The 56135-nt window shown below is 70.1% G+C and carries 57 protein-coding genes and 1 tRNA gene (2 of these 58 only partly in view); 43 read left to right on the top strand and 15 right to left on the bottom strand.

What is annotated here, in order from left to right; translation table 11 throughout:
- From ACFY1U_RS44750 to ACFY1U_RS44730, 5 genes are all read left to right on the top strand, one after another.
- Positions 1 to 355: the 3' portion of a sigma-70 family RNA polymerase sigma factor gene (locus ACFY1U_RS44750; RefSeq protein WP_010039908.1), read on the top strand. It extends 167 nt beyond the left edge of the window; 355 of the gene's 522 nt are visible here — the last part of the coding sequence; the start codon falls outside the window, past its left edge; the stop codon is at positions 353 to 355.
- Complete coding sequence (locus tag ACFY1U_RS44745) at positions 355 to 1176, top strand: anti-sigma factor family protein (RefSeq protein WP_390699829.1); 822 nt, start codon at positions 355 to 357, stop codon at positions 1174 to 1176. Before ACFY1U_RS44750 ends, ACFY1U_RS44745 begins: the two co-directional genes overlap by 1 nt.
- Before the next feature lie 92 nt (positions 1177 to 1268).
- The gene (locus ACFY1U_RS44740; protein ID WP_390699828.1) at positions 1269 to 3677 is read left to right on the top strand and encodes a HelD family protein; all 2409 of its coding nucleotides are present in this window, start codon (positions 1269 to 1271) and stop codon (positions 3675 to 3677) included.
- Between the two features lie 324 nt (positions 3678 to 4001).
- The gene (locus tag ACFY1U_RS44735; protein WP_099929218.1) at positions 4002 to 5414 is read left to right on the top strand and encodes an NAD-dependent malic enzyme; all 1413 of its coding nucleotides are present in this window, start codon (positions 4002 to 4004) and stop codon (positions 5412 to 5414) included.
- Positions 5415 to 5758: 344 nt separating this feature from the next.
- The gene (locus ACFY1U_RS44730; protein WP_007382399.1) at positions 5759 to 6040 is read left to right on the top strand and encodes an HU family DNA-binding protein; all 282 of its coding nucleotides are present in this window, start codon (positions 5759 to 5761) and stop codon (positions 6038 to 6040) included.
- A gap of 168 nt (positions 6041 to 6208) precedes the next feature.
- Here the strand turns inward: ACFY1U_RS44730 and murA are convergent, their stop codons facing one another.
- Entirely contained in the window at positions 6209 to 7549 is a 1341-nt protein-coding gene (gene murA / locus ACFY1U_RS44725; RefSeq protein ID WP_099929217.1) for a UDP-N-acetylglucosamine 1-carboxyvinyltransferase, read from the bottom strand.
- Positions 7550 to 7801: 252 nt separating this feature from the next.
- On the opposite strand from murA, the gene ACFY1U_RS44720 reads away from it, so the two are divergent.
- The 8 genes from ACFY1U_RS44720 to ACFY1U_RS44685 all read left to right on the top strand — a co-directional run bounded on the left by ACFY1U_RS44720 (position 7802) and on the right by ACFY1U_RS44685 (position 17664).
- Positions 7802 to 8374 (top strand): YqgE/AlgH family protein, encoded by a 573-nt coding sequence (locus tag ACFY1U_RS44720; protein WP_266955832.1) that lies wholly within the window; start codon positions 7802 to 7804, stop codon positions 8372 to 8374.
- A 30-nt stretch (positions 8375 to 8404) separates the two neighbouring features.
- A complete protein-coding gene (locus ACFY1U_RS44715; protein WP_078912757.1) occupies positions 8405 to 8686 on the top strand; it encodes a DUF3039 domain-containing protein in 282 nt (93 codons plus the stop codon).
- A 141-nt stretch (positions 8687 to 8827) separates the two neighbouring features.
- Positions 8828 to 10477: a beta-N-acetylhexosaminidase gene (locus tag ACFY1U_RS44710; protein WP_390699827.1), complete on the top strand. Its 1650-nt coding sequence runs from the start codon at positions 8828 to 8830 to the stop codon at positions 10475 to 10477.
- Positions 10478 to 10722: 245 nt separating this feature from the next.
- On the top strand, positions 10723 to 11616 hold the full coding sequence (locus ACFY1U_RS44705) for a xanthine dehydrogenase family protein subunit M (RefSeq protein ID WP_030943523.1): 894 nt from the start codon (positions 10723 to 10725) through the stop codon (positions 11614 to 11616).
- Positions 11613 to 13397 carry a 2Fe-2S iron-sulfur cluster-binding protein gene (locus tag ACFY1U_RS44700; protein WP_390699826.1) on the top strand — a complete coding sequence of 595 codons (1785 nt, stop codon included), beginning with the start codon at positions 11613 to 11615 and terminating at the stop codon, positions 13395 to 13397. The genes ACFY1U_RS44705 and ACFY1U_RS44700 overlap by 4 nt, the downstream gene beginning before the upstream one ends.
- Complete coding sequence (locus tag ACFY1U_RS44695; RefSeq protein WP_390699825.1) at positions 13394 to 15703, top strand: xanthine dehydrogenase family protein molybdopterin-binding subunit; 2310 nt, start codon at positions 13394 to 13396, stop codon at positions 15701 to 15703. The genes ACFY1U_RS44700 and ACFY1U_RS44695 overlap by 4 nt, the downstream gene beginning before the upstream one ends.
- A gap of 25 nt (positions 15704 to 15728) precedes the next feature.
- Complete coding sequence (locus ACFY1U_RS44690; RefSeq protein ID WP_390699824.1) at positions 15729 to 16256, top strand: AAA family ATPase; 528 nt, start codon at positions 15729 to 15731, stop codon at positions 16254 to 16256.
- A 172-nt stretch (positions 16257 to 16428) separates the two neighbouring features.
- The gene (locus tag ACFY1U_RS44685) at positions 16429 to 17664 is read left to right on the top strand and encodes an SUKH-4 family immunity protein (protein WP_390699823.1); all 1236 of its coding nucleotides are present in this window, start codon (positions 16429 to 16431) and stop codon (positions 17662 to 17664) included.
- Between the two features lie 577 nt (positions 17665 to 18241).
- Here the strand turns inward: ACFY1U_RS44685 and ACFY1U_RS44680 are convergent.
- The gene (locus ACFY1U_RS44680) at positions 18242 to 19657 is read right to left on the bottom strand and encodes a HEPN domain-containing protein (protein ID WP_390699822.1); all 1416 of its coding nucleotides are present in this window, start codon (positions 19655 to 19657) and stop codon (positions 18242 to 18244) included.
- Positions 19658 to 20679: 1022 nt separating this feature from the next.
- On the opposite strand from ACFY1U_RS44680, the gene ACFY1U_RS44675 reads away from it, so the two are divergent.
- Together ACFY1U_RS44675 and ACFY1U_RS44670 are read left to right on the top strand one after the other, a co-directional pair.
- Positions 20680 to 21141 carry a GntR family transcriptional regulator gene (locus tag ACFY1U_RS44675; RefSeq protein ID WP_390699821.1) on the top strand — a complete coding sequence of 154 codons (462 nt, stop codon included), beginning with the start codon at positions 20680 to 20682 and terminating at the stop codon, positions 21139 to 21141.
- A 1-nt stretch (position 21142) separates the two neighbouring features.
- Positions 21143 to 21709 (top strand): HD domain-containing protein, encoded by a 567-nt coding sequence (locus tag ACFY1U_RS44670; RefSeq protein ID WP_390699820.1) that lies wholly within the window; start codon positions 21143 to 21145, stop codon positions 21707 to 21709.
- On the opposite strand, the gene ACFY1U_RS44665 is transcribed toward ACFY1U_RS44670, so the two are convergent.
- Positions 21697 to 22170 carry an NUDIX domain-containing protein gene (locus ACFY1U_RS44665; protein WP_390699819.1) on the bottom strand — a complete coding sequence of 158 codons (474 nt, stop codon included), beginning with the start codon at positions 22168 to 22170 and terminating at the stop codon, positions 21697 to 21699. The two genes, ACFY1U_RS44670 and ACFY1U_RS44665, sit on opposite strands and share 13 nt — an antisense overlap.
- A gap of 2 nt (positions 22171 to 22172) precedes the next feature.
- Positions 22173 to 22889 (bottom strand): XRE family transcriptional regulator, encoded by a 717-nt coding sequence (locus tag ACFY1U_RS44660; RefSeq protein ID WP_390699818.1) that lies wholly within the window; start codon positions 22887 to 22889, stop codon positions 22173 to 22175.
- A 608-nt stretch (positions 22890 to 23497) separates the two neighbouring features.
- Between ACFY1U_RS44660 and ACFY1U_RS44655 the strand changes: the two genes are divergently transcribed.
- The 13 genes from ACFY1U_RS44655 to ACFY1U_RS44595 all read left to right on the top strand — a co-directional run bounded on the left by ACFY1U_RS44655 (position 23498) and on the right by ACFY1U_RS44595 (position 34031).
- Complete coding sequence (locus tag ACFY1U_RS44655) at positions 23498 to 23788, top strand: hypothetical protein (RefSeq protein WP_390699894.1); 291 nt, start codon at positions 23498 to 23500, stop codon at positions 23786 to 23788.
- Entirely contained in the window at positions 23785 to 24900 is a 1116-nt protein-coding gene (locus ACFY1U_RS44650) for a conjugal transfer protein (RefSeq protein WP_390699817.1), read from the top strand. The genes ACFY1U_RS44655 and ACFY1U_RS44650 overlap by 4 nt, the downstream gene beginning before the upstream one ends.
- Positions 24900 to 25283: an RRQRL motif-containing zinc-binding protein gene (locus ACFY1U_RS44645; protein WP_390699816.1), complete on the top strand. Its 384-nt coding sequence runs from the start codon at positions 24900 to 24902 to the stop codon at positions 25281 to 25283. The genes ACFY1U_RS44650 and ACFY1U_RS44645 overlap by 1 nt, the downstream gene beginning before the upstream one ends.
- A gap of 84 nt (positions 25284 to 25367) precedes the next feature.
- Positions 25368 to 27596, top strand: coding sequence for a cell division protein FtsK (locus tag ACFY1U_RS44640; RefSeq protein ID WP_390699815.1), 2229 nt, complete (start codon positions 25368 to 25370; stop codon positions 27594 to 27596).
- 142 nt (positions 27597 to 27738) lie between these two features.
- On the top strand, positions 27739 to 27990 hold the full coding sequence (locus tag ACFY1U_RS44635; protein ID WP_390699814.1) for a hypothetical protein: 252 nt from the start codon (positions 27739 to 27741) through the stop codon (positions 27988 to 27990).
- 17 nt (positions 27991 to 28007) lie between these two features.
- Positions 28008 to 28202, top strand: a complete 195-nt coding sequence (locus ACFY1U_RS44630) for a hypothetical protein (RefSeq protein ID WP_390699813.1) — start codon at positions 28008 to 28010, stop codon at positions 28200 to 28202.
- Between the two features lie 15 nt (positions 28203 to 28217).
- Positions 28218 to 28685 (top strand): hypothetical protein, encoded by a 468-nt coding sequence (locus ACFY1U_RS44625; protein WP_390699812.1) that lies wholly within the window; start codon positions 28218 to 28220, stop codon positions 28683 to 28685.
- A gap of 19 nt (positions 28686 to 28704) precedes the next feature.
- Positions 28705 to 29214 (top strand): hypothetical protein, encoded by a 510-nt coding sequence (locus tag ACFY1U_RS44620; protein ID WP_390699893.1) that lies wholly within the window; start codon positions 28705 to 28707, stop codon positions 29212 to 29214.
- 89 nt (positions 29215 to 29303) lie between these two features.
- Positions 29304 to 30221 carry a DNA primase gene (locus ACFY1U_RS44615; protein ID WP_390699811.1) on the top strand — a complete coding sequence of 306 codons (918 nt, stop codon included), beginning with the start codon at positions 29304 to 29306 and terminating at the stop codon, positions 30219 to 30221.
- A gap of 20 nt (positions 30222 to 30241) precedes the next feature.
- Positions 30242 to 30541 (top strand): hypothetical protein, encoded by a 300-nt coding sequence (locus ACFY1U_RS44610; protein WP_390699810.1) that lies wholly within the window; start codon positions 30242 to 30244, stop codon positions 30539 to 30541.
- On the top strand, positions 30538 to 32100 hold the full coding sequence (locus ACFY1U_RS44605; RefSeq protein ID WP_390699809.1) for a YfjI family protein: 1563 nt from the start codon (positions 30538 to 30540) through the stop codon (positions 32098 to 32100). Before ACFY1U_RS44610 ends, ACFY1U_RS44605 begins: the two co-directional genes overlap by 4 nt.
- A 338-nt stretch (positions 32101 to 32438) precedes the next feature.
- A complete protein-coding gene (locus ACFY1U_RS44600) occupies positions 32439 to 32666 on the top strand; it encodes a helix-turn-helix domain-containing protein (protein WP_390699808.1) in 228 nt (75 codons plus the stop codon).
- 81 nt (positions 32667 to 32747) lie between these two features.
- Positions 32748 to 34031 carry a tyrosine-type recombinase/integrase gene (locus tag ACFY1U_RS44595; protein ID WP_390699807.1) on the top strand — a complete coding sequence of 428 codons (1284 nt, stop codon included), beginning with the start codon at positions 32748 to 32750 and terminating at the stop codon, positions 34029 to 34031.
- An 82-nt stretch (positions 34032 to 34113) separates the two neighbouring features.
- On the opposite strand, the gene ACFY1U_RS44590 is transcribed toward ACFY1U_RS44595, so the two are convergent.
- A tRNA-Cys gene (locus ACFY1U_RS44590) sits at positions 34114 to 34185 on the bottom strand.
- A gap of 212 nt (positions 34186 to 34397) precedes the next feature.
- On the opposite strand from ACFY1U_RS44590, the gene ACFY1U_RS44585 reads away from it, so the two are divergent.
- The 5 genes from ACFY1U_RS44585 to dapE all read left to right on the top strand — a co-directional run bounded on the left by ACFY1U_RS44585 (position 34398) and on the right by dapE (position 39069).
- Entirely contained in the window at positions 34398 to 34595 is a 198-nt protein-coding gene (locus tag ACFY1U_RS44585; RefSeq protein WP_013003224.1) for an Arc family DNA-binding protein, read from the top strand.
- The gene (locus ACFY1U_RS44580; RefSeq protein WP_390699806.1) at positions 34596 to 34982 is read left to right on the top strand and encodes a type II toxin-antitoxin system death-on-curing family toxin; all 387 of its coding nucleotides are present in this window, start codon (positions 34596 to 34598) and stop codon (positions 34980 to 34982) included.
- Positions 34983 to 35100: 118 nt separating this feature from the next.
- Complete coding sequence (locus ACFY1U_RS44575) at positions 35101 to 36903, top strand: DEAD/DEAH box helicase (RefSeq protein WP_390699805.1); 1803 nt, start codon at positions 35101 to 35103, stop codon at positions 36901 to 36903.
- 299 nt (positions 36904 to 37202) lie between these two features.
- Positions 37203 to 37844, top strand: coding sequence for an IclR family transcriptional regulator (locus ACFY1U_RS44570; protein WP_390699804.1), 642 nt, complete (start codon positions 37203 to 37205; stop codon positions 37842 to 37844).
- Positions 37845 to 37968: 124 nt separating this feature from the next.
- Positions 37969 to 39069: a succinyl-diaminopimelate desuccinylase gene (gene dapE / locus ACFY1U_RS44565; protein WP_390699803.1), complete on the top strand. Its 1101-nt coding sequence runs from the start codon at positions 37969 to 37971 to the stop codon at positions 39067 to 39069.
- Here the strand turns inward: dapE and ACFY1U_RS44560 are convergent.
- A complete protein-coding gene (locus ACFY1U_RS44560) occupies positions 39041 to 40591 on the bottom strand; it encodes a PucR family transcriptional regulator (protein ID WP_390699802.1) in 1551 nt (516 codons plus the stop codon). The two genes, dapE and ACFY1U_RS44560, sit on opposite strands and share 29 nt — an antisense overlap.
- A gap of 124 nt (positions 40592 to 40715) precedes the next feature.
- Between ACFY1U_RS44560 and ACFY1U_RS44555 the strand changes: the two genes are divergently transcribed.
- From ACFY1U_RS44555 to ACFY1U_RS44545, 3 genes are read left to right on the top strand one after another with little or no spacing between them, the layout of a single operon-like run.
- Positions 40716 to 41486, top strand: coding sequence for a chorismate synthase (locus ACFY1U_RS44555; RefSeq protein WP_390699801.1), 771 nt, complete (start codon positions 40716 to 40718; stop codon positions 41484 to 41486).
- The gene (gene menC / locus ACFY1U_RS44550) at positions 41483 to 42613 is read left to right on the top strand and encodes an o-succinylbenzoate synthase (protein ID WP_390699800.1); all 1131 of its coding nucleotides are present in this window, start codon (positions 41483 to 41485) and stop codon (positions 42611 to 42613) included. The genes ACFY1U_RS44555 and menC overlap by 4 nt, the downstream gene beginning before the upstream one ends.
- 21 nt (positions 42614 to 42634) lie before the next feature.
- Entirely contained in the window at positions 42635 to 43426 is a 792-nt protein-coding gene (locus ACFY1U_RS44545; protein WP_390699799.1) for a S16 family serine protease, read from the top strand.
- A 1-nt stretch (position 43427) separates the two neighbouring features.
- Here ACFY1U_RS44545 and ACFY1U_RS44540 read toward each other — a convergent pair whose 3' ends face one another.
- The 7 genes from ACFY1U_RS44540 to ACFY1U_RS44510 all read right to left on the bottom strand — a co-directional run bounded on the left by ACFY1U_RS44540 (position 43428) and on the right by ACFY1U_RS44510 (position 48331).
- Complete coding sequence (locus tag ACFY1U_RS44540; protein ID WP_390699798.1) at positions 43428 to 43865, bottom strand: type II toxin-antitoxin system VapC family toxin; 438 nt, start codon at positions 43863 to 43865, stop codon at positions 43428 to 43430.
- Positions 43862 to 44101 (bottom strand): DUF2191 domain-containing protein, encoded by a 240-nt coding sequence (locus tag ACFY1U_RS44535; RefSeq protein WP_365835157.1) that lies wholly within the window; start codon positions 44099 to 44101, stop codon positions 43862 to 43864. Before ACFY1U_RS44535 ends, ACFY1U_RS44540 begins: the two co-directional genes overlap by 4 nt.
- Before the next feature lie 65 nt (positions 44102 to 44166).
- Positions 44167 to 45129, bottom strand: coding sequence for a glycine betaine ABC transporter substrate-binding protein (locus tag ACFY1U_RS44530; protein ID WP_390699797.1), 963 nt, complete (start codon positions 45127 to 45129; stop codon positions 44167 to 44169).
- A complete protein-coding gene (locus ACFY1U_RS44525; RefSeq protein ID WP_390699796.1) occupies positions 45126 to 45956 on the bottom strand; it encodes an ABC transporter permease in 831 nt (276 codons plus the stop codon). The genes ACFY1U_RS44530 and ACFY1U_RS44525 overlap by 4 nt, the downstream gene beginning before the upstream one ends.
- The gene (locus tag ACFY1U_RS44520) at positions 45953 to 47188 is read right to left on the bottom strand and encodes a betaine/proline/choline family ABC transporter ATP-binding protein (protein ID WP_390699795.1); all 1236 of its coding nucleotides are present in this window, start codon (positions 47186 to 47188) and stop codon (positions 45953 to 45955) included. The genes ACFY1U_RS44525 and ACFY1U_RS44520 overlap by 4 nt, the downstream gene beginning before the upstream one ends.
- Entirely contained in the window at positions 47181 to 47828 is a 648-nt protein-coding gene (locus tag ACFY1U_RS44515) for an ABC transporter permease (RefSeq protein ID WP_390699794.1), read from the bottom strand. Before ACFY1U_RS44515 ends, ACFY1U_RS44520 begins: the two co-directional genes overlap by 8 nt.
- Before the next feature lie 23 nt (positions 47829 to 47851).
- On the bottom strand, positions 47852 to 48331 hold the full coding sequence (locus ACFY1U_RS44510) for an Lrp/AsnC family transcriptional regulator (RefSeq protein WP_390699793.1): 480 nt from the start codon (positions 48329 to 48331) through the stop codon (positions 47852 to 47854).
- A 128-nt stretch (positions 48332 to 48459) separates the two neighbouring features.
- Between ACFY1U_RS44510 and hppD the strand changes: the two genes are divergently transcribed.
- Genes hppD through nthA form a run of 4 tightly spaced genes read left to right on the top strand, consistent with a single transcriptional unit; the run spans position 48460 to position 50776 of the window.
- Positions 48460 to 49605 carry a 4-hydroxyphenylpyruvate dioxygenase gene (gene hppD / locus ACFY1U_RS44505; RefSeq protein ID WP_390699792.1) on the top strand — a complete coding sequence of 382 codons (1146 nt, stop codon included), beginning with the start codon at positions 48460 to 48462 and terminating at the stop codon, positions 49603 to 49605.
- 13 nt (positions 49606 to 49618) lie between these two features.
- Complete coding sequence (locus tag ACFY1U_RS44500; protein WP_390699791.1) at positions 49619 to 49909, top strand: hypothetical protein; 291 nt, start codon at positions 49619 to 49621, stop codon at positions 49907 to 49909.
- Complete coding sequence (locus tag ACFY1U_RS44495; RefSeq protein WP_390699790.1) at positions 49902 to 50198, top strand: SH3-like domain-containing protein; 297 nt, start codon at positions 49902 to 49904, stop codon at positions 50196 to 50198. Before ACFY1U_RS44500 ends, ACFY1U_RS44495 begins: the two co-directional genes overlap by 8 nt.
- Positions 50195 to 50776, top strand: coding sequence for a nitrile hydratase subunit alpha (gene nthA, locus ACFY1U_RS44490; protein ID WP_390699789.1), 582 nt, complete (start codon positions 50195 to 50197; stop codon positions 50774 to 50776). Before ACFY1U_RS44495 ends, nthA begins: the two co-directional genes overlap by 4 nt.
- A gap of 144 nt (positions 50777 to 50920) precedes the next feature.
- Here the strand turns inward: nthA and ACFY1U_RS44485 are convergent, their stop codons facing one another.
- Positions 50921 to 52354 carry a tetratricopeptide repeat protein gene (locus ACFY1U_RS44485; protein ID WP_390699788.1) on the bottom strand — a complete coding sequence of 478 codons (1434 nt, stop codon included), beginning with the start codon at positions 52352 to 52354 and terminating at the stop codon, positions 50921 to 50923.
- 101 nt (positions 52355 to 52455) lie between these two features.
- Between ACFY1U_RS44485 and ACFY1U_RS44480 the strand changes: the two genes are divergently transcribed.
- Positions 52456 to 53871: an FAD-binding oxidoreductase gene (locus ACFY1U_RS44480; protein ID WP_390699787.1), complete on the top strand. Its 1416-nt coding sequence runs from the start codon at positions 52456 to 52458 to the stop codon at positions 53869 to 53871.
- A 25-nt stretch (positions 53872 to 53896) separates the two neighbouring features.
- On the opposite strand, the gene ACFY1U_RS44475 is transcribed toward ACFY1U_RS44480, so the two are convergent.
- Positions 53897 to 54310: an SsgA family sporulation/cell division regulator gene (locus ACFY1U_RS44475; RefSeq protein ID WP_390699786.1), complete on the bottom strand. Its 414-nt coding sequence runs from the start codon at positions 54308 to 54310 to the stop codon at positions 53897 to 53899.
- Between the two features lie 242 nt (positions 54311 to 54552).
- Between ACFY1U_RS44475 and ACFY1U_RS44470 the strand changes: the two genes are divergently transcribed.
- Entirely contained in the window at positions 54553 to 56001 is a 1449-nt protein-coding gene (locus ACFY1U_RS44470) for an RDD family protein (protein ID WP_390699785.1), read from the top strand.
- An 89-nt stretch (positions 56002 to 56090) separates the two neighbouring features.
- Positions 56091 to 56135 carry the start of an RDD family protein gene (locus tag ACFY1U_RS44465; RefSeq protein ID WP_390699784.1) on the top strand. 585 nt of this gene lie beyond the right edge of the window, so only the first 45 of its 630 coding nucleotides appear in the window; the start codon lies at positions 56091 to 56093; the stop codon falls past the right edge of the window.

The following is a 56135-nucleotide window of genomic DNA, read 5'->3' as shown; positions in this document are numbered from 1 at the left end:
CAATCGGGCGACCGGATCTGTACGCCCCTGGCTGGTGACGGTCGCGCGCCGCATCGTCATCGACGGCCACCGCAGCCGGCAGGCCCGGCCGCAGGAGGTCGATCCGTCGCCGCTGGAGGTCATCCCCGCGGAGGACGAGATCGACAAGGCGCTGTGGTTGATGACGCTGTCGGACGCGCTGGACGACCTGACCCCGGCTCACCGGGAGGTGCTCGTCGAGACGTATTTCAAGGGGCGTACCGTCAACGAGGCCGCAGAGACGCTGGGCATTCCCAGCGGCACGGTGCGGTCCCGGGTGTTCTATGCCCTGCGGTCGATGAAGCTCGCACTGGAGGAGCGGGGGGTGACGGCGTGATGAGTGTTTACGGGGGAAACCAGGGATTCGGTACAGGTGGTTCGGGTATGTCTGGCTCCATGATGGGATCTCCGGGCCCGAGCGAACACGAGACGGTCGGCGCCTACGCTCTCGGCATCCTCGACGACGCCGAGGCAACCGCTTTCGAGGTGCACCTCGCGAGCTGCGAGTGGTGCGCCCAGCAGCTCGACGAGCTGGCCGGGATGGAACCGATGCTCGCCGCCCTCGCGGATCTGCCGGGGACCGGTTCGCCCGCGATCGGGGAGTCCCTGTCCGCCAGGCCCAGCCCGCGGCTCGCGGAGAAGCTGGTCGACGAGGTCGCCGAACGCCGGGCACAGAAGCGCCGCAAGGGCTTCTACCTGGTGGCGGCCGCGGCCGCGCTGATCATCGGCGGCCCGCTGGGTGTCATGGCCGCGGGCGGCGGCGGTGACTCGGGTACGACCGCCACACCGCTGGCGGCCGGAGCCAAGGCCGCCTTCGGCACCATCTCCGACAAGGTCTCGGCCACGGACGCGTCCACCAAGGTCAAGGCGACCGTGGCGATGGAGCAGAAGGACTGGGGCACCTGGGGTGTCGTCGAGCTCAGCAACGTCAAGGGCCCGCTGAAGTGCTCGCTCATCGCCGTGGGCAAGAACGGCGAGCGCGAGACCATGTCCTCCTGGTCGGTCCCCAAGTGGGGCTACGGCATCCCGGACGGCAAGACACCGGAGGCGAAGCAACCGCTCTACGCCCAGGGCGGCGCGGCCCTCAAGCCCAATGAGATCGACCACTTCGAGGTCATGACCTTCCAGGGCAAGAAGCTCGTCCAGGTCGACGCGTAGGTCTCGTGGAGATCGACGCGTAGCTTACGTAGCTTTGCCGGGTCCCCTTCGCGTACGGTTGACGGCTGCCATGCACGTCAGAAGGGGGCCCGGTGGCCGCTCAGGCTCAACAGGAAACCGCCGTCGGCTCGGATCACGACTCAGTACGCGACCGAGAGATCAGCGTCGAACAGGAACACCTCGACCGGGTGTACCGGCGTCTCGAGGAGAAGATCCACGAGGCCGAGTTCCTGATGAACGACGCGGCCAAGCGCGGTCAGGTCGGCACGCCCGGCGCCCTCGCCGAGCGCGACGCGCAGGTCTTCCGGGCGGGAATCCATCTCAACCGGCTCAACAACGAGTTCGAGGACTTCCTCTTCGGGCGCATCGACCTGCTGCTCGGCAAGGACGGCAAGAAGGGGCCCGACGGCGCCTACACCGCCGTGGAGCCTGCCGAGGGTGCCGTGCGGGACGACGACACCGCCGATATCGCCGAGACCCTGCACATCGGGCGGATCGGTGTCCTGGACTCCGAGTACGCGCCGCTCGTCATCGACTGGCGGGCGCCCGCCGCGGCGCCCTTCTACCGCTCCACCCCGGTCGACCCCGGCCGGGTGGTGCGCCGCCGTGTCATCCGCTCCAAGGGCCGCAAGGTGCTGGGCGTCGAGGACGACCTGATGCGCCCCGAGCTCAAGGCCTTCCTCGACGGCAACGAGCTGCCCGTCATCGGTGACGGCGCCCTGATGGCCGCCCTCGGCCAGGCCCGCAGCCACACCATGCGGGACATCGTCGCCTCCATCCAGGCCGAACAGGACCTGGTCATCCGCGCGCCCGCCGCCTCGGTGACGTATGTCGAGGGCGGGCCGGGCACCGGAAAGACGGCCGTGGCACTCCACCGTGCCGCCTACCTCCTCTACCAGGACCGCCGCCGGTACGCGGGCGGCATCCTGATCGTCTCCCCGACCCCCCTGCTCGTCGCCTACACCGAGGGTGTCCTGCCCTCCCTCGGCGAGGAGGGCCAGGTCGCCATCCGCGCGATCGGCTCACTCGTCGACGGTGCGGAGGCCACGCTCTACGACTCCCCGTCCACGGCCCGCGCCAAGGGCTCGTACCGCATGCTCAAGGTCCTGCGGAAGGCCGCGCGCGGAGCACTGGAACTGGGGCCGACCGCCGACTCCGGACGCGCCGACTCCCGGCGCGCCGCCCCCGGACGTGCCGCCCCCGGTCAGCTCGCCTTCGGCGAGGACGACACGGACGGGTCCGGCGCCCCCGCCGGCCCGCCCACCCGTCTGCGGGTCGTCGCCTTCGGCCGCCGTCTCGAGCTGGAGGCCGCCGAGCTGAGCCGTATCCGCCAGGCCGTGCTCGGCGGCACCGCGCCCGTGAACCTGCTGCGGCCCCGCGCCCGCAAACTGCTCCTGGACGCCCTGTGGGCGCAGTCGGGCGCGGCGGGCCGGCACACCGACCCGGAGCTGGCCGCCGAACTGCGGTCCTCCTTCGACGAGGACGTGTCGAGCGAGGACGCCTTCCTCGCCTTCCTGGACGCCTGGTGGCCCGAGCTCACGCCCAGGGCGGTCCTCGCCGCCATGGCCGACGAGCGGCGCCTGGGCCGCTGGGCCCGCCGGATCCTCAACCCGGGCGAGGTCCGCAGGGTCGCCCGCTCACTGCGCCGCGACGGCCACTCCGTGCACGACATCGCCATGCTCGACGAGCTCCAGTCGATCCTCGGCACCCCGGCCCGCCCCAGGAAGAAGCGCGAACTGGACCCGCTCGACCAGCTCACCGGCCTCGAGGAGCTGATGCCGGTGCGCGAGGAGTCGCAGCGTGAGCGCGCAGAGCGGCTCGCCCAGGAGCGCACCGAGTACGCCCACGTCATCGTCGACGAGGCCCAGGACCTCACCCCGATGCAGTGGCGCATGGTCGGCCGCCGCGGCCGGCACGCCACCTGGACGGTCGTCGGCGACCCGGCCCAGTCCTCCTGGTCCGACGTCGACGAGGCGGCCGAGGCGAGGGACGAGGCCCTCGGCACCCGCCCCCGCCGCCGCTTCGAGCTCACCGTGAACTACCGCAACCCGGCCGAGATCGCCGAGCTGGCCTCCAAGGTGCTGGCCCTCGCCATGCCGGGCGCCAAGTCCCCGTCAGCCGTACGGTCCACCGGCGTCGAGCCTCGGTTCGCGGTCGTACGGGACTCCCTCGCGCAGTCCGTCCGGGAGGAGGCAGCCCGTCTCCTCGACCGTGTCGACGGCACGGTCGGCGTCGTCGTCGCCATGCAGCGGCGGGAGGAGGCCGTCCGCTGGCTCGCCGGGCTCGGCGACCGGGTGGTGGCCCTCGGCAGCCTGGAGGCGAAGGGCCTGGAGTACGACGCGACGGTCGTCGTCTCGCCCGCGGAGATCGCCGACGAGTCCCCGGCCGGCCTGCGGGTCCTGTACGTCGCCCTCACCCGCGCGACCCAGCAGCTGACCATCGTCTCGACCGACCGCGACGCCCCGGACGCGAACGCCGTCCCCGACCTGCTGCGGGACTAGCACGTGCTCCATGAAAGTTAAGAACCGGATGAACTCTCGGCACGGGAATGGCCTTACGGGATCTGTTTGTTAGCCTGGGTGTGGCACCGGCCCGATCCAAGCCCCCGGGCCCAACCTTCGTCGCTACGAGCGACCACTTGCCGCGAGGCGAGCATGGCGGGTCGGTGCCACTGACCATCGAGAGGCCCGCGTCACCATGTGACGCGGGCCTCTTTTGCTGTGAACAAAACGATCGCAATACGGAGCGGCTAACGCCTACTCGGCAGTAGGTGCGACCATCGGACGGCATACCCAGCGTCACGGTGAAAGCAGAGGAAGTCGGCCATGGCAACGGCGCCCAGCGTCTCCTACTCCATTACGGTCCGGTTGGAGGTGCCCGCGAGCGGAACCGCGGTCTCCCAGATCACCACGGCCGTAGAGTCCCACGGGGGCTCGGTGACCGGCCTCGACGTGACCGCCTCCGGCCACGAGAAACTCCGCATCGACGTCACCATCGCGGCGAGCTCCACGGCCCACGCCGACGAGATCGTCACGCAGCTGCGCGGCATCGAGGGCGTCACCCTGGGCAAGGTCTCCGACCGTACGTTCCTGATGCACCTCGGCGGCAAGATCGAGATGGCGTCGAAGCACCCCATCCGCAACCGTGACGACCTCTCCATGATCTACACCCCGGGTGTGGCCCGCGTCTGCATGGCGATCGCCGAGAACCCCGAGGACGCCCGCCGCCTCACCATCAAGCGCAATTCCGTTGCGGTCGTGACGGACGGCTCGGCCGTGCTGGGCCTCGGCAACATCGGCCCGAAGGCCGCCCTCCCGGTCATGGAGGGCAAGGCGGCCCTCTTCAAGCGGTTCGCCGGCATCGACGCCTGGCCGCTGTGCCTCGACACCCAGGACACCGACGCGATCGTCGAGATCGTGAAGGCCATCGCCCCCGGGTTCGCGGGCATCAACCTCGAGGACATCTCCGCGCCCCGCTGCTTCGAGATCGAGGCGCGGCTGCGCGAGGCCCTCGACATCCCGGTCTTCCACGACGACCAGCACGGCACCGCGATCGTCGTCCTCGCCGCCCTGACGAACGCCCTTCGCGTCACCGGCAAGGCAATTGAGAACATCCGGGTCGTCATGTCCGGCGCCGGCGCGGCCGGTACGGCCATCCTCAAGCTGCTGCTCGCCGCGGGCGTCAAGAACGCCGTGGTCGCCGACATCCACGGCGTCGTGCACACCGGCCGCGAGGACCTGCGGGAGGCCGCGGCCGACTCGCCGCTGCGCTGGATCGCCGACAACACCAACCCCGAGGGCCTGACCGGCACCCTCAAGGAGGCCGTGCGCGGCGCCGACGTCTTCATCGGCGTCTCCGCCCCGAACGTCCTCGACGGCGACGACGTGGCCGCCATGGCCGACGGGGCGATCGTGTTCGCGCTCGCGAACCCCGACCCCGAGGTCGACCCGGCAATCGCCCGTCAGACGGCGGCCGTTGTGGCCACCGGCCGCTCCGACTTCCCGAACCAGATCAACAACGTGCTGGTCTTCCCGGGCGTCTTCCGCGGTCTGCTGGACGCCCAGTCCCGCACGGTCAACACCGAGATGATGCTGGCCGCCGCAACCGCTCTCGCGGACGTGGTGACCGAGGACGAGCTGAACCCGAACTACATCATCCCGAGCGTCTTCAACGACAAGGTCGCGGGCGCGGTGGCCGGTGCGGTGCGGGAAGCGGCGAAGGCCGCGGCAGCGTCGTAAGGGCTTGCAAGGCCTTTTCCCGGGGCTGTGAGGATCGCCACGGCAAGGCCTTGCACCGGCGCGTCGTGGAACCTGACCCTCCTGGTCGCCGTTTATCGTGTCGGCCAGGCTCAGGCCCTCTTTTCGTGTGACTCCCAAGGGTGTTCTCACGACTCCTGCGGGTGCCGGATTGGCTTTCGCGCCGCAGGTAGGGGCAGGATGCGTCCCTGGGCGCGAGGGGTCTGACCACGGACCCGGGCCCGGGGCCTCTCCGAGGACCCTGGCAGCATCGGCTTCACCGTGCCCGATATGCGGCTCCGCCGCGTGGCACGCCTCAACGGCAAGAAGAACACGGGAGTAACAACATGAACCGCAGTGAGCTGGTGGCCGCGCTGGCCGACCGCGCCGAGGTGACCCGCAAGGACGCCGACGCCGTGCTGGCCGCGTTCGCCGAGACCGTCGGCGAGATCGTCGCCAAGGGCGACGAGAAGGTCACCATCCCCGGCTTCCTGACCTTCGAGCGCACCCACCGTGCCGCTCGCACCGCGCGCAACCCGCAGACCGGCGACCCGATCCAGATCCCGGCCGGCTACAGCGTCAAGGTCTCCGCGGGCTCCAAGCTCAAGGAAGCCGCGAAGGGCAAGTAAGCGCTCCGCTTCGAGCGCCGGGTAACTGCAGGCCGTCTCTCGGCTGACGGGACCGCCGTGGCTGGTCGCGCAGTTCCCCGCGCCCCTTTGGGGGCGCTCACCAAAACGCCGATGGGGCGGTCACCCGGACTCGGGTGACCGCCCCATCAGCGTTCGTACGGCTGCCGCTTACCCGAGCGCCTTGCCCGGCAGTTCCACCTTCGCGCCGAGCTCCACGAGCTTCTCCATGAAGTTCTCGTAGCCACGGTTGATGAGGTCGATGCCGTGGACGCGGGACGTCCCCTGGGCCGCCAGTGCGGCGATGAGGTACGAGAAGCCACCGCGGAGGTCGGGGATGACCAGGTCGGCGCCCTGGAGTTTCGTCGGGCCCGAGACCACGGCCGAGTGCAGGAAGTTGCGCTGGCCGAAGCGGCAGTCGGAGCCGCCCAGGCACTCGCGGTACAGCTGGATGTGCGCGCCCATCTGGTTCAGGGCGGACGTGAAGCCGAGGCGGGACTCGTAGACCGTCTCGTGGATGATGGACAGGCCCGTCGCCTGCGTCAGCGCGACCACCAGGGGCTGCTGCCAGTCCGTCTGGAAGCCCGGGTGCACGTCCGTTTCGAGCGCGATGGACTTCAACTGGCCGCCGGGGTGCCAGAAACGGATGCCCTCGTCGTCGATCTCGAAGGCACCGCCCACCTTCCGGTAGGTGTTCAGGAACGTCATCATCGACCGCTGCTGGGCGCCGCGGACGTAGATGTTGCCCTCGGTGGCCAGCGCCGCGGACGCCCAGGAGGCGGCCTCCAGGCGGTCCGGGAGCGCGCGGTGGTTGTAGCCGCCGAGCCGGTCCACACCGGTGATGCGGATGGTGCGGTCGGTGTCCATCGCGATGATGGCGCCCATCTTCTGCAGGACGCAGATCAGGTCCTCGATCTCCGGCTCCACGGCCGCGTTCGAGAGCTCCGTGACGCCCTCCGCGAGGACGGCCGTCAGGAGTACCTGCTCGGTCGCGCCCACCGACGGGTACGGCAGCCGGATCTTCGTGCCGCGCAGCCGCTGCGGCGCCTCCAGGTACTGTCCGTCCGCCCGCTTCTCGATGCGCGCGCCGAACTGCCGCAGCACCTCGAAGTGGAAGTCGATCGGCCGGCCGCCGATGTCGCAGCCGCCGAGACCCGGGATGAACGCGTGCCCGAGGCGGTGCAGCAGCGGACCGCAGAACAGGATCGGGATACGGCTGGAACCCGCGTGCGCGTCGATGTCCGCGACGTTCGCACTTTCCACGTGGGACGGGTCCATCACCAGCTCGCCCGGCTCCTCACCCGGACGGACCGTCACGCCGTGCAGCTGCAGCAGTCCGCGTACGACACGAACGTCCCGGATGTCCGGAACGTTGCGCAGTCGACTCGGTTCACTGCCCAGCAGGGCGGCGACCATTGCCTTCGGTACGAGGTTCTTCGCACCGCGGACACGGATCTCGCCCTCCAGCGGGGTTCCGCCGTGGACAAGCAGGACATCGTCGTTGACGGTCATGTATCTCGCGTTCCGATGAGTGGGGCAGGGGCCAGAAGGGAAAGGGTAATCGCCGCCCACCCCCCTTCTGTAAGCCCAGGGACGGCCCAGCTACGTCATAGCTGTGTCACAACACGAACCGTTCCCTGGTGGGCACATGGGGTCACCGGCCCTTCCGTGCGCCCGGGGTGCTTCATTCCTCCCTGAGCTGCATTCACCCGGTAACCGCCATTGCCTCCCCACGCGGAGGCAAGATGCGGGATCATGTCTGCCATGACCGAGGTGTCCTCGCTCACAGGGCGGTTGCTCGTGGCAACGCCCGCCCTGGCGGACCCGAACTTCGACCGTGCGGTGGTGCTCCTTCTCGACCACGACGAGGAGGGCTCCCTCGGTGTCGTCCTCAACCGGCCCACCCCGGTGGACGTCGGCGACATCCTGGAGGGCTGGGCGGATCTCGCGGGTGAACCCGGCGTCGTCTTCCAGGGCGGCCCGGTGTCCCTCGACTCGGCCCTGGGGGTCGCCGTCATCCCGGGCGGCGCGACCGTCGACGGGGCGCCGCTGGGCTGGCGCAGAGTGCACGGCGCGATCGGTCTGGTCGACCTGGAGGCACCGCCCGAGCTGCTCGCCTCGGCCCTCGGCTCCCTGCGGATCTTCGCCGGATACGCCGGCTGGGGCCCCGGCCAGCTGGAGGACGAGCTGGTCGAGGGCGCCTGGTACGTCGTGGAGTCCGAGCCCGGCGACGTCTCCTCGCCGTCCCCGGAGAGACTCTGGCGCGAGGTGCTGCGCCGCCAGCGCAACGAGCTGGCGATGGTGGCCACGTATCCGGACGACCCGTCGCTCAACTGATCCGTGTGACCTTCAGTACCCTTGGCACTTATGAGCACTCTTGAGCCCGAGCGCGGGACTGGTACGGGGACCCTCGTAGAGCCGACGCCACAGGTGTCCCACGGCGACGGCGACCACGAGCGCTTCGCCCACTACGTCCAGAAGGACAAGATCATGGCGAGCGCCCTCGACGGGACCCCCGTCGTGGCGCTGTGCGGCAAGGTGTGGGTGCCCGGCCGCGACCCGAAGAAGTACCCCGTGTGTCCCATGTGCAAGGAGATCTACGAGTCCATGGGCGCCGGCGGCGACAAGGGCAAGGACGGCGACAAGTAGTCCTGCCTGCGGCCCGAGGCACATGATCCCGCCTCCGGCTCGAGCTCGGCGAGGCCCCGGGGCGCGTTTCGGCGCGTCTTAGGGGCCTTGGTTCATGTGCATGAGGCCCCGGCCGGCCGGCCGCTTCCCGCAAGGACCGACGTGACTTCACAGACGGAACTGATTCCCGTGCCCCGCAGCGTCGTCACCGGTGCCGGCGAGGTGCGGCTGACGGCCGGTTCCCGGCTCTGCGCCGGTACGGCGACGGAGGGCGTCGGCCGCTGGCTGCGCACCGTCCTCTGGCAGTCCACCGGGCTGCCCCTGCCGGAGGGGCGGGAACTCGACGACGCACACGGCGACGGCATCGCGCTCCGGCTCGACCCGGGGCTCGCCCCCGAGGAGTACCGCCTCGTCAGCGACCGGAACGGCGTCCTCATCGAGGGCGGCGGCCCGGCCGGTGTCTTCTGGGGCGCCCAGACGCTGCGGCAGCTCCTCGGCCCCGACGCCCACCGCAGGGCCCCGCTCGACCGCGACCGCACGTGGGCCGTGCCGCACCTCACGATCGAGGACTCCCCGCGCTTTGGCTGGCGCGGCCTCATGCTCGACGTCGCCCGGCACTTCATGCCCAAGGAAGGCGTCCTGCGCCACCTCGACCTGATGGCCGCGCACAAACTCAACGTCTTCCACTTCCACTTGACGGACGACCAGGGCTGGCGCGTCGAGATCCAGAGGTACCCCCGGCTGACCGAGGTCGGCTCCTGGCGGGCGCGCACGAAATTCGGCCACCGGGCCTCACCGCTGTGGGAGGAGAAGCCGCACGGTGGCTTCTACACCCAGGACGACATCCGCGAGATCGTCGCCTACGCCGCCGAGCGGCATATCACCGTCGTCCCCGAAATCGACGTACCCGGCCACTCGCAGGCCGCCATCGCCGCGTACCCGGAACTCGGCAACACCGACGTCATCACCGCATCCTTCAAGGGGGACACCGCCCTCTCCGTCTGGGACAACTGGGGGATCTCCGCCAACGTACTCGCCCCCACTGACAACACCCTGCGTTTCTACGAGGGGGTGTTCGAGGAACTGCTCGGCCTGTTCCCGTCGGAGTTCATCCATGTCGGCGGTGACGAATGCCTCAAGGACCAGTGGCGGCAGTCGCCGGCCGCGCAGGCCCGCATCAAGGAACTCGGGCTCGCGGACGAGGACGAGCTGCAGGCGTGGTTCATCGGCCACTTCGACACGTGGCTGACCGCGCGCGGGCGCAGGCTCATCGGCTGGGACGAGATCCTGGAGGGCGGGCTCGCGCAGGGCGCGGCCGTGTCCTCGTGGCGCGGGTACGAGGGCGGGGTCGCCGCGGCCCGGGCCGGTCACGACGTGGTCATGTGCCCCGAGCAGTACGTGTACTTGGACCACCGCCAGGCGGCGGGCGAGGACGAGCCGGTGCCGATCGGCTACGTGCGCACCCTGGAGGACGTCTACCGGTTCGAGCCCGTTCCACCGGAGTTGACATCCGACCAGGCGGACCATGTGCTCGGCACGCAGGCCAACGTGTGGACCGAGGTGATGGAGGACCCCGCACGGGTGGACTACCAGACGTACCCGAGGCTCTCGGCCTTCTCGGAGGTGGCCTGGAGTGCGCTCCCCGCCCCGGCGGAACGGGACTTCGCCGACTTCGAGCGGCGGATGGCTGTCCATTACCGGCGACTTGACGCCCTGGGAGTGGGCTACCGGCCGCCCACCGGGCCACTGCCGTGGCAGAAACGTCCCGGCGTGCTCGGGCGGCCGCTGGACGGGGCGCCCCCGAACAGGTAAGTGAGCTCCCGAACAGGTAAGGCAAAAACGTCGTAAGCATCACCGAAGAGTGGCAATTCGTGCTCACCGGTGATGCCATGCGAAAACGGACCATCTCCCTGGTGAAGTGGGCGAATGCCTCCTAGCGGACCCCCGTCTTCGGGGCTTGCGAAGATGTGCCAGAGTTGCCACGTCCGCCCTGTCAGCACGTACCGTACGGCAGCACAGGTGGGACCAGGTGGGGCAGCGGGAAGGGGCAGCCGGTTTTGACCACGCACGCACCGCAGGCGGCGCAGGCCGTCACGCTGCCCACGACGCTGGACGAGGCCGTGGCGGCGCTCACCGCCGTGCCCGCCGCCGTCCCGGTGGCCGGCGGCACCGACCTCATGGCAGCCGTCAACTCCGGGCAGCTCAGGCCCGCCGCACTCGTCGGTCTCGGCAGGATCAGCGAGATCCGCGGCTGGCAGTACCAGGACGGACACGCTCTGCTCGGCGCCGGGCTCACGCACGCGCGCATGGGGCGCCCGGACTTCGCGGCCCTGATCCCGGCGCTCGCCGCCGCCGCGCGCGCCGCGGGCCCGCCGCAGATCCGCAACGCGGGCACCCTGGGCGGCAACATCGCCTCGGCGTCCCCCACCGGGGACGCGCTGCCGGTGCTGGCCGCCCTGGAGGCGACACTGATCATCGCGGGCCCGGGCGGAGCCCGCCGGGAGATCCCGGTGTCGCACCTGCTGGCCGCGGTCGACATGCTGCGCGCCGGTGAACTCATCGGGTACGTGCGCGTGCCGCTGCTGCACGCGCCGCAGGTCTTCCTGAAGGCGACCGGCCGGACCGGCCCCGGACGCGCCGTCGCGTCCGTCGCGCTCGTCCTCGACCCCGCCCGGCGCGGAGTCAGGTGCGCCGTCGGCGCCATAGCGCCGATGCCGCTCAGGCCCCTGGACGCCGAGCAGTGGGTCGCCCGGCTCATCGACTGGGACAACGGCCGGACGATCGTCCCGGAGGCGCTGACCGCCTTCGGGGAGTACGTCGCGGCGGCCTGCATCCCCGACCCCGTTCCCGAACCGGACGGCACCGTCCAACAGCTTCCGCCCGCCGTACTGCACCTGCGGCGCACCGTCGCCGCGCTGGCCCGACGAGCACTGGGGAGGGCGCTGTCGTGACCGACGACCAGCACGGAGAGGGCACGACGCCCCACGGCGGCGGCCGCTGGGACCCGCTGCCCCAAGGCGATTACGACGACGGCGCCACCGCCTTCGTGAAACTCCCCGAAGGGGGCATCGACGCCCTTCTGGCCTCCGCCGACAGTCCCCTCGCGGCGCCCGGCCACGGCTATGTGCCACCGCCGATAACGGCCGACCCCGGCGCGGGCGCGGGGACCGACCCGGCGGCGCCCGGCACCTGGGCCATGCCCGCCGACGGCGCCCGGTGGCCCGACCCCAACGCCGTGCCGCAGGACACCACGGGCGACCGCTTCTCGTACAACCCCGCGGCCACCCAGCAGTGGAACTTCGACGAGACGGCGACCCGGGAGTCCGCCCCCGCGCCGGGCCACGACGTGACCGGGCAGTGGTCGATCCCCGTGGCCGGGGGCGACCTCCCGGACGAATCGGGTGAGTTCACCACCTCGTCCCTGGTCCAGCAGTGGGGCGGCACACCGCCGGCCACGCTCCCGGGCGGCGCCCCCGCCCCCTGGGCGACGGAGGCCGCGGGACAGCCCTGGGGGCAGCCGCAGACCGAGGAGCCGACGGCGCCCGAGGACGGCTCCGGGCACGCGCGCGAGCACGCCGCCGAGCCCCCGGCCGGTGCGGGACACGCGTACGAGCAGCCCCCGGCCCACACCGACGGCCGGTCCGCCGGGCACACCGGCGCCGCCCACGCCCCCGTGGAGCCGGACCGGGCCGCGCACGAGCCCGAGAACGCGCGGGCGCACCACCCCGAGCCGTCCGGCCCTCAGGCCGACGACTACGGCACTCCGCCCGCCGGCGCCTACGCGGAGACGCCCGCAGAATCCGCCGTAGCCGCCTCACAGCCCGCGCACGGGCCCGGTGAGGCCGCCGGGGCGGCAGAGGGTGCCCAGGAGGCCGCAGAGGCGCCCGAGGGGGCCGTGGAGCCGCTCGCGGAGCCCGCGGCGGATTCCGGGCCGGACGGCGCCGGGCCGTCCGCGCGGACGGCGACCGAACCCGCCGTCTCCAACGCACCCGACTCTTCGGACTCTTCGGACACTTCGGTCGACCCGGACCCGGCAGAGGGCTCCGACGCCGAAGCCGCCGACGAGGCCCCGCCGCCCCCCGGCGAGGAGCACCCCCTCGCCTCCTACGTCCTGCGCGTCAACGGCGTCGAGCGCCCCGTCTCGGACGCCTGGATCGGCGAGTCGCTGCTCTACGTGCTGCGCGAGCGGCTCGGTCTCGCAGGCGCCAAGGACGGCTGCTCCCAGGGCGAGTGCGGAGCCTGCAACGTCCAGGTGGACGGACGTCTCGTGGCCTCCTGCCTGGTGCCCGCCGTGACCGCCGCCGGCAGCGAGGTCCGCACCGTCGAGGGCCTCGCCGTCGACGGGCAGCCCTCGGACGTGCAGCGGGCGCTCGCCCGGTGCGGTGCCGTGCAGTGCGGTTTCTGCGTGCCCGGCATGGCGATGACCGTGCACGACCTGCTGGAGGGCAACCCGGCGCCGACCGAGTTGGAGACCCGCCAGGCACTGTGCGGCAACCTGTGCCGCTGCTCCGGCTACCGGGGCGTCGTGGAGGCCGTCCAGGAGGTCGTCGCCGAACGCGAGGCGCACTCCGAAGGCGACGCTTCCGAACAGGACGGCGACGAGGCACGTATCCCTCACCAGGCGGGTCCCGGAGCCGGCGGTGTCAACGCGTCGGCGTTCGAGTCACCCGGGTTCCCCGCCCAGCCCGGACCGCATGACCAGGCGTACGGACAGGACGGAGGCCAGGCGTGAGCAACGAAGCCGCCACCGCGACCACCGCCGCGGAGGCCGCACCCGCTCCCGAGCAGCTGCCGCACGGCCTCGGCGCCTCCCTGCCGGCCGCCGACACCCGCGCCAAGACCGAGGGCACGTTCCCGTACGCGGCGGACCTGTGGGCCGAGGGCCTGCTGTGGGCCGCCGTACTGCGCTCCCCGCACCCGCACGCGCGCATTGTGTCCATCGACACGTCCCACGCGCGCGAGATGCCGGGCGTACGGGCCGTCGTCACGCACGAGGACGTGCCGGGCGCCGCCCGCCACGGCCGCCGCAACGCCGACCGGCCCGTGTTCGCCTCCGAGGTCGTGCGCCACCACGGCGAGCCCATCGCCGCCGTCGCCGCCGACCACCCGGACACCGCGCGGATGGCCGCCGCGGCCGTCATCGTCGAGTACGAAGTACTCGACCCGGTGACCGACCCCGAGCAGGCCTTCGAGGCCGAGCCGCTGCACCCCGACGGCAACCTGATCCGGCACATCCCGCTGCGCCACGGAGACCCGGACGCGGTCGGCGAGATCGTCGTCGAGGGCCAGTACCGCATCGGCCGCCAGGACCCGGCCCCCATCGGCGCCGAGGCCGGCCTCGCCGTGCCCCGCCCCGACGGCGGAGTCGAGCTCTACCTCGCCTCCACCGACCCGCACGCGGACCGCGACACCGCCGCCGCCTGCTACGGCCTCGAACCCGAACGCGTCAAGATCGTCGTCACCGGAGTCCCCGGTGCGACGGCCGACCGCGAGGACCAGGGCTTCCAACTCCCGCTGGGCCTGCTGGCGTTGAAGACCGGCTGCCCGGTGAAACTCACCGCGACGCGCGAAGAGTCCTTCCTGGGGCACACGCACCGCCACCCGACCCTCCTGCGCTACCGCCACCACGCCGACGCCGAGGGCAGGCTGGTGAAGGTCGAGGCGCAGATCCTCCTCGACGCGGGCGCGTACGCCGACACGTCCTCCGAGGCGCTCGCGGCCGCCGTCGGCTTCGCCTGCGGCCCCTATGTCGTCCCGAACGCCTTCATCGAGGGCTGGGCCGTACGCACCAACAACCCGCCCTCCGGCCATGTGCGCGGCGAGGGCGCGATGCAGGTGTGCGCCGCCTACGAGGCCCAGATGGACAAGCTGGCGAAGAAGCTGGGCATGGACCCGGCGGAACTGCGCCTGCGCAACGTGATGGCCACCGGGGACGTACTCCCGACGGGCCAGACGGTGACCTGCCCGGCCCCGGTGGCGGAGCTGTTGCAGGCCGTCCGCGACTTCCCGCTCCCCGCGCTGCCCAAGGACACCCCCGAGGACGAGTGGCTGCTGCCCGGCGGCCCCGAGGGCGCGGGCGAACCGGGCGCGGTGCGCCGCGGCGTGGGCTACGGCCTGGGCATGGTCCACATGCTCGGCGCGGAGGGTGCCGACGAGGTCTCCACCGCGACCGTCAAGGTCCAGGACGGCGTCGCGACCGTGCTCTGCGCGGCCGTCGAGACCGGTCAGGGATTCACCACGCTGGCCCGGCAGATCGTCCAGGAGACCCTCGGCATCGACGAGGTGCACGTGGCGCCCGTCGACACCGACCAGCCGCCCGCCGGCGCGGGCTGCCGCGGCCGCCACACCTGGGTGTCCGGCGGTGCGGTGGAGCGCGCGGCCAAGATGGTCCGCACCCAGCTTCTGCAGCCCCTGGCGCACAAGTTCGGCATGTCGACCGAGCTCCTCCAGATCACCGACGGCAAGATCACGTCGTACGACGGCGTCCTGTCGACCACCGTCACCGAGGCGATGGACGGCAAGGAACTGTGGGCCACGGCCCAGTGCAGACCCCACCCGACGGAGCCGCTGAACGAGGCCGGACAGGGCGACGCCTTCGTGGGCATGGCGTTCTGCGCGATCCGCGCGGTCGTCGACGTCGACATCGAGCTCGGCTCGGTACGGGTCGTGGAGCTGGCGCTCGCCCAGGACGTCGGCCGGGTCCTCAACCCGGCCCAGCTGGCCGCCCGTATCGAGGCGGGCGTGACGCAGGGCGTGGGCATCGCGCTGACGGAGAACCTGCGCACCGCGCGCGGGTTGATCCGCCACCCGGATCTGACCGGTTACGCCCTGCCGACCGCCCTGGACGCACCCGACATCCGGATCGTCAAGCTCGTCGAGGAACGCGACGTGGTCGCCCCCTTCGGCGCGAAGGCCGTCAGCGCGGTGCCGGTGGTCACCTCCCCGGCGGCCATCGCCTCCGCCGTACGGGCCGCCACGGGCCGCCCGGTGAACCGGCTGCCGATAAGGCCGCAGGCCGCCGTGGTGACCGACCGGTGACCGTGCTGGGTGGCGCGAACTTCGCGTGAGGGGCGTCGTCCTCGTCACCGGTGTGATGGCGTCCGGCAAGTCGACGGTGGCGCAGGCGCTGGCGGAGCGGCTGCCGCGGGCGGCACACGTGCGTGGTGATGTCTTCCGGCGCATGATCGTGTCCGGGCGAGAGGAGTACGTTCCCGGGGCCGACGGCGAGGGAGAGACACAGCTCCGGCTGCGGTACCGGCTGTCGGCGGCGACCGCGGACGCGTACGCGGAGGCCGGGTTCACGGCGGTGGTCCAGGACGTGCTGCTGGGGCAGGACCTGACGTCGTACGTCGGCCTGGTGCGCGCGCGGCCCCTGTATGTCGTCGTACTGGCTCCGAGTCCCGAGGCCGTGGCGGCGCGGGAGGCGGGGCGGGCGAAGACGGGTTATGGCGCGTGGACGGTCGAGGACCTGGACGGGGCGCTGCGTGCGGACACCCCTCGGCTCGGGCTGTGGCTCGACAGCTCGGAGCTGACGGTGGGGGAGACGGTGGAGGCGATCCTCGCGGGGCGGGAACGGGCGAGGGTGCGCTGAGCGTCCTGTGGTCCGGGGCGTTGTCAGTGGCGGGGCGTACTGTTCTGAGCAGTGGGGAACGGCCGCCGCAGTGGTGCGGCGCAACGGCGCATGTCCGGCCGCGCCCCGCACGGGGACTGTGAGCAGACACATGCGCCGAGGCACATGTGACGAAGCACATGCGGGGGATGCGATGAGCACGACCAGTGCCGCCGCGGCGGTGATCACGCTGACCGAGGACCAACTCGATCCGTACGTCACGCACGGGGCGACGCGCCGCTGGCTGACGGGGCCCGGACTGCCGGGCGACAGCGGCCTGTTCACCTTCGAGGAGCTGGTGCGGGAGGGCCTGCGGACGGTCGGGGACTCCACCGGCGACCCCGACGGCCGGCTGGCGGCGGAGCTGCGGGACCAGCTGGTCATAGGCGCGCTGCTCGACCCCCGGGGCCTGGAGACGGAGTCGGTGCTGCTCGACGGTGCGACGGGGGAGGTCGCGACGGCGTACTTCCTGCACGACCGCCCCGACCTGATGGACAGCCGCCCGCTGGCACCGTCTCTCGGCACCCTGGTGCGGTTCGCGACGGCGGCGGACGAACTGGCGGGGCTGCGCGGCCAGTTCGCGTCGTACGCCGGCCGTTTCGGCCCGAAGGCGGCGGCGGAGGCGTCACGCCACCTGCTGGCGGTGTTCGAGGAGGGCACGGACGGCGAGGTGCCGCCGTTCTGGAAGATGGCGGCCCTGATCCGGCCGCTGTCCCTGGTGGCGGGTCCCGGAACGACCTCCGGCCTCGCGCTCGACCTCCCCGCCCGCCTCCTGGACGGCGAGTTCGGCCACGGCAAGGTGTGGCGCTTCGAGGACGTCGACTTCCCCTCGACCCTCACACACGAGCCGACCCGCCGCTTCCTGCGCGACACGGGCCTGCCGGAGGACGGCGTGCTCCTCCACCTCGACACGGACGTCCCCCTGCCGACCCTGGCCGAGCACTACGCCTACCAGGGCCCGGACGGCTTCGATCCCGCCCGGCTTCCGCACAGGGCTTCCCACTTGATACGGCTCGGCCACCTCATCGAGGACAACAGCCTGGTGGTCGACGGCGAAACCGGCGCGGTCCTCAACTGGAGCGAGCCCGAGGCCACCCTGTACCCGCTGAACACGGACGTCTCCACCCTGGCCTTCACCCTCTGGCTCCTGCACCGCGAGAGGGTCATCGACGAGGACCTGGCGGGCGAACTGACGACCGACGCCCACGACCAGCTGGCCACGACGATGATCCACACCCTGTCGAGCATCGACCCGACCACCCTCACGACGGAGCCGGGCCGGCACTACTGGACGGAGGCGTTCCAGGACGACACGCCGAGGGCGGCACCCTCAGCGGATGCCGCCCTTTCGTTGCCTCGTCGAGGTTATGGAGGCCGTGGCGGGAATTGAACCCACGTACCTCGCTTTGCAGGTTTGTCCGGGCTGGTCAGGGCGTGATCCGAGCGCGTTCAGGGGCGTTCAGACCCGTGCGGATGCTGCGTCGGAAGGGGTGCGGCGAACGGCTCTGAACGGCCGCGTACGGCTATGAACGAGACGGAAACTGAGACGGATGCAGAGCCCGGTTCAACGCCGTTTGCCGAGGCCAGGTAGGCCACCACTCACGGTGCGCACGCTGGTGGAGGGTTCATCCACCGAGCGGCTGAGCGACTGCGGAACTACAGGTGCCGACTCGGTCCCCAGCGGTGGGAGACGCGGCGGCTCGCCGCCCTGGGGGACAGCGACAATGTCGCCTGACGCTGAACAGGCGACAAGTCTGCCCGGTGCCTGATGCGAGTAAAGGCGACCGGTCCGTACGTTGACCTTGGTCGTCGTACCGCAGTCGGCGCAGTCGTATGGCATCGAATGTGGATTACGCATGTTGCCGCCCCCCGTAGTTGTGCGCGCCAGCACACGGGATGGATGGGTTTCATTGTGGCCCTGAAGGGGCTTCAGAGGGTAGAGGTCGGCCGCAAACGCGTGAAATTTTCTACCGCCTCAAGGAGCTTGTGTAGCGCGGAATAATTTCCTGAAGTTTCTCTTTGAGGAAGATTGCTCCATCGGAATCTTTAAATTGATCAAGCGTGGCACCGCTAATACCGCACTCGCGAAGAAGGCAGAGCATGACGGCGGCGTACACGCTTTCTGCTAGAAACTGTAGGTCCCCAGGTCTGATGTCGAGCGGCTGCTTTTCGTCGTGATGGGTCAAACGGTTGCGGACGCCGGTGGTCACTGCCGCCCATTCGCTGGGGTCCCCTGCAACCTCGTAAAATCCTCTGCCTGCATAGTCCGCAAGTCGCACAAGGCGTTGTCGAAGTCTAGGCTCATTGCTATGGACAAGCTGATCATTCAGCCAATCACCCGTTTTGGGGCCAATTGATTTCCTAATCGATTTGACAATCTTGCGGCGATGTGAGCGGTATTCCGTTCGAGGTCTCACCTCATTGGGGAATCGCATTCGATCGAATGACTCTGCCGCCATCAAGACGTTTGAGAACTTATTCTCTCCGTAAAGTCTCTCCGAGTACCGCAGGGTGAGTAGCGCTCCTACCACCAGTCGATACTGCCGCGACACTGCGAGCCAACTTCCCACCGTGGAAAGTCCACCGATGTCTGCGAAGTGGAAGAGGAACTTACCTCGTGACTGATAATCGGAAAGTCGTACATGTTCTGCCAGATTGGCGACATGGAGCCCGATCTTGCGGGGTTTCAGCTCGCCATTTCTCATTTCTTGCGTGACGTCCGGACGCCATAGATCGATACCTGTGGGGACGCATGGGGCGTCAACGGCTAGCGTGATGAGGTCTTGAATCCCATTTATGTCCATCAGGATGTGATCCAGGTCCATGGTCTCTTTGTATTGGATCTCAAGATACGGTTCCTGATGTACGCTTGCCTCGGTTAGTGAGTCGCTCTTGGTTCGCCATGATGTGGACAAAGACAGTTTAAGTGAATCAAGCTCTACGGTTTCAGTTGGCGGAATCGGAAAATGGATGTTAACTGACTGGGCGTCACTCCAGTCGTTGGGATCTGGAGAATCCACCGTAATCTCTGGCCTGCTGCGGCGTACCCATGGTGCGAGCTGATCGAAAGTTGCGGCCACTCGGTCAAATTCGAGTGGCGTATCGGTAGAAAGTTGAGCACCTGAAAAAGCGCGTCGAACAACGAATTTTTCTACATCGACTCCTGGCCCCTTAAGGGTGTAGTTCTTCGACCAGCAGCCATCGAGAGTAAATTCCCTACCCCCCGCGACTCCATGGATGCGAGAGTGGGATAGGGCAGATGAGAACCTCCCGAAGACTGTCAACTCGGCACCCTGGGCGGGGTCGTACTTGATTCGACCAATGAGATCGTCGTCGGGTGAGCTTGGAAGCCAGAAGATACCGTCATCCTCAAAGGAAACCACTTGGCCGCCTCCATCCTCGGGGTGAGAGACTACTGCGACATCACCAAGTGCGCCACCGGAATCCCCGTCTGAGGGGACGTGGGGGTATTTCTGGGTCCCTCGTCTCGGGCGGTGAAGAAGGCGGCGAGCATGGCTGTCATGGCCTATCCCCGTCCCTCAGACTGCATAATCCTGGCTCGCCGCTTCTCTGACTTCCTAGCTACGAGTTTTTGGTAAAGCGGTGGGTAGAGCTGCAAGAGCAACGGAACGACCCCAGGCTCCTTCTGGAGACGCAGAATCAACCACGTTGGATAGTCCCATGCCCAATCGGGGTTCTCCTCGCGTGCTCGTCTGGTCGCCTCATCGATCCTCCAGGCTGCAAGCTTCCAGCTCTGTCGCTTGTACCAGCGTCGCCAAAGAAGGCCCGTCACGTGCAGAACGGTGTGATTGACGAGCAGGTGCAGTTTCAGCGGCAGGACGCGCGCATGGTTGGGGTGATTGTCCTGCATGCCAGCGTTAGTGGCTCTTGCCACCTGCGCGATGTACGTATATCTAGCGATGATCGAGGGGTGGAGCTGAGCAATCATGGCCGCGGACTCCAGTTCGGAAAGGGCACGCTGAAATTCGGCATAGTCCGCGTCCCCCCACCGCAGGTTCTCGCAGGTGAAGAGAAGCTCTCGAACGCGAGCCCGAGCCGCACGCCCCTCGCGGTTGGATGAGATCACAGTGGACGTAAGGCTGCCGAATACGCCGCCGCCAGCGGCTGAGACTGCAAGTTGTAGCCACGCGGGGGCCTGGACGGCCGCCCCGGCAGCGAGATGTATCCAAGCCATCGGTTGATCCTCCATAGAGCGATGGCTTGTTCTAGCACGGTGTGGGCGCTGCCGAACACGTCTCTGTGGCGGCTACGGTGACGGAGGCTGGCGGATTATCCTGTTCCGCGGCCCGTCGGCAAGCCCAAAACCTCAGCGCTGAGTTGCTCCGGCCGTACGCGGAGCGTGGCACGCTTAACCCGGACGCCGGGAGTCGGAGAGGGAGGGTGAGTGTCGCAGCAGGCGAGCCCGCGAGGGACCTTTAAGCAGATCGCGGATGCGCTGAAGACGCAGATCGACAGTAGCCCAGGGATGGTGGTGCTACCTCCGGTCGCGCAGCTCATGGACAAGTACGACGTATCGCGTGGTGTCGTGTTGCGGGCGTTCCAGGCACTTCGAAGGAGCGGTGATGCAGAGCCAGTACCCGGTGGGCACTGGCGTGTGATCAGGCCGGGGGATGTGGTGGACCGTCGGCCCCTTGAGGAGCGGATCGCGGCCGTCATCACGGATGATCGCCTGAAGATCGGGGCACCGTTCCCTAGTGCGTCAGCTCTCGCCACCAGGTTCGGGGTCTCTCGTCCCACGGTGACCAAGGCCCTCGACAAGTTGGAGGCCGCCGGCGTGCTGGCGAGTGGGGGACAGGGCAAGGTGCGGACCGTCCGTGCCGCGCCGAACCGAGAGGAGCATTCGTAGCTTGTCGAAGCTGACGGAGTGGGCTTATCCCCTCGCTGAATCGCTGCTCGCCGAGCCGCTGCCGCGACGGTGGCGGCACTCGCAGGGCGTAGCCGAGCGGGCGCGCACCATCGCGCTCATCCTCGGCGAGGACGCCGAGTTGTTGGAGGCTGCGGCCGTCCTGCATGACATCGGGTACTCGCCCGATCTCGCCAAGACCGGCTTTCATCCGCTCGACGGGGCGCGCTACCTCCGGGACGTCGCCAACGCCGACGGACGGGTCGTGAACCTGGTCGCTCACCACTCGTGTGCATGGATGGAGGCAGAGGCGCGCGGCCTGCGCGAGGAGTTGGAGGGAGAGTTCCCACGCGAGAGCGCGCACCTGAACGATGCGCTCTGCTTCTGCGACATGAACACGACGCCGGACGGCACGCCTACGAATCCGGTCGACCGCGTGAACGAGATCGCCGGACGTTACGGGCCCGACAGCCTGATCGGCACCTTCATTCGACGTGCTGAGCCGGAGATCCTCGCGAGCACGTCACGCGTACTCGAACGGGTCGCCGCCGTGAAGCGTCAACCGATGTAGGGCGTGGCCCGCGTCCGGTCCATGGCGTGCTCGATCCTGAGCCGCATGGTGGGGTGTATGTCGAGCTTGGACAGGTCCGCCGGGGCGACCCAGCGGACCTGAGTTGTCTCGTTGCTCGTACGCACCTCACCACCGACCGGCCGGGCCCGGAAGCAGATGCTGAACTGCTGGCGCACTTCACCGTCGTCGTACTGCATCACGTGGCCAGGGTCCGTGTAGATCCCGGACATGTCGACGACTTCCGCCTTGACGCCGGTCTCTTCCCAGACCTCGCGCACCACGGTGTCGCTGATGGATTCGCCCACGTCGTGCCCACCGCCGGGAAGCGCCCAACGGCCGTTGTCAGACCGCTGGATCATGAGCACCTGTCCCGCGTCGTTCTGGACGAACGCGACCACGGACGGCACCACGGAATTGGCCGGCGGAGCATCGGGATCGTGAAGGTAGTCGATGCGTCCCATGTTCAGGCTCCCGTGATGTCGTGTTCCGTCACCTGGCGCGCGCCTCCCCAGGTCTGCTCGATGCTATTCGCATAGGTGTCGAAGAGCCCGCCACCGGGCAGTCGCCGCAGGTGGAGGACAGGAGCCATGTAGGCGCCGATGCCGTAGACGTGGGTGTTCACCAACATCTCGTCATCCGCTCGGAACAGCGAGTTGTACAGCGTCGCGTCGTGCAGCCGGAAGTGGATGTCCGGATGGCTGGTGAAGAGCGGGCGGTAGTTCATCAAGGCGTTTCGGATCTTTCCGTCCATGATCCGGTGACCTTCGTCGATGCCACGTTGCTGGACTGCCGGGCAGTCAGGATCACCAAGCAAGACGCGAATCTGGGCGGTCTCCTCAGCCTTTGCCTTGAGTAGCTCGATGAACTGTGGATCTTCCGAAAGCCACAGTCCCGCGTAGACCAGGATGTCGATCCGAAGCTTGGCCCGCCCGTACATCTCACGCCAGAGCCCGGCGGGAACCATGTGCCGGTGGGGATAGATCGTGACGATCTCCGCCTTGCTCAGATCCGTAGAGCTGTCGATCGAGCGGGTGTCGTCCCACAGCGTCGTGACGTCGACCTTGAGTGCTGCCGCCGTGGCGTACTGGTGTCGGCGATACGGCACTTTCCCTTGGGTGATCCAGCGTTCGACCGTCTTCGGGTTGACCTCGATCTTGTCAGCCAAGTCCTGAACGGTCATGCCGCAAGCCAACAGGGCTGACCGCAAACGCTCGTTGGACATCTGCACCCCCCGGAGGGACATCTAGGGACCTCTTGACCGTAGTCAGAACTCCCTGAGCTGTCCATGCATGGGGTAACCAACTCCCCTGACCTGCACCGATTCTGATGGTGCGCCAAGAAATCCAGGCGCAAAACCAGGAGGTTCCGTCGCTGTACTTGACGGCCCCCTATGCAGTACCTGTAAAACAGGTACTGCACGCCGGACGGGATCGCTCGGCAGGAAGGCGGCTACGGCCGCGCGCCTCCAGCCCCGTACCGGTCGGTGTTTGAGAACGCTCCACCGCTGGTGGAGCTGCATAAGTGGGCTTCTGAGCCGTCTCCCCCGAAGTGACGGCCGCGCGGCTGCAAGATCGCGCATCTGCACGTCCCACCGCCCGCACGGGCGGCACCACCGCCCCGGCATCCAGCCGTGAAGGGCGCGGGGTCGAACCCCGCCCGGGGCGCTCGGCCCGCCGCTTCCTGTGGTGTTGGCCCTCATTGCCGGTGCGGCGCACTCCCGGACAAGGACAACGCGCCGCTTCCGGTCTCCCTATCCCGACGCAGTCAGAGGAGAGATCCACCATGCGCATGCGCACCTTCGTCGCCGGCCAAGAGGCCTACGGCGACCTGGAGTTCGCGGAACTGGCGCTCGGTATCGACGTCGACCTGTTCCGTGGACCGCTGAAGCCGGAGACGGACGACGAGCGCGCGGCCCGTGAGGACGCGGCCCGTGACGTGCTCGCCGACCTGGCCGCGATGAGCGAGGCCGGTGACGAGATTGCCGGTTGGGACGCCCTGTACGCCGACGCGCTCACCCACACGGTGCCGTTCCTGCGCTCCGCGCGCGGCTACCGGCCGGGGACGGGGGAAGCGGCATGAACACCCCGCAGACCCGTAAGCCGTTGACCAGGACACAGAAGACCGTTCTGACGGCCGCGTTCGTGCCCATGCTGCTGACCGGTGTGGCCGGCGGTATCGGTACGTTCAGCAACATCGGCCACGCCTACGGCAGCGGTACCGCGCTCGGTGCGGTCGCGGCCGGCGAGGGCGCAACCGCCGTGCTCGGGTTGGTCCTGCTGGGGCTGACCATGCTGGGGCAGTCCTCGCCGCGCGTGGTGCGCATCGGCCTGTGGGCGCTGCCCGCCGCCGCGTCCGTCATGGCCGCGATGGCGGGACCGGACGCGGGACGGACGGTCATCTACGCCGTGACCCCGATGGGCATGTGCGTGTCCGCCGAGGGCATGGCGTTCCTGGCGCGGCGCATCGTCGTCCACACCGACGGCCGCGACATCGAGGCGGAGCGCAAGGCCGCCGCGATCGTGCAGGCCCTCGCCTACCACCGCGCCCGCGCCACCAACCACCCCGACGACAAGGTCAAGAAGCGCTCCGAGCGCAAGTCGTGGCGTCTGGCCCGCAAGGTCGGCGTCGGTGACGTGGCCCTCGGGTCGAGGCTGCTCGACGTCCAGCGCGATCGGGTGACCGACGGCGCGGACGCGGCTCTGTCGGCCATGTTCGCCGGGATCGCAAATGCGGAGGAATCTACCGAGACCATCAGGAATCGGTCTACGGCTGACCTGCCGGAATCGACCCCGGCGTCGTCCGTGGTGGTCACTCGACTGTCGGTGCCCGAACCGGTGCCGGTCGACTTCGTGAAGTCGACTCTCCCCCTCAAGCCGCTTCCCGCGATCGACCCCGTGAAGGCCGCCCCGGTGAAGGTCGATCGGGCGCCGGTCGAGTCGATCGAGCGGCGGGCGGTGGCGGCCGATGCCCCCCGACGCCGCCGGGCGACCGGCCGGGTTCCCGACGTGGCCCGCTCGCCCCGAGCCAAGCGCGCACCCGCTCAGCTGCTGGCTGAGGCGCGGACCGCGACGGCCGATTGGCCGGACGCTCAGGTCACGGCCGAGGGCATCCGTCGCACCGTGCGCACGTCGCCGGCCAACGCCCGGATGCTGCGGGACACGATCCTTGCCGAGCGCGCTGAGGCCGCGTGATGTCCGCCGCGTGGGGCAAGTGCTTCGACCCGTTGGGCGCCCGCTACGGCGTGCCCACCTATCCCTGGAAACTCGCCCCCGACGGGTTGGCCACGCGCCGTCAGTTACGGGCCCGTGGCCTGCGCCCCGGCGGTCAGCCGATCGCCGCACAGGTCATGCGGATCAACCGGCGCGCCGGTGGGCCGCGTGTGGCCTACCTCTACCGCGAAGACCACGCGCTGCCGGTGCGGCCGATGACCTCGCGCAAGTGGGGCGCCCTCGCCCTGGCGATGCTCGCTCGCCGCACCTGCCCGAAGTGCCAGATCACCTACGACTACTGCCTGCCGACCTCGCTCGGCATGTGCGTGCTCTGCGCCTATCCCGAGGAACAGCGCGCTGCCTGAACCATCCCGTATCCCGGGTCCGGCCGCCCAACCTTCCACAGCAAGCCGGCCGGACCCTTCGACTCCCGAAGGAGCCCGTACATCGTGACGGAAAACCCCATCTTCCCGCCCTCTGACGAGCCGGAGAACGCCGACGAGCAGACGGCCGCCGTGCTGCCGTTCCCGCTCACCAAGACCCCCGCCCCCACCGCGCCTCTGGCCGAGGGGGAGGCCAAGCCGGGGGAGTGGGAGGCCGAACTCCCCGACGACGCCGACGACCCCGAGGCCGAGGGCCTTGCCGAGGGCGCGCCGGTCGACCCGCCCCGCGAGGCCTACCCGCCCTCGGTAGCCGAGTGGATGGAGGCCAAGGACAAGGCCCGCATCCCGGTCCTGCCGGACTGGGTGAAGCTGCCCGACCAGCGCAAGGCCGTCCGCAAGTGGGCCGTGCGCCACTACTCGACTGTGGTCGGCTACCACGCGGTTCGCCTGCCGTGCATCTACACGCCCAAGGTGCTGTTCTACTCGCCGCGCGGGGCGTGGCGCTGGTCGACCGCGATCGGCCGGTGGGTGTTCGATGCCGAGGGCAAGTCGCTGCGCCTCGCCTCCGTGGCCAACGAGGACGCGGCGGAGTACCTGAAGCTGTCGCGGCAGCGCAACGATCGCGTGAGGCTGCGGGGGATCGTCGCCGTGATCGCCTCCGTGGTCGGTCTCGCCGCCGCCCTGACCCTGTACGTCATGGCGCCGTCGTGGCTGCTGTTGCTGGCCATGGCTGCATTGACGACGACGCTCGGGGCGGTCGGGGCGCCGGCCGACCGGCCGCTGATCGACATGGCCAAGGTGACGTTCCGCAAGCGGCGGCTGTCCAGCGACATCGTCATCCGTGCCCATGAGGCGGCCAAGCTGACCACCAAGGATCAGACGATTGCCTTCCCGCGGCCGATCGGCCGTGACGGCGACGGCTGGCGGGTGGTCGTGGATCTGCCGTACGGCAAGACGTTCGAGGACGCGGTGAACGCGCACGCGCGGCTCGCCTCCGGCATGGACATTGCCCCGACTCAGCTCTTCCTGGACAAGGACGAGACGAGCGGGCGGCGGGTGTCGTACTGGATCGCCGACCGCGACCCGCTCGCCGTCCCCTCCGGCAAGACCCCGCTTCTTGGCGCCACCAGGGTGGACTTCTGGAAGCCGTTCCCGTGGGGCGTGGACGAGCGGGGCAACCCGGTCATGGCCACCATGCTGTGGCTGTCGCTGCTGGTCGGCGCCGTCCCGCGGCAAGGCAAGACGTTCTCTGCCCGCACGATCGCGCTTGCCGCCGCGCTGGACCCGTACGTGCGCCTGTACGTGTTCGACGGGAAGGCCTCGCCGGACTGGCGCAAGTTCGCCAAGGTCGCGCACCGCATCGCGTTCGGCATCGTGCCCAAGAACGGGTTCGACCCGGTGGTGCACCTGCTGACCTCGCTGCGGGAGTTGAAGGCGGACGTCGAGGACCGCTACCACCGGCTCTCGGAACTGCCGCTGCACATCTGCCCGGAGGGCAAGCTCACCCCGGAGATCAGCCGGGACAAGAAGCTCAACATGCCCCTCACTCTGTTCGTGATCGACGAGGTGCAGGAGTACTTGCAGCACCCCGAGCACGGCAAGGAGATCCTTTCTCTCCTGGTCTACCTCGCCCGGGTCGCCCCGGCCGTCGGCGTGTCCGTGATGACGTCCACGCAGAAGCCGGACGACAAGGCCTGCCCCTCCGAGCTGCGTGACCAGCACCAGGCCCGGTTCGCGCTGCGGGTCGGCGCCTACCAGGTGTCGGACACCATCCTCGGTGCCGGTTCGTACTCGGAGGGTCTGGACGCGTCCAAGCTGCTGAAGTCCCACAAGGGCGTGGGCCTGCTCAAGGGCATGTCGGACGACTCCGGGATCGTGCGCACCTACCTCGCCGACGGCCGTGACGCCGAACGCATCCTCACCCGCGCTGCCGCGCTGCGGGAGGCCGAGGGCACGCTGACCGGCGACGCGGCCGGCGAGGCGCCCGCCCCGGAGGTGTCCGCGACGATCCTGGACGACGTGGCGGCCGTGCTCGGCAAGGGCGAGGCCAAGGTGTGGTCCGAGACCATCGTCGACCGCCTCGCCGACCTGCGCCCCGACGTCTACGGCGCGTGGGCCGAGCTGGAGGCCAAGCCGAAGGCGGAAGCGCTGACCGCAGCGCTCAAGCCGTTCGGGGTGGCCACCGAGCAGATCGGCCGCCGCGTCGACGGCAAGACGGTCAACAAGCGCGGCATCAAGCGCGAGGACCTCGCCGCCGCGATTACGCAGCGCAACGAGAAGCGCGACGCCGGATAGCCCTGAAGGGTCGCTAACGCTAGCGGTAGCCGTCGCTAGCGTTAGCGACCCCGCTAGCGACCCAAACCGGGTCTGATCAGGTCGCTAGCGGCTAGCGGCCGACCTGCGGAAACCCTTCAAACCCCCGCCTGAGAGGCCTCTGATGAGTCTTCCTCTGCTCGCTATCGCCTGCCTGCTCACCGTCACGCTCGGTTACAGCGTCAAGTGCTGGCTGAGCCCGTTTGGCGACTGCCGCAAGTGCGCCGGCATGGGCCATGCCCTCAAGACCGATCGCAAGGGACACCTCAAGCGCGGCCGTGACTGCCGCCGCTGCCACGCCACCGGCAAGCGCATACGCGTCGGCCGCTGGATCTACAACCGCGCCGCGCGCACCTACCGCGCCGGCACCCGCTGACCCCCTCGGGAGGCCCGATGGTCATCACCATCCCGCTCGTGCTGCTGCTCGGCATCGGAGCGCTTGTGCTGCTGCGCTTCAAGGCCGTCGGATTCGGCGCGGCTGTCGCCGTCGCCCTGTTCGGCTTCTACCTCGCCGACACCGGCGCGGCCGACACCGTCAACCAACTCGTCACGGCCGTCACCGGCGCCCTCGCCGGCGTCGGCCGCTAGAAGGGAGACAGCCCCGTGAACGAACCCACCACGTACGGCCGTTCGGTCGGGCGCGAGGTGGCGGCCGTGGAAGTCCACCACCCCGCCCCGATCACGCCCGCCCACACCGCGCCGCTCATCCCCGTCCAGCCGGGCACCATCCCGGCCGTGGCGAGCGTCGTCCTGCCCGACGGCCGGGTCGTTACCGGCTACGCGATCGAGCCCGCCAAGCCCGAACCGGTCGCCGCCAAACCCGCCGTCTCGCGCACGGCGGTGAACATCGCCCTCGGGGGCATCGGCTTCGGCGCCGTCTGCGGCGGACTGGTCCTGCTGACCACGTTCATTGCCGCCCTCGCCGCGCTCATTCACCAGCTCATCATCCTCGCCGCCGTCATCTTTGGCGGGTGGGTGGCCGTGCAGATCTTCAGCGCAAGCGGCCACGGCGACGGGACCACGGTCCACATCCGCAAGGCCGTCTTCAAGCGCAACAACTTCCATGGCTGAGCAGCGAGAGGAACCGAGCGTGTTCGAGATCCGCGTCATTTGCGACCCGGCCGACACCGGCCGCATCACCACCGCGCTCAACGGCGCGTTCACCACCGGCAATGTCCGCGACTACCCCACCCGCGACGGCAAGCGTCGGCGCCTGTACGTCACGGCCGACCACCGCCCCGAACCGGGACCCTGGCCCACGCCGGAAGAGGCGTACGCGCTCGCCCCGAGCATCGTCCGCGAGATCGGATGGACCGCCCAAACGGCCGCCGACAAGCCGTTCGGCAAGGACCTGGATCGGGAGTACTGGCTGCGCAAGGGTGCGCTGTTGGACCGCATCGCGCTTCAGGGCGAGGCCGACGGATTCCACGGTGACGCGGGCGAGGCCGCCACGGAAGCGGCCCGCCGGCTCATCGCGTACGACCGGGACGGCGAGGGCGACTACCACGGCGCCCCGTACTGGCCGGAGCACCCGGCCACCGACGCCGACCCGCGCGGCTACGTCCGCCAGGAATACGCCCGCTGGGCCAAGAACCACTAGCTACGCCCGAGGGCGGCGGCTCCCGGACAAGGACAACCCGCCGCCCTCGGTCTCCCTATCCCGACGAAGCAGAACAGGAGACCTAAAGCATGACAGCTGACGGCAAGACCCGGCTTCCCCGCGCCGGGAACCACCCGGCCGGGTGCCACCTGCACACCGCGCTGCAACTCGCTGCGGTCGGCATCCCGGTGCTGCCCCTGCGCCGTGGCAAGGTGCCGTTCGGCAACTGCCGCGCGTGCGCGCACAACGCGTGCGGCGGGCGGCCGAACATGAAGCGCGCGGGCACCTGCCAGTGCCCTGCCCCCTGCCACGCATGGGCCGCCGCCACCACCGACCCGCACGTGCTCACCTCCCCGGCGTGGGCGGCGGCATGGCGGCATGCCGTGGCCCTCGCCTACCACCCCGGCGGGGCGGGGCTGACCGTGGTGGACCTCGACAGCACGGCGGCCGTCGCATGGGCCCGTGAGACCCTGCCCACCACCCGGACCGTGCCGACGACCCGGGGAGAGCACTGGATCTACCAGGGCGCCATGCGGTCATCCAACGCCGTGCGGCCCGGTGTCGACGTCAAATCGCTGATGAACTACGCCCGGTGGCTCGGACCCGGCACCGGGCGCATGACGGCGCTGCCCTCGGCCGTCCGCAACCTGGTCGCGAGGGAAGACACCACCCCGGCGGCGGGGCGGGTGGTGTCTTCCGTCTCCGCGCGCGCCACCTGGAACCCGTCGGTGGCCACAGGGTGCCGCCACACGGAGCGCTTCGTACGGACCGGCCTCGAACGCGGCCTTGCCCTGGTACGCGCCCGCACCGAATCCGGCGCCGGATCACAGGCGTTCGGCGTGGCCCGCTTCCTCGCCTCCCAGCACACGACGTGCCCCGGACCGTGCGGACTCGCCGCGATCGGCGAGGAAATCGTGACGGCCGCCGTCTTGGTGGGGGTGCCGGAGCCCTACGCGCGCCGCGCGGTCACCAACGGCCTTGAGACGGCCGGAGAGCGGGCAGCATGAACAAACCGTCCCGAACCCCCGTGAAAAGCCCTCAAGGCGCCGTACAGGGCTCGCCACGGCCGACCGTGGGCGAACCGAAGGTCGCCGCCCGCAAGGGCGTCCATATCGCTGTTGGCTCTGACCCGCAGACGGTCACCGTCACCGGCATCACCCCAGGGCTTCAGACCCAGTGCGAGGGCGTCCCGGTCGCGGACTGGCTCTGCGCTTGTGGGCACCACGAACGCGCCCGGGGCCGCGCCGCCGTCATCAGGCTGACCGCCCGCGTGAGCGTCGGCGTCTGCCCCCACACCACCACCGCCGAAGGGAGGGCCGCCTCATGACTCCACAGCCTGTGGACAGCCCCGACCTGTGGGCCGGACTGCCCACCCTCGACGCACCACCCGGCGAGGACGACACCGCACCGGAGGTGTGGGAAGACCCCATTCCCCTCACCGGCCGGCGCGAGCGTCCCCCCTTCCCCGCCCACGTCCTGCCCGCGTGGCTGGGGGACTTCGTGGCGGCCGTCGCCGAGGAGACCCAAACCCCCGTCGACCTCGCCGGGTCCATCGCCCTGGCCGTGCTCGCCACGGCGGCCGGCGGCCGGTCGGTGGTCCACGTACGCGGCAACTGGCGTGAGCCCACCAACCTCTACACCGTGGTGGCGCTCCCGCCCGCCAACCGCAAGTCCGCCGTCTTCGCACTGCTGACCAACCCCCTCTATGAGGCGGAGCAACAGCTCAAGACCGCGATGAAGCCCGTGATCGTGGAAGCGGAGCTGACGGCGAGGTTGGCCAAGGAAGCTGCCGACAAGGCTGCCGCCAAAGCCGCGTCCGCCGACGACGACAAGCGCGACGACATGTTGGCGACGGCCGTAGGGCTGGCGCAGACCGCTGACACGCTCACCGTCCCCGCTGAACCGGTCCTGTTGGCGGACGACTCGACCCCCGAGACGGTCACCTCACTCATGGCGGAACAGGGCGGGCGGCTGTCGGTGATGAGCGCTGAGGGCGGCATCTTCGACATCATCGCCGGCCGCTACTCCGGCGCCCCCAACATGGAAGTCTTCCTCAAGGGGCATGCCGGGGACCGGCTGCGGGTCAACCGGCAGACCCGCCGCGAGTACATCGACGCCCCCGCCCTGACCATCGGCCTCGCCGTACAGCCGGACGTGCTGCGGGACATCGGCAAGGTGAAGGGGTTCGAGGGACGCGGCCTGCTGGCCCGCTTCCTGTACTCCCTGCCGGTGTCCACGGTCGGCGAACGCGAGATCATCACCGATCCAATCCCCGAGCAGACGGCAGCCGCCTACGCCGCGCGGGTCATCGACCTGACGCTGTCCCTCGCGGAGTGGACCGACCCGGCCGTCATCCAGCTCAGCCCCGAGGCGGACGCGGCCCTGATCGCCTATCAGAAGCGGGTGGAACCCCAACTCAAAGCGCGCGGCGGCAAGTTGGGTCACATCTCGAACTGGGCCGGAAAGCTGGCCGGGGCGACCGCCCGCATGGCCGCACTGCTGCACCTCGCCGAACACGGTGGCAACGGCTACGCCCACCCCGTCACCGAGGACACCATGCGCGCGGCCATCGAGCTGGGGGATTACTACACCGCCCACGCCCTCGCCGTGTTCGACGTCATGGGCGCCGACCCGGTCCTGTCCCGCGCCCGCAGCGTGCTGGAAGCGCTGCGGGACAACCGGGGGGAGGACGTCAGCCGACGGGACCTCTTCAGCGTCCTGTCCCGCAGTGAGTTCCCCAGTGTCGCCGACCTGGAACCCGCCCTGGCGCTGCTGGAAGACCACGGATACCTGCGGTCCTACCAGCCCGCGCCCACCGGCAAGCGCGGCCGGCCCCCGGCGCCCCGTCTGCTGGTCCACCCCCGCCTCTGGCAGGGCGGCGGCTGACCGGCCCGCGCCCTCAACCCCTCCCGCACAAACCGCAAAATCGCAAAAAACCTCAGCAGTGCCGCTGACCTGCGGCGGGACCCGCACCCCACCCCGGCGAGGGTCCCGCCGCACAATCCCGCGAAATTCCGCAAAAAACTGAGCCTTGCCCCCACCGGCCGACGGCCGCCCGGAGCGCCCCTGATTTCTGCGGAATATCGCGGATTTCTGCGGAGCCCTGCCCGCCGCCACCCACGCACCGCATCACCGCAGGTCAACGCCATGACCCGGCTTTTCTGCGGATTTTGCGGTTTGTGCGACGGCATTTGCCCCTGAACTCAGCCTCACAGGAGTGAGACGTGGACGTACCCACCACCCTTCCCCTGGCCCCGACCGAAGACCCAACCCTGGTTCTCCTCAAGGTCGAAGAGGCCGCCCGCCGACTCCGCATCGGCCGCACCACGTGCTACGCGCTAATCCGCTCAGGAGAACTGGAGTCCGTACCCGTCGGCCGTCTCCGCCGCGTTCCCGCCGACGCCCCGGCCGCGTACGTCGCCCGTCTCCGCGAAGCCCAACGCGCCGCTTGACGATGCCCGGGGCGGTGGCTCCCGGACAGGACAACCCGCCACCCCGGTCTCCATCCCGACACGAGAAACAGGAGTCTGCCTGTGGCAGAGGACAAGAAGAAACGCACCCGACAGCCGAACGGCCGAAGCTCGATCTACTTCGGCAAAGACGGCAAGTGGCACGGCCGCGTCACCGTCGGCATCCGCGACGACGGCACCCCGGACCGCCGCCACGTCGAGCGGAAGACCCGCGCCGAAGTGACGCTAGCCGTACGCGAGTTGGAGAAGGAGCGTGACGCCAAGACCGTGCGGAAGCCCGGCAAGGCGTGGACGGTCAAGGCGTGGCTGACGCACTGGATTGAGAACGTCGCGCCCCTCGCTGTCAACGACAACACGATGGTCGGGTACGGCGTGGCCGTCCGGAAGCACCTCATCCCCGGCTTGGGGGCTCACCGTCTCGACAGGCTGAAACCCGAGCACATCGAGGCGTTCTACGCGAAGATGCAGGCCAACGGCAGCAAGCCCGCGACCGCTCACCAGGTGCACCGCACCCTGCGGACTGCCCTCAATGAGGCCGTGCGGCGTGGTCATCTTGGCAAGAACCCCGTTCAGTTGGCCAAGGCGCCGAAGACGGGGGAGTACGAAGTGGAGCCCTACAGCGTCCAAGAGGTACAGCGGTTGCTCCAGGCCGCTGACCGGCACCGGAACTCCGCACGCTGGGCCGTCGCCCTCGCCCTCGGACTCCGCCAAGGGGAAGTGCTCGGCCTGGTGTGGGATGACGTGGACCTTGACGGTGGGTTCCTTGTGGTCCGGCGTAGTCGCCACCGGCCGCAGTACGCCCATGGGTGTCTGGAGCCGTGCGGACGCAAGGCCGCCGGGTACTGCCCGCAGAAGCGGCGCACCAACCCGGAGTTGTCAACCACCAAATCGAGGGCAGGCCGCCGCGCGGTCGGTCTCCCCGAACAGCTCGTTGACCTACTCCGTGCCCACCTCAAGGCGCAGGAAGAGGAGCGAGCGGCGGCCGGGAAGCGCTGGGAAGAGAACGGGCTGGTCTTCCCGGACGAACACGGCCGTAGTCCGTCCCACCGTCGGGACTGGGCAGAGTGGAAGGCTCTTCTCACAGAGGCGAAGGTGCGGGACGGACGTCTGCACGACGCGCGCCATACGGCCGCGACGGTTCTGCTCATCCTCGGTGTCCCCGAGCGCGCCGTCATGGGTCTCATGGGGTGGTCGACCACGGCCATGGCCGCCCGCTATCAGCACATGGTGGACGCCGTGCGGACGGACATCGCGAAGCAGGTGGACGGCCTGATCTGGAAGCCCGAGACGGACCGGCCGGACGATGACGACGACGGTTCGGCCGGCGCCCTCGTACCGGCCAACTGAGACGGCAACTGAGACGGACGGCCAAAAGGGCGGCACCCCATGCAGGGTGCCGCCCTTTCCTTTTGCCTGGTCAAGGCCATAGAGGCCGTGGCGGGAATTGAACCCACGTACCTCGCTTTGCAGGCGAGTCCCTAAGCCACTCGGGCACACGGCCGGGTCGGAGTGGAGCGCTGGGCTCCGTTCCGAACTCGGTGAAACGACCGTACGGCGGGGTCGGGAGGGGGCTCAAGGGAAACACGGGGGCTGCAACGGGACTGCCATACGCCGTTCATGAATGGGCGGCGGCGGGCTTGGGTGAGTACGCGATTGCGGGCAATCCATCCGGTACCAAAGTGGCCCCAACAGTGGTACCGTCATGGTATGGCTATGAACCTTCGTCTGCGCGACGACCAGCAGGAGGCGCTCAAGCTGCGGGCCGAGGAGGAGGGGCGCAGCATGCACGCCATAGTGCTTCAAGCGATCGACCGGTATCTGGAGCAGGAGGCGGACCGCGCCACTGTCCGTCGGCTGGGGGCGAAGTACGCGGCGGGCCACGCTGATCTGCTGCGGAGGCTGGGGGAGTAGATGAAGTACCTCACGGTCCAGGAAGTCCTGGACCTGGCGGAGCTGGCGTGCGGAGAGCAGACACAGGTTGCCGTGCGTGACCTGGGTCTGCTCACCTCGGCCGTCCACCGTCCCCAGTCGCAGATGTTCGGCGTGGAGGCGTACACCGACCTCTTCGAGAAGGCTGCGGCACTGCTTCAGTCGCTGGTCCTGAACCATCCACTGGTGGACGGCAACAAGCGCATGGGGTGGATGTGCACCGTTGTCTTTCTCGACGTCAACGGCACCGAGATGCTGGACGTTGACCAGGACGAGGCGTACAAGCTCGTGATCGAGGTGGCGTCCGGCGTCCTGGAGGACGTGGCGCTGATCGCTCTCCGTTTGAGGGCACTCCACGACGCGATGTGACGTGAGTCCCACCCGCGGGCGGCCCGGCCTTGTCCGCGTGTTGACACCGTCGGCCCGCCGGTAGGGTGGCCCGGTTGTCATACCCAACCCGAGCCGCCCGACCACCCACACGGAGACCGTGACTACCACCGCCGCCAGCTCTGCCTCGCACTCCCACCACCTCTCTCCCGCCTTCCCCGGCCGTGCCCCCTGGGGCACCGCCAGCAAGCTGCGTGCCTGGCAGCAGGGGGCGATGGAGAAGTATGTCCAGGAGCAGCCCCGCGACTTCCTCGCCGTGGCCACACCCGGCGCCGGCAAGACGACCTTCGCGCTGACGCTCGCCTCCTGGCTGCTGCACCATCACGTCGTGCAGCAGGTGACCGTGGTCGCGCCGACCGAGCATCTGAAGAAGCAGTGGGCGGAAGCGGCGGCACGCATAGGCATCAAGCTCGATCCCGAGTACAGCGCGGGCCCGCTCGGCAAGGACTACCAGGGCGTGGCCGTCACGTACGCCGGTGTCGGCGTGCGGCCCATGCTGCACCGCAACCGCGTCGAGCAGCGCAAGACCCTCGTCATCCTCGACGAGATCCACCACGCCGGTGACTCCAAGTCCTGGGGCGAGGCCTGTCTGGAGGCCTTCGAGCCGGCCACGCGGCGGCTCGCGCTCACCGGCACGCCGTTCCGCTCCGACACCAACCCCATCCCCTTCGTGACGTACGAGGAGGGCAACGACGGGATCCGGCGGTCCGCCGCCGACTACACCTACGGCTACGGCAACGCGCTCGCCGACCACGTCGTGCGGCCCGTCATCTTCCTCTCCTACAGCGGCAACATGCGCTGGCGCACGAAGGCCGGTGACGAGATCGCCGCCCGGCTCGGCGAGCCCATGACCAAGGACGCGATCAGCCAGGCCTGGCGCACCGCCCTCGACCCGCGCGGCGAGTGGATGCCCAGTGTGCTGCGCGCCGCCGACCAGCGGCTGACAGAGGTCCGTAAGGCCATCCCGGACGCCGGCGCCCTCGTCATCGCCTCCGATCAGGACTCCGCGCGGGCCTACGCCAAGCTGATCCGCGAGATCACCGGCAACAAGGCGACCCTCGTGCTCTCCGACGACGCCGGCGCCTCGAAGCGGATCGACGAGTTCAGCGAGAGCAACGACCGCTGGATGGTTGCCGTCAGGATGGTGTCGGAAGGCGTCGACGTGCCACGCCTCGCGGTCGGCGTGTACGCCACCACCATCTCCACCCCCCTCTTCTTCGCCCAGGCCGTCGGCCGTTTCGTGCGTTCGCGGCGGCGCGGCGAGACCGCGTCCGTCTTCCTCCCCACCGTCCCCGACCTCCTCACCTTCGCCAACGAGATGGAGGTCGAGCGCGACCACGCCCTCGACAAGCCGAAGAAGGAGGGCGAGGAGGACCCGTACGCCGAATCCGAGAAGGAGATGGAGGAGGCGAACAAGGAGCAGGACGAGGACACCGGTGAGCAGGAGGAGTTCTCCTTCGAGGCGCTGGAGTCCGACGCCGTCTTCGACCGGGTGCTCTACGACGGCGCCGAGTTCGGCATGCAGGCCCACCCGGGAAGCGAGGAGGAGCAGGACTACCTCGGCATTCCGGGGCTCCTCGAACCCGATCAGGTGCAGCTCCTCCTCCAGAAGCGGCAGGCCCGGCAGATCGCGCACAGCCGCAAGAAGCCGGACGCCGAGGCGGATCTGCTGGAGCTGCCCGCCGAGCGCCGGCCCGTCGTCTCGCACAAGGAGATGATGGAGCTGCGCAAGCAGCTCAACACCATGGTCAGCGCGTACGTCCACCAGAGCGGCAAACCCCACGGCGTCATCCACACCGAACTGCGCCGCACCTGCGGCGGCCCGCCGAGCGCCGAGGCCACGGCAGGACAGTTGCGGCAGCGGATCGCCAAGGTGCAGGAGTGGGCGACCCGCATGAAGTGACGGCGGTTGTGCGCCGGAGCATTCACGCCGTACGTATCGGGACATACGGAGGTACTCCCTCCCTGTATGTGCCCGGATTCTGGACGGAGACTTCCGCTCAGCGAACCCCCTTCGCTACTGTCCGGCTACGCACACGCCCCGTGGCAGCGCCGCCGCGGAGCGCAGCCGTGAAGCGACGCGGCCCGGCAGCGGCCGGGTCGCCGGCCGATCGGCGGCCTCTGTTGCGCGTCATCGACGGGACTCGGTGACGCACCGCCGCTCGGAGGTCGCCGACCTCACCACTTGGAGGAGTGGGCGTCGTGACCGCGGAGACCTCTCAGACGCTCGACCGGGGACTGCGTGTCCTCAAGCTGCTGGCCGATACGGACCACGGGCTGACCGTCACCGAGCTTTCCACCAAACTGGGCGTGAACCGGACCGTGGTGTACCGGTTGCTCGCCACGCTGGAACAGCATGCGCTCGTACGGCGTGACTTGGGCGGCCGCGCCCGGGTCGGGCTCGGGGTGCTCAGGCTCGGCCGGCAGGTGCATCCGCTGGTGCGGGAGGCCGCGTTGCCGGCGCTCCGGTCGCTGGCCGAGGACATAGGTGCGACGGCCCACCTGACGCTGGTGGACGGGGCGGACGCGCTGGCCGTGGCCGTCGTCGAGCCGACCTGGACGGACTATCACGTGGCGTACCGGGCCGGGTTCAGGCACCCCTTGGACCGAGGAGCCGCGGGCAAGGCGATCCTTGCCGCGCGGGCCAAGCCCAGCGGGGACTGCGGGTACACGCTGACTCATGGGGAGCTGGAGGCCGGGGCCAGTGGGGCCGCGGCGCCGCTCCTCGGGGTCACGGGGGTCGAGGGCAGCGTCGGCGTGGTGATGCTGGCCGACGCGGTGCCGGAGCGGGTCGGGCCGCGGGTGGTCGACGCGGCTCGCGAGGTTGCCGAAGCCCTCCGCTGAGCCGCCACCGGGTTGGCCGATGCGCCAAACCGCTCCCGGCACCTCTGGCCGATGCCCTCACCGCTGTCCACCCGTCCGCCCGCATCATCGGGGCCAAGCAGCGCAACAGCGGAGAGGGCGGCCAGTGGACACAGTCGGAATCCGGGCCGAGGCCGGGCGGCAGACACTCTCGCTCGACCTCGACTCCGATGTCGTCGCCCTCACCCGCGCCCTGGTCGACATCCCCTCCGAGAGCGGGCAGGAGGGCCGGATCGCGGACGCCGTCGAGGCCGCCCTGCGGGCCCTTCCCCATCTCGCCGTCGAGCGGATCGGCAACTCGGTCCTCGCGCGCACCGACCTCCGCCGCCCCCAACGGGCCGTCCTCGCCGGGCACTTGGACACCGTCCCGGCCGCCGGAAACCTGCCCTCCCGGCTCGTCGACGGCCGTGTCCACGGCCTCGGCGCCTGCGACATGAAGGGCGGCGTCGCCGTCGCCCTCCGTCTTGCGGCCACCGTCCCGGCCCCCACCCGCGACCTCACCTACGTGTTCTACGAGTGCGAGGAGGTCGAGGGCGACCGCAACGGGCTGCACCGGATCGCCGCCGAGCGGCCCGAGCTCCTTCAGACGGACCTGGCGATCCTCATGGAACCCTCCGACGCGGGCGTCGAGGCCGGCTGCCAGGGCGTCCTCACCGCGGACATCGTGGTGCGCGGCGCGCGCGCCCACACCGCCCGCTCCTGGATGGGCGCCAACGCCGCCCACCTCGCCGCCCCCGTCCTGCAGCGGCTCCACGACCACATGGCCGAGCGGGTCGTGATCGACGGGCTGGAGTACCGGGAGAGCCTGAGCGCGGTCGCGGTACGCGCCGGGGTCGCCGGGAACGTCGTACCGGACGAATGCGTGATCACCGTCAACTCCCGCTTCGCACCCAGCCGTTCGCCGCGGGAGGCGGAGGAGTACGTGCGCGGGCTCTTCCCCGAGTACGAGGTCCGCGTCACCGAAGTGGCACCGGGCGCGCTCCCGGGGCTGGACCGCCTCGTCGGCCTCGTGTCCGCGCTCGGCGCCCCGCCCCGCCCCAAGCTCGGCTGGACGGACGTGGCCCGCTTCGCCGCGCTCGGCACGCCTGCTCTCAACTACGGCCCCGGGGACCCGACGCTGGCGCACACGGCGGGGGAGCACGTGCCGGTCGACCACCTGCGGACCTGCGAGGAACGCCTCAGGACGTGGCTCCTTCAGGCCCTTTGAGCCCCGCCAGCGCCCTCAACTGAAGCCACAGCACCAGCCGTTCGTCGGGGTCGTCGAGATCGATCCCGACGTGCTGCTGTGCCTGCTTCAGGCGGTAGCGGCAGGTGTTCGGGTGCACGGCGAGCAGCTTCGCCGCGCCCGCCATGTCGCAGCCCGCGTCGAACCAGCTGACCAGGGTGCGCGCGTAGTCGGTGCCGTGCCGCTCGTCGTACGCCAGCACCCGCCGCCATGCCCCCGCGCTCAACTCCCGCCGTTCGCCGAGCACTTCGGTCAACCTGAGCAGAGTCACCCGCGGGCGCACCTCGTCCACCGTCGCCACCGGCAGCTCCGGTCCGAGCACCCGCAGCACCAGCTCGGCGTCCTCCCGCGACCCCACGACCTCCGCCGGACCCGCCACCACCTCGCCCAGCGCCGCCCGCACGGGCACCCGCAGCGCCTGCCCGGCCCGCGCCACGATGTCCTCGGCCAGCCGCTTGTGCCGCGTGCCCGGCCCGGGAAGGACCGCGTAGACCACCCCGTCGACCAGCACGCACGCGTGCCGCCCGTAACGCGCCTCGCACTGCAGTCGTACGACGTCCAGCAGGCGCAGGGCGGTCTGCTCGGCGTCCGGGAGGCTCGCGGCGGCCGGCACGAAGGCGGCCACCCGGACCGCGCCCTCAAGGCCCAGGCGGTCGAAGGCGGTCGACGGGTCGGCCGTGCCGTCGAGCAGCCTGCGCAGCAGGTCGCTGTTCTGGTGGCGGGCCAGCTCCTGCGCCGCCCGGGCCCGCAGCAGGAGCAGGGCCGCCGTGGACGCGCCCTGCGTCAGGGTCTCCTCGGCGTCGGACGCGAGTGTGCCGTCGTCGACCACCCAGACCGAGCCGAGCGTCTCGCCGCCCGCGCGGACGGCTACCGCGAGGCGCGGCAGGTCGCCGTCCCGGAGCGCGGGCATCCGGACCGGCCCGGGGGACGCGAACAGCACCCGGTACTGCTCGGTGTTGGGCGTGCTGGCCGGCACCTGGAGGCCGAGGATGCTCTGCCGCCGGTCCTCGTCCACCGGCTGGCCCGGGACCGTGGAGTAGGCGAGGATCCGCTGGCGCGGGTCCTCCACGGCCGTCGCACCGCCGGTCGCCGCCGCGACCGCGTCCGCGAGCGCGAACAGGTCCCCGAGGCCGTTCACCGACGGTGCAGGCCGAGCCGCGATCGCCGAGGACAGCAGCAGGTGGACGTGGTGCCAGGCCGCGTCCTCGTCGACCGACAGCAGCGCGAGACCGTGCGCCTCCGCCTCGCCGACCGGCCCGTCCGGGCCGCGTACGACAAGGCCGGTCATCCCGGCCTCCGCGGCCGCCCGGACAAGAGGCCCGGCGGCCGCCGCCCGCACGCCCACGGCCAGCAGCAGCGCGCCCGGCGCATGCGGCATCGGAGCCTGGGCGTCGTACAGCAGTGCCTCGGTGACCGGGGCGGCGAGCCGGTCGGGGGCCGTGTGCAGGCGCAGTGCGGGGCCGCCGATGACGTCCAGGAGGTCGCCGAGGGTGCAGGCGTCCATGGGGCTCCTCAGGTACGCGGACTGCGGTCCGACGGGGCGCGATTGGCCGATTCCGAAACGAACGTACGCAGTCGTTGTACAGACGCACAACCCGGAGCGATCCCCTCCCCTCGAAACTCGATCCATGACCCTCGACCGCCCGCCCGGAGTGAGCACCCGTACCGTCCACGACGTCGCCGGTCTCGCCGCCGTCGCCGACTACTTCAGCGAGGTCTGGCAGACCCCGCGCAGCGCCCCGCCCTACCCGGCCGAAGTGCTGCACAGCCTCGTCCACGCGGGCGGCGCCGTGCACGGCGCGTACGACGGGACGCGGCTCGCGGGAGCGTCGGTGGCGGTGTTCGGGCCGCAGGGGGACGTGTACTCCCTGGTCGCCGCCGCGGACCGGGGGCTCGGCTACACCGTGAAGCAGGCCCAGCGCGCCTGGGCCCTCGGCCTCGGCGCCCGCACCATGCGCTGGACCTTCGACCCGCTGGTCGGCCGCAACGCCCGCTTCAACCTGGCCAAGCTGGGCGCCACCGGCACCGAGTACCTCGTCGACTTCTACGGCCCCATGTCGGACGGCGTGAACGACGGCGACGAGAGCGACCGGCTGACGGTCACCTGGGAGCTGGCGGCGCCGACCCGCTCGTACGAGACCACCGACCGGGACACCGCCCCCGGCACCCACACCGCCCCCGACGGCGCGACGCTCGCCCGCCGTGACCCTGCCGGCCGGCACATCTGGTGCCGTGTACCGGAGGACGTCGTCCGGCTCCGCGCCGCCGACCCGGAGCTTGCCCTGCGCTGGCGGTATGCCGTCCGTGAGGTGTTCACGGAGGCCTTCGCCCAGGGGTTCACGGCGACGGGGATGTCCCGTGACGGCTGGTACACCCTTTCGAGAGAGGCAACGGCATGAAGCTGGAACGCGTGGAGATCGTCCATGTGGAGATCCCGCTGGTCACCCCGTTCCGTACGTCCTTCGGCACGATGACGACGAAGGACACCTTCCTGCTCCATGTCGTGACGGACGCGGCGGAGGGCTGGTCGGAGTTCGCCGCCGACCCGGAGCCGCGGTACTGCTCGGAGTTCGTGGCCGGTGCGGAGATCGTGCTCCGGGACTTCCTGCTGCCGCGCGTCGCCGCTCTGCCGCGGCTCACCGCGGCCGCGCTCGCCCCCGCCATGGCGAAGACCAAGGGGCACGAGCTGGCGAAGGCGGCCCTGGAGACGGCGGTCCTGGACGCGGAGCTGCGGTCGTACGGCATGCCGCTCGCCACCTATCTGGGTGCGGTGCGCGAGCGGGTCCCCGCGGGGGTGTCCGTCGGCATCAAGGATTCCGTCCCCGAACTGCTGGACGACGTCGAGCGCTACCTCGCCGAGGGCTACGTCCGCATCAAGCTGAAGATCGAGCCCGGCTGGGACGTGGAACCGGTCCGGGCGGTCCGCGAGCGCTTCGGGGACGCGCTGCCCCTCCAGGTCGACGCCAACACGGCGTACACCCTGGCCGACGCCGAGCATCTGCGGCGCCTGGACTCCTTCGGGCTGCTGCTGATCGAGGAGCCGCTGGACGAGAACAACCTGTACGCCCATGCGCAGCTCCAGAGGCGTCTGCAGACCCCCGTCTGTCTCGACGAGTCCCTCCACAACGCCCGTGACACCGCCTCCGCGATCGCGATGGAGGCGTGCCGGGTCGTCAATGTGAAGCCCGCGCGCGTGGGCGGTTATCTGGAGGCCCGCCGCATCCACGACGTGGCGCACGCCCACGGGGTGCCCGTGTGGTGCGGCGGCATGCTGGAGACGGGAATCGGCCGCGCCCCCAACCTCGCCCTGGCCGCACTCCCGGGCTTCACCCTCCCCGGAGACACGTCCGCATCCAGCCGCTACTTCGCCGAGGACATCACCGAGCCGTTCGTCCTCAAGGACGGCCACCTGCCCGTTCCCACCGCGCCCGGGATCGGTGTCGAACCGCTGCCGGACGCACTCCGGCGCTTCACGAGGGAGAAGCGAGACCTGTACGTGAGTCGACCGACACCTGGCCGGAAGTGACCGTCACGTTAGATTGATCCCGTGCTCTCTCGCCTCACACGCCCCCAGGCCCTCGCCGTCTGCGCGCTGCCCGTCGTGGCGCTGATCGCCACCGCGGTCTTCGCGCCGCTGCCGTTCTCGCTGGCGCAGCCCGGGCTGACGGCGAACGTGCTCGGGGACAACAAGGGCACCCCGGTGATCACGATCTCCGGGGCGACGACCCGCCGGACGAGCGGGCAGCTGCGGATGACGACGATCGAGGCGACCAACCCGGACGCGCATGTCTCGCTGAGCAATGTGATCAGTGCCTGGTTCGCCACGGACCGGGCCGTCATGCCGCACGACTCGGTGTATCCGAGCGGCAAGTCCACCAGGGAGATCGAGCAGCACAACAGCGCGCAGATGAAGCAGTCCCAGGACGCCGCGACCCGGGCCGCCCTGGACTATCTGCACCTGAGTGACAAGAAGGTCAAGGTCACGCTGAAGCTCGCCGACGTGGGCGGCCCCAGCGCCGGGCTCCTGTTCACCCTCGGCATCATCGACAAGCTCGACGGGAACGGCAGCGGTGGCGACCTCACGGCCGGCCGCACCATCGCCGGAACGGGGACCATCGACGGCGACGGGACGGTCGGTGCCGTGGGAGGCGTGGCCCTGAAGACGCAGGCCGCGCGCCGGGACGGCGCGACCGTGTTCCTCGTCCCGAAGGCCGAGTGCTCCGACGCCAAGTCCGAACTGCCCAAGGGCCTGCGGCTGATCCCGGTGACCACGCTGAAGGGCGCGGTGAACTCGCTGGTGGCACTGGAGACGGGCAAGGGGTCAGTCCCCAGCTGCTGATTCAGTCGGTGTCCTCCAGGGGGTGCTGCCAGCGGAGGCCGGGGAAGCGGGTGAAGTCGCGGTCGGCGGAGTAGAGAGTGGCGCCGTGCTCTATGGCAAGGGCGGCGAGGTAGGCGTCCTGGACGAGGTTGGCGCGTGCGCCTACTTTGCGGCACAACCGGTCGAAGATGTCCCTGTGGCGTGGCCCTTCGACCAGCGGGACGGTCGCCGGAGCATCGCGCAGGACCTGCACGAAGTCCAGTGCGGACTCCACCGGCGCCGGATCGCGATAGATCCGGGGATGCGTCACGATGCGCACGAAGCCACTGAGGACAACCGAACTGAGCCCGAGGGGTTCATCGCCCTGGAGCCGTTCAGTGAGCCATGGGTTGTACGCCGCGTGCTGTTCGACGTCCTTGCGGAAGGCGTACACCAGGACGTTCACGTCGCAGAAGATCATTCGAGGCCGTCCATGAGGTCGAGCAGAGCGGCGTTGTTGTCGAGGTCGACACCCGGGCGCACGCCGCCTGCCCCGTAGGTGGGCAGGTTGACGATGTTCTGCGCCGCCGCCACATCCCGTGCGAACGAAGCCCGCAGTGCATCCTCTATCACCGCACTGACCGTGACGCGTCTGCGCGCCGCCCGCAGCTTGGCTTGCTGGATCAGGTCCTCGGGGAGGTCGACAGTAGTCCTCATGCATACAAATGTAGGTTCTCCGCATCATGATGCGCCAGGGTGAATCGATGATGCGCAGAGTTGACCTACTTGACGAAACCCTCCGCCTTCATCCACTCCAACGCCACCTGATGCGGATCCTCCCCGTCCACGTCCACCTTCGCGTTCAGGGACCGCGCCACGCCGTTGTCCAGCTTCTTCGTGATCGGGTCGAGGACCTCGGCGATCGCCGGCCACTTCTTCAGGGCCTTGGTGTTGATCACCGGTGCCACGTTGTAGTTGGGGAAGAACTTCTTGTCGTCCGCCATCACCGCCAGGTTCATGGACTTGATGCGGCCGTCGGTGGTGAACACCTCGCCGTAGGTGCAGCTGCCCTTCTCCACCTGGGTGTAGATGATCCCGGTGTCCATCTGGGTGACGTTCTTCGCGGGCACGCTCATCCCGTACGCCTTCTCCATGCCCGGCAGCCCGTCCGCCCGGTTGGCGAACTCGCTCTCCACGCACAGGGTCACCGCACCGGGGTTCTTCCTGGCCAGCGCGGCCACGTCGGACAGCGTCCGCGTGCCGTACTTCTTGAAGTTCGCCTGGTTCATGGCCAGCGCGTAGGTGTTGTTGAGCCGCGAGGGCGGCAGCCAGGTCAGGCCGTTCCTCAGGTCCGCGTCGTGCACCGCCTGCCACTGTTTCCGCGGGTCGGGGATCGGCTCGCTGTTGCCCTGGTACGTGATCCAGGCGGTGCCCGTGTACTCGTACATGGCGTCCACGTCGCCGGTCCTGACCGCCTCGCGTGCGCCGATCGAGCCCTGGATGCCGGTGCGGTCCAGGACGTCCGCGCCGGCCGCCTGGAAGGCGATGCCCATCATCGCGCCGAGAATGAGCTGCTCGGTGAACGACTTGGACGTGACGGTCAGATGGGCGCCGGCGAGCGGCTTGCCGTGTCCGACGGAGCCGGGCTTCACGGCGTCCACCATGGGAGAGCCGCTCTGCAGGCCGCAGCCGGACGCGGCCACCAGGCCGGAGAGCAGCAGCAGACACGTGGGCCGCCGTCTCATGTCCCCGCCTCCAGCCCCCGGGGCCTGAGCAGGAGTTCCGCCAGCGACGCCAGCCAGTCCACCAGCAGCGCCAGGGCGACCGTGAGGATCGAGCCCAGCATCAGCACCGGCATCCGCTGGTTGGTGATGCCGGTCGTGATCAGCACGCCCAGGCCGCCGCCCCCGCCGAAGGTCGCCAGGGTCGCCGTACCGACGTTCAGGACCAGTGCCGTACGGACGCCCGCGAGGATCAGCGGGACGGCCAGCGGGAGTTCGACCCTGTTCAGCACCCCCAGTGGGGACATGCCGATGCCGCGGGCCGCCTCAAGGAGCGTCGGGTCGTTGGCCTTCAAGCCGGCGATCGTGTTGGAGAGGACCGGGAGCACGGCGTAGACGATGATGCCGATCAGGGCCGCCTTCGTGCCGGTGCCGAGCCAGATCACCAGCAGGGCCAGCAGGCCGATCGCCGGGGTCGCCTGGCCCATGTTGGCGATCGTCATCGCCACCGGGGTCAACTTACGGAAGGCCCTGCGGGTCAGCAGGATCCCCAGCGGGATCGCGATGATCAGCACGAAGAAGGTCGAGACCACGGTGAGCTGGATGTGCTGCCAGAGGGCCTTCGACACCTGGCCGCCCGAGAGAGCGTTCTCGGAGATCGCGTCGAGGTCGGCCTGCCGGAACCACAGCCAGGTCGCGAGCAGGAGGGCGACGATCACGGAGGGCAGGAGCGTCAGCTTCTGCCAGGTGATGCGGGGCTTCAGCGGGCTCGGCGCCGGCGGCGGCGCCTCGGTCTCCTGCCCGTCCTCCTGCGCTGCCGACCCGGGTTCCTCCAGCTCAGAGGTGGTCATGCCTTCGTCACCCCGCCGGGGCCCTCCTGCTCGGCGTGCGTCTGGGTGGCCCGCAGCTCCTCCAGCTCGTGCTGGGCCTCCAGCGCCTCCAGCCGGTCCGCCTCCATCAGCTCGTGCACGGAGTTCATGAGCGTCGCCACGTCGACGACGCCCTCGTACGCGCCGCGCCGCCCGGTGACCGCGACCCGCCCCGCGTTGTCGGTGAGGACCGCCTCCAGGGCGTCCCGGAGTGTGGCGTCCCTGGTCACCGTGTCGTTCACCAGCGTGCCCGCCCGGGCCAGCGAGCCCCGCGCGCGCATGAGGTCGCCGCGCCTGAGCCATTTGTAGGGGCGGCGGCGCTTGTCGAGCAGCAGGATCTCGTTGGTCCCGCTGCCGCGGAGCCGGTTGAAGATCTCCTGGAGCGGGTCGTCGAGGGTGACGGTCGGATAGTCGGTGATCTCGACGTCCCTCACGCGGGTCAGGTTCAGCCTTTTCAGGGCGGCTCCCGCGCCCACGAACCCGGACACGAAGTCGTCCGCCGGGTTGGTGAGGATCGCCTCCGGGGTGTCGAACTGGGCGATGTGCGAGCGTTCGCGCAGCACGGCGATGCGGTCGCCGAGCTTGATCGCCTCGTCGAAGTCGTGCGTGACGAACACGATCGTCTTGTGCAGTTCGTGCTGCAGTCTGATCAGCTCGTCCTGGAGATGGTCGCGGGTGATCGGGTCGACCGCGCCGAACGGCTCGTCCATCAGCAGGACCGGCGGATCGGCCGCCAACGCCCGCGCCACGCCCACGCGTTGCTGCTGCCCGCCCGACAGCTGCCGCGGGTAGCGGGCACGGAACTCGACCGGGTCGAGACCGACCAGGTCGAGCAGTTCCTCCACCCGGGAGCGGATCCGCGCCTTGGGCCAGCCGATCATCTTCGGTACGAGGGCGATGTTCTGGGCGACCGTCATGTGCGGGAAGAGCCCCGCCGACTGGATCGCATAGCCCACCTTGCGGCGCAGCTTGACCGGGTCAATGTCGGTCACGTCCTCACCGTTGATCCGGATGCGCCCCCCGGTCGGCTCGATCAACCTGTTGATCATCTTGAGCGTCGTCGACTTACCGCATCCGGACGGGCCGACGAAGATGACGAGCTCGCCCGCCTTGATCTCCATGTTGACGTTGTCGACGGCGGGGCTGGGATTGCCCGGATACCGCTTGGAGAGGTTCTCCAGCTCGATCGTCGCCCCATGGGTGGCCTCAGACACGGATCCCCCTGGGGATGGTCAGCCGTCCGATCAGGACGTACGCGGCGTCGAACAGCAGCGCGAGGACGATGATCCCGAGGGTGCCCGCGAGGACCTGGTTGAGCGCGTTCTTGCTGCCCAGCGAGCCGAGGCCGCGGAAGATCTCGTTGCCGAGGCCCGGACCGGAGGCGTACGCGGCGATCGCGGCGATGCCCATCAGCATCTGCGTCGAGATCCGGATCCCGGTCAGGATCGGCGGCCAGGCCAGCGGCAGCTCGACCCGGACCAGCCGCATCGGCCGGGACATCCCGATGCCCCGCGCCGCGTCCACCAGCGACGGGTCGACCCCGCGCAGTCCCACGATCGAGTTCCGCACGATCGGCAGCAGCCCGTACAGCGTCAGCGCGATCACCGTGGGCGGCACGCCCAGCCCCACGATCGGGATGAGCAGACCGATCATGGCGAGCGAGGGAATGGTCAGGATGGCCGAGGTGCTCGTGGTCGCGAGGCTGCCGGCCCAGTCGCTGCGGTAGGTGACGATCCCGATCAGTACGCCGATCACGGTCGCCACGACCATGCACTGGAACACGGCGCTGGCGTGTTGGTAGGCGTCCGTGAGCAGCTGCTGGTGCCGGTTGCCCAAGTACTCCCAGAACGTCACACGCGCTCACCCCCGGCCGTCGGCTAGGTCCTCTCGGCGTCCTGGGCCGCCTGCTCCACCAGCGGGATGATCCGCAGCGGAACCGGGTTCTCCATCACGATCGCGGTGGCGGCCCGGACAATGCCATCAAAACCGACAACCAGGTCGATGACCCGCTGGAGATCGGCGTTGGAGCGGGCGACCAGCCGGCACAGCATGTCCCCGCTGCCGGTGGTGGTGTGCAGTTCAAGGACCTCGGGCACGGTCGCCAAGTGCGCCCGGACGTCGGCCCCTTGGCCCTGCCGGATCTGAAGGGTGGCGAAGGCCGTGACGGGGTACCCGAGGGCCGCCGGATCCACCTGCGGTCCGAACCCGCGGATGACGCCATTCGACTGAAGCCGGTCCAGCCGCGCCTGCACCGTCCCGCGCGCCACCCCGAGCCGCCGGGACATCTCAAGGACCCCGATCCGCGGCTCTCGCGCCAGCAGCACGATGATCCGGCCGTCCAGTTGGTCGATCGCCACAGCCGCCTCCCTGGTGTGATGGTCATCCTGTACAGAAACCCGGGGAATCCGGGCCGTCGACTGAACACATTGCCCAGCAAAAAAAGAAACTATTGCGCACCTTGCCGTATGGGGATGAGGCTGCCGCTATGACGCAGACCACACACCACACTCCCGACACCGCCCGGCAGGCCGACCCCTTCCCGGTCAAGGGAATGGACGCGGTCGTCTTCGCCGTGGGCAACGCCAAGCAGGCGGCGCACTACTACTCCACCGCCTTCGGCATGAAGCTGGTCGCGTACTCCGGACCGGAGAACGGCAGCCGCGAGACGGCGAGCTACGTCCTGGAGAACGGCTCCGCCCGCTTCGTCCTCACCTCCGTCATCAAGCCCGCCACCACCTGGGGCCACTTCCTCGCCCGGCATGTGGCCGAGCACGGTGACGGGGTCGTCGACCTCGCCATCGAGGTCCCGGACGCCCGCCGCGCGTACGCCTACGCGATCGAGCACGGCGCGAAGAGCGTCGCCGAGCCGTACGAGCTGAAGGACGAGCACGGCACGGTCGTCCTCGCCGCGATCGCCACCTACGGCGAGACCCGCCACACCCTCGTCGACCGCTCCGGCTACGACGGCCCCTACCTCCCCGGCTTCGTCACCGCCGCCCCCATGGTCGAGCCGCCCGCCCAGCGCACCTTCCAGGCCATCGACCACTGCGTGGGCAACGTCGAGCTCGGCCGGATGAACGAGTGGGTCGGCTTCTACAACAAGGTCATGGGCTTCACGAACATGAAGGAGTTCGTGGGCGACGACATCGCCACCGAGTACAGCGCGCTGATGTCGAAAGTGGTCGCCGACGGCACGCTCAAGGTCAAGTTCCCGATCAACGAGCCCGCCATCGCCAAGAAGAAGTCCCAGATCGACGAGTACCTGGAGTTCTACGGCGGCGCGGGCGTCCAGCACATCGCGCTCAACACGAACGACATCGTGCAGACGGTCCGCACGATGCGCGCGGCGGGCGTGGAGTTCCTGAACACCCCGGACTCGTACTACGACACCCTCGGCGAGTGGGTCGGCGACACCCGTGTGCCGATCGACACGCTGCGCGAGCTGAAGATCCTCGCCGACCGTGACGAGGACGGCTATCTGCTGCAGATCTTCACCAAGCCGGTCCAGGACCGTCCGACCGTCTTCTTCGAGATCATCGAGCGGCACGGCTCGATGGGCTTCGGCAAGGGCAACTTCAAGGCCCTGTTCGAGGCGATCGAGCGGGAGCAGGAGAGGCGCGGCAACCTCTGAGTAGGCTGGCCGCATGGCCAGGATCAACGACGTGGGCGGCACGGAGGGCTTCGGCGCCGTCGACATCACCGACGACGCCGAGCCCTTCCACGCGGACTGGGAGGCCCGGGTCGTCGGGCTCCTCGGGGCCCTGCGCGCACAGGGGATCTTCAACACGAACGAGTTCCGGGACGCCATCGAGTCGATGCCGCCCAGGGAGTACCTGGCGGCGTCGTACTACGAGCGCTGGTTCGAGGCGATCTGCACCCTGCTGGAACGCAAGGGCGTGATCAAGCCGGGGGAGCTGGAGGAGCTCGATGGCTGAGGCCGACCGTTTCCCGCCGGGCACGGCCGTCCGCACCTTCCACCACGACCCGCCGCACCACACCCGCCTGCCGCGGTACGCACGCGGCAAGCGGGGCGTCGTGGTCGAACCCGAGGGGCGGGCGGAACTCGCCGACGTCAGCGCGCAGGGGCGGGGGGCCGCGCCGGTCGAGCAGGTCTACGCCGTCCGGTTCGCGGCCCGTGACCTGTGGGGCGAGGGTGACCACCACGTCGTACTGGACCTGTGGGAAAGCTACTTGGAAGCGGACGAAGAAGGTGCGGCCCGATGAGCGGTGACCACTCCGACGCGACGATCGCGCGGCGGGTACGGCGCCTGGAGACCCTGCTGGAGGAGAAGGGGGTCCTCTCGGGCGCCCGGCTGGACGAGATCATCGACGCGTCCCTCTCAGGGGCCTCGCCCGCGAACGGCGCGCGGGTCGTCGCCCGCGCCTGGACCGACGCCGACTTCAGGGCGCGGCTGCTGGCGGACGGCACCGCGGCGGTCCGCGAACTCGGCTTCATGGAGGGCTCGTACCAGCGTCTGCGGGTCGTCGAGAACACGGACACGACCCACAACGTCATCGTCTGCACCCTCTGCTCCTGCTACCCGCTGCGCCTGCTCGGCCCGTCCCCGAGCTGGTACAAGTCCGAGGCCTACCGCTCCCGCGTGGTTCGCGAACCCCGGGCCGTGCTCGCCGAGTTCGGCCTGGAACTGCCCGCCGGGACGGAGATCACGGTGTGGGACTCCAGCGCGGAGACGCGCTACATGGTCCTCCCGCGCCGCCCGGAGAACACGGACGGCTTGGGGGAGGAGCAACTCGCGGCCCTCGTCACGCGCAACGCACTGATCGGTACCGCAGCTGTCTGACGGGCCGGTGGTTCCGGACGTCCAAGTCGCCCCGGCGAAGTCGGCTGCGCTTTTAGGGGGCGCGGGGAACTGCGCGACCAGCCACGACGGGCCCGCGGACGATCGACGGCCCATTCGCCGCCCGTCCCGCGGAGCGCTCAGCGCCTAGTCCTCCTCGGCGCTCGGGCTCCCCGTCGGCACTGGCTCGTCCGGCGGGTCGCCCAGTGCCGCCAGCGCCTGCTTCGCGAGAGGCACCCGTAGCGGTGAGAAGTACGGGTTGATCCGCAACGCCTCCTGCAGATGCCGCCGCGCGGGCCAGGCCAGCTCCAGCTCCCGCTCGATCATGCCCCGGTGGTACGCGTACAGCGCACTGCGCACGGCGCCCCCGTGCGCAGTGTCCGTCGCCGCCATGGCGAACTTCAGCGCCCCCTTGTCGTCCCCGGCCATGTGCAGCGCCCACCCCAGGGCATCCGCCACCTCGGTCCCGGGCTGCCGCCGCCACTCGGCGCGCAGCATCCGCACGGCCGCCCGCGCATCCCCGTGGTCCGCCTCGAACACACCGCGCACCAGGTCGTCGTCCACACCGCCCGCCACCTCGTCCTGCACCCGCGCGCCCAGCACGTCGTACTCCGCGCGGGCGGCATCCGCCATGCCCAGCGACTCGTACAACTCGCCCAGTTCCAGGGCGTACTGGGGACACGGCTGCTTGTCGAGCGCCACCCGGTACGCGTTCAGCGCCTCCGTCGTGCGGCCCAGTGCCGCCAGCGTCCTGCCCTGCCCGGCCTGCGCGGCCCGCTGGTCGGGGTCGAGCCGTACCGCCGCCTGGAAGTGCCTGAGCGCCTCCTCCAGGTCCCCGCGCTCGAAGGCAAGCTGCCCGGACCGCTCCAGCCAGGCCGCCTGCTCGGCCGGTGTGCCCGCTGCCGCCGCCGCGTCCGAGAGGGCGGCCGCGGCGTCCTCCCGCCAGCCCCGGTCGCGGTAGAGGGCCGCGGCCCGCGCCCGCACGGCGGCCGCCCCCGGGTGCAGTTCCAGCAGCCGGTCGAGCGTTTTCTTGGCCGCCTTGTAGTCGCCGAGCCCGGTGTAGGCGTCGATCAGCAGCGGATACGTCGTCCACCGCTTCGGCGCGAGCTTCAGCGCAGCCACGCCCCAGGTCCGCGCCGACCGGAAGTCCCGGCGGGCGTCCGCCAGCCCCGCCATGCCGGCCGTCGCCGCCGCGTTCCCCTTCTCCCGGACCTTCAGCGAAGTCCGCAGCGCCCTCTCGGCCCGCGGGTAGTTCGACGCATCCGCCGTGCGCCGCCCCTGCTCCACGTAGGCCGTCCCCAGCACCGCCCACGACTGCGCGTCCTCGGGGTGCGCCCGCACCCGGGCCTCGCGCCCCGCGATCAGCATCGCCAGGTCCGGCAGCGCGGCCGGCACCCCGGAGGTCACCGCCGTCAGCGCCTGCGCGCCCGGCGCCGCCACGGGCGCCACCGGCCGGGGCGCGGCCGCCCGCTCCCAGGGCCACAGCGCCAGCGCCCCGCCGAGCACGGCACACCCCGCCACGGCGGCGATCAGCACTCTCGGGACCGGACGCGAGCGGCGGCCCTCCGCTTGCTTCTCCATGGCGATCACTGTGCGTCATGACCGTCAATACGACGAGCACATCCCGGCATACGTCCAGTGCCGTAGACGGGGTTCACACCGATGGCCCCGGGTGCGACGCTGTGATCATGAGCCGTATCGAAGCGCGTCGCGATGAAGACACAGCAGCGACCGGCAACCTCGTCGACCGTCTGCTGGGCGGTCTGCCCGCCGAGGCCGTCCTGACCGACCCGGACGTCACGGCCTCCTACGCCAACGACATGGCCAGCTTCTGCCCGGCCGGCACCCCCGCGGTGGTCGTGCTGCCCCGCACGGTCGAAGAGGTCCAGCACGTCATGCGCATCGCCACCGAACTGCGCGTCCCGGTCGTCCCGCAGGGCGCCCGCACGGGCCTGTCGGGCGGCGCCAACGCCTCCGACGGCTGCATCGTGCTGTCCCTGACCAAGATGGACCGCATCCTGGAGATCAATCCCGTCGACCGCATCGCCGTGGTCGAACCGGGCGTCATCAACGCGACCCTCTCCCGCGCGGTCGGCGAGCACGGCCTGTACTACCCGCCGGACCCGTCCAGCTGGGAGATGTGCACGATCGGCGGCAACATCGGCACGGCCTCGGGCGGTCTGTGCTGTGTGAAGTACGGGGTCACGGCCGAGTACGTGCTCGGTCTGGAGGTGGTGCTGGCCGACGGGCGGCTCATGTCCACCGGCCGCCGTACGGCCAAGGGCGTCGCGGGTTACGACCTCACCCGGCTCTTCGTCGGCTCCGAGGGCTCGCTCGGCATCGTCGTCAAGGCGATCCTGGCCCTCAGGCCGCAGCCGCCGCAGCAGCTGGTGCTCGCCGCGGAGTTCGCGTCCGGCGCCGCCGCCTGCGACGCGGTGTGCAAGATCATGGAGGGCGGCCACGTTCCGTCGCTGCTCGAACTGATGGACCGTACGGTGGTCAAGGCGGTCAACGACCTCGCGCACATGGGCCTCCCGGAGACCACGGAGGCGCTGCTCCTCGCGGCCTTCGACACCCCGGATCCCGCCGCCGACCTCGCCGCCCTCGGCGCCCTGTGCGAGGCGGCGGGCGCCACCCAGGTCGTCCCGGCCGACGACTTCGCGGAGTCCGAACTGCTGCTCCAGGCGCGGCGGTTGTCGCTCACCGCGCTCGAAGCCGTCAGGGGTACGACGATGATCGACGACGTGTGCGTGCCCCGGTCCCGGCTCGGCGAGATGCTCGAAGGCACCGCGCGGATCGCCGAGAAGTACCAGCTCACCATCGGTGTCGTCGCGCACGCCGGCGACGGCAACACCCATCCGACGGTCTGCTTCGACGCCGCCGACCCCGACGAGTCCCGGCGCGCCCGCGAGTCCTTCGACGAGATCATGGCGCTCGGTCTGGAACTCGGCGGCACGATCACCGGCGAGCACGGCGTGGGCGTCCTGAAGAAGGAGTGGCTGGCGCGCGAGATCGGCCCGGTGGGGGTGGAGATGCAGCGGGCGGTCAAGCAGGTCTTCGACCCGCTGGGCATCCTGAACCCGGGCAAGCTGTTCTGATCCCGTCCAGACGGGATCGCCGGGGTCACTGGGCGAGCAGCTGGTCGAGCGCGTCGTCGATCCCGAGCTGTTCGCCCTCGGTCCCCGGGGGCACCACCCGCAGTGTCCGCTCCAGCCAGGCCGACACCTGGGCGGCCGGCGCCTCGAGCAGGGCGTCACCGTCGGGTGAACTCAGCGCCATCACAACGACGCTGCGGCCCTCCGACTTGGTCGGCCACACCCGCACGTCCCCGTGCCCACAGGCCCGGAACACGCCCTCCACCAGGAGGTCGCGGGAGAACGTCCAGTACACGGGGTTCTCGGAGTTGGTGTGGAAGGTGATGTGGACGGCGTACGGGTCGTCGGTGCGGTAGCCCAGCCGGGCCGGCACCGGAATGCTCCGCTCCGGCGACAGGATCAGTCTGAGCTCCAGTTCGCGCTCCACCACGGTGTAGTGCATGTCGTGCGGTTCCTCTCTCGGGCAGGTGTACGGGGCCCTGCGGGTGGGCCCGTACACGTGGAGAGAGGAGAGGGGCGCGAGCATTACGCGGGTTCGGAGAATTTTTTTCCGGACGTGTGAGGACGGTGCACGGCGTTGCCCGGAAAGGGGTGGGACTCGCGGGACTGTCGGTGGGGGTTGCGCCCGTCTGATAGATGTGGAGGCCCCCATATTCACCCCCGAGCAGATACGGGACGACGGACATGAGCGCCCCAACCCCGGCACCCGGTGACAACAGGCCCCGCGAAGGGTATTACCCGGACCCGTCCATTCCCGGATATGTCCGGTACTGGAACGGTGCGTCCTGGGTACCGGGCACCAGCCGTCCGGCCCCGACGGACGGCGAGTCGCTCGCCGCGCCGCCCGGCAGCGACCCGGCTCCGGTCGAGGAGACGGGACCGCACTTCTTCGACGAGGACCCCGTGCCGCAGTCCGCCCCGGCCCAGCACGGCGGCCGGCCCGAACCTGCGACCGCCTGGGGCGCCGACAGCTCCCAGCAGTCCGGCTTCGGCGGTGACCAGGACCGCCGGGTGTCCTGGGGCAACCCGCAGTCCGCGGACCCGCGCCTCGCCGACGCCGCCCCGGCCCAGCCGGACGGCCAGGCGTCCCGCACCGACGGCACGGCGACGATCCCGCCGGCGGACTCGGACGCGGACGACCCGGCCTCCGACGGCACCTTCGTCTTCCGCAGGCCGACGGCGCAGACCGGGGAGAAGGAGCCGCCGGCGGCCGGCCACGGCATCCCCAGCCCCGGTGGCCCCGCGGCCGACGAGGGCACCATGACGTTCCGTGCGCTGTCCCAGCGCACGGGCAGGCAGGGCGGGGCGCAGAGCGGCAGCACGGGGGCGCCCGGCTTCGGCGCCGGCAAGGCGGCCGCCGACCGCGCCGCAGCGGCGCAGGGCCAGCCCGCCCCTTCGGGCCCCCAGCAGGCCCCCACCCCGGTGATCCCCCCGCAGGGCGGCGCCGCCCGGCCCGCGGCGGCCGCCCAGCCCCCAGCCGCGCAGGCGCCCGCCCCCGTCGCGACCCCCATGACCAGCGGCCCCGGCGGCGGCCAGCACTCCTGGGCACAGCAGGTCCACCGGCTGGCGGGTGCCGACGAGGACCAGCCCGTGGCCCCCTGGAAGCCGCCGGTCGAGGACATCTTCCAGGCGGCCGCCAGACGCCAGGCGGCGGCCCGCCCCGCAGGCCTCGGCAAGCGGCTGGCCGCCCGGCTGCTGGACACCGTCGTCCTCGCGGGCGTCACGGCCGTGGCCGCCGTACCGCTCGGCACCAAGGCGGTCGACCACATCAACGAGAAGATCGACGAGGCCAGGCTCTCCGGCCAGACCGTCACCGTCTGGCTGCTGGACGGCACGACCTCGGTGTACCTGGGCATCATCCTGGCCGTCCTGCTCGGCTTCGGCGTCCTCTACGAGGTGCTGCCCACCGCCAAATGGGGCCGCACCCTCGGCAAGAAGCTGCTCGGCCTGGAGGTGCGGGACATCGAGGCGCATGAGCCGCCGACCTTCGGCGGGGCGCTGCGCCGCTGGCTCGTGTACAGCGTGCCCGGCCTGCTCGGCGTCGGAGTCGTGGGCGTCCTGTGGTGCCTGTTCGACCGTCCGTGGCACCAGTGCTGGCACGACAAGGCCGCGGGTACGTTCGTCGCGGGCTGACCGCGTACGACGTACGCACCAGGTGATTCGGTACTCCGGACGGCCGTTCGCCGGATGCGGAGCCGGGAGGTTCGCGGTCCACTCGGGCCATGAGCAGCGAACCGCCCCCCGGATCCGGCGGACCGCCGGAGGAC

Origin of the sequence: Streptomyces sp. NPDC001351 (assembly GCF_042896045.1) — a bacterium.
GTDB lineage: Bacteria > Actinomycetota > Actinomycetes > Streptomycetales > Streptomycetaceae > Streptomyces.
Note: the sequence above shows the minus strand (reverse complement) of the source record. Positions and strands in the feature narration are given on the sequence as shown.

What these genes read in the sequence shown, in the direction of transcription:
- menC (WP_390699800.1), top strand. Translation starts at nt 41,483, where the DNA reads ATGAAGCTGGAACGCGTGGAGATCGTCCATGTGGAGATCCCGCTGGTC.
- ACFY1U_RS44485 (WP_390699788.1), bottom strand. Translation starts at nt 52,354, where the DNA reads ATGGAGAAGCAAGCGGAGGGCCGCCGCTCGCGTCCGGTCCCGAGAGTG.
- ACFY1U_RS44585 (WP_013003224.1), top strand. Translation starts at nt 34,398, where the DNA reads ATGAACCTTCGTCTGCGCGACGACCAGCAGGAGGCGCTCAAGCTGCGG.
- ACFY1U_RS44495 (WP_390699790.1), top strand. Translation starts at nt 49,902, where the DNA reads ATGGCTGAGGCCGACCGTTTCCCGCCGGGCACGGCCGTCCGCACCTTC.
- ACFY1U_RS44655 (WP_390699894.1), top strand. Translation starts at nt 23,498, where the DNA reads ATGCGCACCTTCGTCGCCGGCCAAGAGGCCTACGGCGACCTGGAGTTC.
- murA (WP_099929217.1), bottom strand. Translation starts at nt 7,549, where the DNA reads ATGACCGTCAACGACGATGTCCTGCTTGTCCACGGCGGAACCCCGCTG.
- ACFY1U_RS44660 (WP_390699818.1), bottom strand. Translation starts at nt 22,889, where the DNA reads ATGACCGTTCAGGACTTGGCTGACAAGATCGAGGTCAACCCGAAGACG.
- ACFY1U_RS44650 (WP_390699817.1), top strand. Translation starts at nt 23,785, where the DNA reads ATGAACACCCCGCAGACCCGTAAGCCGTTGACCAGGACACAGAAGACC.
- ACFY1U_RS44530 (WP_390699797.1), bottom strand. Translation starts at nt 45,129, where the DNA reads ATGAGACGGCGGCCCACGTGTCTGCTGCTGCTCTCCGGCCTGGTGGCC.
- ACFY1U_RS44665 (WP_390699819.1), bottom strand. Translation starts at nt 22,170, where the DNA reads ATGGGACGCATCGACTACCTTCACGATCCCGATGCTCCGCCGGCCAAT.
- ACFY1U_RS44500 (WP_390699791.1), top strand. Translation starts at nt 49,619, where the DNA reads ATGGCCAGGATCAACGACGTGGGCGGCACGGAGGGCTTCGGCGCCGTC.
- ACFY1U_RS44540 (WP_390699798.1), bottom strand. Translation starts at nt 43,865, where the DNA reads ATGATCTTCTGCGACGTGAACGTCCTGGTGTACGCCTTCCGCAAGGAC.
- ACFY1U_RS44635 (WP_390699814.1), top strand. Translation starts at nt 27,739, where the DNA reads ATGAGTCTTCCTCTGCTCGCTATCGCCTGCCTGCTCACCGTCACGCTC.
- ACFY1U_RS44470 (WP_390699785.1), top strand. Translation starts at nt 54,553, where the DNA reads ATGAGCGCCCCAACCCCGGCACCCGGTGACAACAGGCCCCGCGAAGGG.
- ACFY1U_RS44720 (WP_266955832.1), top strand. Translation starts at nt 7,802, where the DNA reads ATGACCGAGGTGTCCTCGCTCACAGGGCGGTTGCTCGTGGCAACGCCC.
- ACFY1U_RS44735 (WP_099929218.1), top strand. Translation starts at nt 4,002, where the DNA reads ATGGCAACGGCGCCCAGCGTCTCCTACTCCATTACGGTCCGGTTGGAG.
- ACFY1U_RS44630 (WP_390699813.1), top strand. Translation starts at nt 28,008, where the DNA reads ATGGTCATCACCATCCCGCTCGTGCTGCTGCTCGGCATCGGAGCGCTT.
- ACFY1U_RS44685 (WP_390699823.1), top strand. Translation starts at nt 16,429, where the DNA reads ATGAGCACGACCAGTGCCGCCGCGGCGGTGATCACGCTGACCGAGGAC.
- hppD (WP_390699792.1), top strand. Translation starts at nt 48,460, where the DNA reads ATGACGCAGACCACACACCACACTCCCGACACCGCCCGGCAGGCCGAC.
- ACFY1U_RS44580 (WP_390699806.1), top strand. Translation starts at nt 34,596, where the DNA reads ATGAAGTACCTCACGGTCCAGGAAGTCCTGGACCTGGCGGAGCTGGCG.
- ACFY1U_RS44730 (WP_007382399.1), top strand. Translation starts at nt 5,759, where the DNA reads ATGAACCGCAGTGAGCTGGTGGCCGCGCTGGCCGACCGCGCCGAGGTG.
- ACFY1U_RS44745 (WP_390699829.1), top strand. Translation starts at nt 355, where the DNA reads ATGAGTGTTTACGGGGGAAACCAGGGATTCGGTACAGGTGGTTCGGGT.
- ACFY1U_RS44645 (WP_390699816.1), top strand. Translation starts at nt 24,900, where the DNA reads ATGTCCGCCGCGTGGGGCAAGTGCTTCGACCCGTTGGGCGCCCGCTAC.
- ACFY1U_RS44555 (WP_390699801.1), top strand. Translation starts at nt 40,716, where the DNA reads ATGACCCTCGACCGCCCGCCCGGAGTGAGCACCCGTACCGTCCACGAC.
- ACFY1U_RS44535 (WP_365835157.1), bottom strand. Translation starts at nt 44,101, where the DNA reads ATGAGGACTACTGTCGACCTCCCCGAGGACCTGATCCAGCAAGCCAAG.
- ACFY1U_RS44715 (WP_078912757.1), top strand. Translation starts at nt 8,405, where the DNA reads ATGAGCACTCTTGAGCCCGAGCGCGGGACTGGTACGGGGACCCTCGTA.
- ACFY1U_RS44560 (WP_390699802.1), bottom strand. Translation starts at nt 40,591, where the DNA reads ATGGACGCCTGCACCCTCGGCGACCTCCTGGACGTCATCGGCGGCCCC.
- ACFY1U_RS44615 (WP_390699811.1), top strand. Translation starts at nt 29,304, where the DNA reads ATGACAGCTGACGGCAAGACCCGGCTTCCCCGCGCCGGGAACCACCCG.
- nthA (WP_390699789.1), top strand. Translation starts at nt 50,195, where the DNA reads ATGAGCGGTGACCACTCCGACGCGACGATCGCGCGGCGGGTACGGCGC.
- ACFY1U_RS44605 (WP_390699809.1), top strand. Translation starts at nt 30,538, where the DNA reads ATGACTCCACAGCCTGTGGACAGCCCCGACCTGTGGGCCGGACTGCCC.
- ACFY1U_RS44475 (WP_390699786.1), bottom strand. Translation starts at nt 54,310, where the DNA reads ATGCACTACACCGTGGTGGAGCGCGAACTGGAGCTCAGACTGATCCTG.
- ACFY1U_RS44525 (WP_390699796.1), bottom strand. Translation starts at nt 45,956, where the DNA reads ATGACCACCTCTGAGCTGGAGGAACCCGGGTCGGCAGCGCAGGAGGAC.